The sequence below is a fragment of the Glutamicibacter sp. BW78 genome, assembly GCF_002332245.1.
Lineage (GTDB): Bacteria > Actinomycetota > Actinomycetes > Actinomycetales > Micrococcaceae > Arthrobacter_H > Arthrobacter_H rhombi_A.
Genome location: NZ_NRGU01000008.1, coordinates 115,344 through 156,823, shown reverse-complemented (window position 1 = coordinate 156,823; position 41,480 = coordinate 115,344). Strand labels below are relative to the sequence as shown.

At 62.3% G+C, this 41,480-nt stretch carries 44 protein-coding genes (1 of these 44 only partly in view); 10 read left to right on the top strand and 34 right to left on the bottom strand.

Annotated elements, in window-relative coordinates; genetic code table 11:
- From CIK75_RS16275 to CIK75_RS01495, 13 genes are all read right to left on the bottom strand, one after another.
- Positions 1–692 (bottom strand): DUF222 domain-containing protein (locus tag CIK75_RS16275; RefSeq protein ID WP_198962374.1); only part of this gene is annotated, 692 nt, incomplete at its 3' end.
- 89 nt (positions 693–781) lie between these two features.
- Entirely contained in the window at positions 782–1,606 is an 825-nt protein-coding gene (locus tag CIK75_RS01550) for a TSUP family transporter (protein ID WP_241895204.1), read from the bottom strand.
- Between the two features lie 11 nt (positions 1,607–1,617).
- Complete coding sequence (locus CIK75_RS01545) at positions 1,618–3,417, bottom strand: proline--tRNA ligase (protein ID WP_096223004.1); 1,800 nt, start codon at positions 3,415–3,417, stop codon at positions 1,618–1,620.
- A 121-nt stretch (positions 3,418–3,538) separates the two neighbouring features.
- Positions 3,539–4,360, bottom strand: a complete 822-nt coding sequence (locus CIK75_RS01540; RefSeq protein WP_096223003.1) for a hypothetical protein — start codon at positions 4,358–4,360, stop codon at positions 3,539–3,541.
- Positions 4,361–4,465: 105 nt separating this feature from the next.
- Positions 4,466–5,377: a GNAT family N-acetyltransferase gene (locus CIK75_RS01535; protein WP_087000898.1), complete on the bottom strand. Its 912-nt coding sequence runs from the start codon at positions 5,375–5,377 to the stop codon at positions 4,466–4,468.
- A gap of 100 nt (positions 5,378–5,477) precedes the next feature.
- A complete protein-coding gene (gene ispG, locus CIK75_RS01530; protein ID WP_096223035.1) occupies positions 5,478–6,638 on the bottom strand; it encodes a flavodoxin-dependent (E)-4-hydroxy-3-methylbut-2-enyl-diphosphate synthase in 1,161 nt (386 codons plus the stop codon).
- Between the two features lie 80 nt (positions 6,639–6,718).
- Positions 6,719–7,009 carry a YciI family protein gene (locus CIK75_RS01525; protein ID WP_087000896.1) on the bottom strand — a complete coding sequence of 97 codons (291 nt, stop codon included), beginning with the start codon at positions 7,007–7,009 and terminating at the stop codon, positions 6,719–6,721.
- A gap of 41 nt (positions 7,010–7,050) precedes the next feature.
- Positions 7,051–8,607, bottom strand: coding sequence for a hypothetical protein (locus CIK75_RS01520; RefSeq protein ID WP_096223002.1), 1,557 nt, complete (start codon positions 8,605–8,607; stop codon positions 7,051–7,053).
- The gene (locus CIK75_RS01515; protein WP_096223001.1) at positions 8,600–9,967 is read right to left on the bottom strand and encodes a site-2 protease family protein; all 1,368 of its coding nucleotides are present in this window, start codon (positions 9,965–9,967) and stop codon (positions 8,600–8,602) included. The genes CIK75_RS01520 and CIK75_RS01515 overlap by 8 nt, the downstream gene beginning before the upstream one ends.
- Complete coding sequence (gene dxr / locus CIK75_RS01510) at positions 9,964–11,193, bottom strand: 1-deoxy-D-xylulose-5-phosphate reductoisomerase (RefSeq protein WP_096223000.1); 1,230 nt, start codon at positions 11,191–11,193, stop codon at positions 9,964–9,966. The genes CIK75_RS01515 and dxr overlap by 4 nt, the downstream gene beginning before the upstream one ends.
- Positions 11,194–11,250: 57 nt before the next feature.
- Entirely contained in the window at positions 11,251–11,784 is a 534-nt protein-coding gene (locus tag CIK75_RS01505) for a hypothetical protein (RefSeq protein ID WP_143413234.1), read from the bottom strand.
- Positions 11,785–11,803: 19 nt separating this feature from the next.
- Complete coding sequence (locus tag CIK75_RS01500; RefSeq protein WP_096222998.1) at positions 11,804–12,226, bottom strand: organic hydroperoxide resistance protein; 423 nt, start codon at positions 12,224–12,226, stop codon at positions 11,804–11,806.
- Entirely contained in the window at positions 12,223–12,690 is a 468-nt protein-coding gene (locus tag CIK75_RS01495) for a MarR family transcriptional regulator (protein WP_096222997.1), read from the bottom strand. Before CIK75_RS01495 ends, CIK75_RS01500 begins: the two co-directional genes overlap by 4 nt.
- Positions 12,691–13,040: 350 nt before the next feature.
- On the opposite strand from CIK75_RS01495, the gene CIK75_RS01490 reads away from it, so the two are divergent.
- Entirely contained in the window at positions 13,041–13,424 is a 384-nt protein-coding gene (locus CIK75_RS01490; protein WP_096222996.1) for an SdpI family protein, read from the top strand.
- A gap of 176 nt (positions 13,425–13,600) precedes the next feature.
- Here CIK75_RS01490 and CIK75_RS01485 read toward each other — a convergent pair whose 3' ends face one another.
- The 3 genes from CIK75_RS01485 to CIK75_RS01480 all read right to left on the bottom strand — a co-directional run bounded on the left by CIK75_RS01485 (position 13,601) and on the right by CIK75_RS01480 (position 15,967).
- Entirely contained in the window at positions 13,601–14,620 is a 1,020-nt protein-coding gene (locus tag CIK75_RS01485; protein WP_096222995.1) for a phosphotransferase, read from the bottom strand.
- Between the two features lie 331 nt (positions 14,621–14,951).
- Positions 14,952–15,122 carry a hypothetical protein gene (locus tag CIK75_RS16120; protein ID WP_158225852.1) on the bottom strand — a complete coding sequence of 57 codons (171 nt, stop codon included), beginning with the start codon at positions 15,120–15,122 and terminating at the stop codon, positions 14,952–14,954.
- 272 nt (positions 15,123–15,394) lie between these two features.
- Entirely contained in the window at positions 15,395–15,967 is a 573-nt protein-coding gene (locus tag CIK75_RS01480; protein ID WP_096222994.1) for a GNAT family N-acetyltransferase, read from the bottom strand.
- A gap of 347 nt (positions 15,968–16,314) precedes the next feature.
- Between CIK75_RS01480 and CIK75_RS01475 the strand changes: the two genes are divergently transcribed.
- Positions 16,315–16,668 (top strand): GNAT family N-acetyltransferase, encoded by a 354-nt coding sequence (locus CIK75_RS01475; RefSeq protein ID WP_096222993.1) that lies wholly within the window; start codon positions 16,315–16,317, stop codon positions 16,666–16,668.
- A gap of 222 nt (positions 16,669–16,890) precedes the next feature.
- On the top strand, positions 16,891–17,064 hold the full coding sequence (locus CIK75_RS16115) for a hypothetical protein (RefSeq protein WP_158225851.1): 174 nt from the start codon (positions 16,891–16,893) through the stop codon (positions 17,062–17,064).
- A gap of 171 nt (positions 17,065–17,235) precedes the next feature.
- On the opposite strand, the gene CIK75_RS01465 is transcribed toward CIK75_RS16115, so the two are convergent.
- Positions 17,236–18,138, bottom strand: a complete 903-nt coding sequence (locus tag CIK75_RS01465) for an amidohydrolase family protein (protein WP_241895199.1) — start codon at positions 18,136–18,138, stop codon at positions 17,236–17,238.
- 173 nt (positions 18,139–18,311) lie between these two features.
- Here CIK75_RS01465 and CIK75_RS01460 point away from each other — a divergent pair, with 173 nt between their 5' ends.
- Both CIK75_RS01460 and CIK75_RS15960 read left to right on the top strand, forming a co-directional pair.
- Complete coding sequence (locus CIK75_RS01460) at positions 18,312–19,535, top strand: transposase family protein (RefSeq protein WP_241895197.1); 1,224 nt, start codon at positions 18,312–18,314, stop codon at positions 19,533–19,535.
- Between the two features lie 642 nt (positions 19,536–20,177).
- On the top strand, positions 20,178–20,360 hold the full coding sequence (locus CIK75_RS15960) for a hypothetical protein (RefSeq protein ID WP_143413233.1): 183 nt from the start codon (positions 20,178–20,180) through the stop codon (positions 20,358–20,360).
- A gap of 134 nt (positions 20,361–20,494) precedes the next feature.
- On the opposite strand, the gene CIK75_RS01455 is transcribed toward CIK75_RS15960, so the two are convergent.
- Both CIK75_RS01455 and CIK75_RS01445 read right to left on the bottom strand, forming a co-directional pair.
- Positions 20,495–21,442: a 2-dehydropantoate 2-reductase gene (locus tag CIK75_RS01455; RefSeq protein ID WP_096222991.1), complete on the bottom strand. Its 948-nt coding sequence runs from the start codon at positions 21,440–21,442 to the stop codon at positions 20,495–20,497.
- Positions 21,443–22,309: 867 nt separating this feature from the next.
- A complete protein-coding gene (locus CIK75_RS01445; protein WP_096223032.1) occupies positions 22,310–22,720 on the bottom strand; it encodes a RidA family protein in 411 nt (136 codons plus the stop codon).
- 228 nt (positions 22,721–22,948) lie between these two features.
- Between CIK75_RS01445 and CIK75_RS01440 the strand changes: the two genes are divergently transcribed.
- Both CIK75_RS01440 and CIK75_RS01435 read left to right on the top strand, forming a co-directional pair.
- Entirely contained in the window at positions 22,949–23,653 is a 705-nt protein-coding gene (locus CIK75_RS01440; protein WP_241895195.1) for an O-methyltransferase, read from the top strand.
- Between the two features lie 185 nt (positions 23,654–23,838).
- Positions 23,839–24,840: a hypothetical protein gene (locus CIK75_RS01435; RefSeq protein WP_158225850.1), complete on the top strand. Its 1,002-nt coding sequence runs from the start codon at positions 23,839–23,841 to the stop codon at positions 24,838–24,840.
- 106 nt (positions 24,841–24,946) lie between these two features.
- Here the strand turns inward: CIK75_RS01435 and CIK75_RS01430 are convergent, their stop codons facing one another.
- The 9 genes from CIK75_RS01430 to CIK75_RS01390 all read right to left on the bottom strand — a co-directional run bounded on the left by CIK75_RS01430 (position 24,947) and on the right by CIK75_RS01390 (position 32,256).
- Positions 24,947–25,243 (bottom strand): DUF4190 domain-containing protein, encoded by a 297-nt coding sequence (locus CIK75_RS01430; RefSeq protein WP_096222988.1) that lies wholly within the window; start codon positions 25,241–25,243, stop codon positions 24,947–24,949.
- A gap of 312 nt (positions 25,244–25,555) precedes the next feature.
- A complete protein-coding gene (locus CIK75_RS01425; protein ID WP_158225849.1) occupies positions 25,556–26,692 on the bottom strand; it encodes a VanZ family protein in 1,137 nt (378 codons plus the stop codon).
- A gap of 68 nt (positions 26,693–26,760) precedes the next feature.
- Positions 26,761–27,180 (bottom strand): cytochrome d ubiquinol oxidase subunit II, encoded by a 420-nt coding sequence (locus tag CIK75_RS01420; protein ID WP_143413231.1) that lies wholly within the window; start codon positions 27,178–27,180, stop codon positions 26,761–26,763.
- 39 nt (positions 27,181–27,219) lie between these two features.
- Positions 27,220–27,987, bottom strand: coding sequence for an ABC transporter permease (locus CIK75_RS01415; protein ID WP_096222985.1), 768 nt, complete (start codon positions 27,985–27,987; stop codon positions 27,220–27,222).
- A 3-nt stretch (positions 27,988–27,990) separates the two neighbouring features.
- On the bottom strand, positions 27,991–28,731 hold the full coding sequence (locus tag CIK75_RS01410) for an ABC transporter permease (RefSeq protein ID WP_241895194.1): 741 nt from the start codon (positions 28,729–28,731) through the stop codon (positions 27,991–27,993).
- Between the two features lie 11 nt (positions 28,732–28,742).
- Entirely contained in the window at positions 28,743–29,648 is a 906-nt protein-coding gene (locus tag CIK75_RS01405; RefSeq protein WP_096222983.1) for an ATP-binding cassette domain-containing protein, read from the bottom strand.
- 115 nt (positions 29,649–29,763) lie between these two features.
- Positions 29,764–30,441, bottom strand: a complete 678-nt coding sequence (locus CIK75_RS01400) for a response regulator transcription factor (RefSeq protein ID WP_096222982.1) — start codon at positions 30,439–30,441, stop codon at positions 29,764–29,766.
- Positions 30,438–31,541 carry a histidine kinase gene (locus tag CIK75_RS01395; protein WP_206745467.1) on the bottom strand — a complete coding sequence of 368 codons (1,104 nt, stop codon included), beginning with the start codon at positions 31,539–31,541 and terminating at the stop codon, positions 30,438–30,440. Before CIK75_RS01395 ends, CIK75_RS01400 begins: the two co-directional genes overlap by 4 nt.
- Before the next feature lie 403 nt (positions 31,542–31,944).
- Positions 31,945–32,256: a hypothetical protein gene (locus CIK75_RS01390; protein WP_096222980.1), complete on the bottom strand. Its 312-nt coding sequence runs from the start codon at positions 32,254–32,256 to the stop codon at positions 31,945–31,947.
- A 515-nt stretch (positions 32,257–32,771) separates the two neighbouring features.
- Here CIK75_RS01390 and CIK75_RS01385 point away from each other — a divergent pair.
- Complete coding sequence (locus CIK75_RS01385; RefSeq protein WP_096222979.1) at positions 32,772–33,371, top strand: recombinase family protein; 600 nt, start codon at positions 32,772–32,774, stop codon at positions 33,369–33,371.
- A 49-nt stretch (positions 33,372–33,420) separates the two neighbouring features.
- On the opposite strand, the gene CIK75_RS01380 is transcribed toward CIK75_RS01385, so the two are convergent.
- From CIK75_RS01380 to CIK75_RS01360, 5 genes are read right to left on the bottom strand one after another with little or no spacing between them, the layout of a single operon-like run.
- On the bottom strand, positions 33,421–34,245 hold the full coding sequence (locus CIK75_RS01380; RefSeq protein WP_241895193.1) for a CoA ester lyase: 825 nt from the start codon (positions 34,243–34,245) through the stop codon (positions 33,421–33,423).
- Entirely contained in the window at positions 34,242–34,778 is a 537-nt protein-coding gene (locus tag CIK75_RS01375) for a MaoC family dehydratase (RefSeq protein WP_096222978.1), read from the bottom strand. Before CIK75_RS01375 ends, CIK75_RS01380 begins: the two co-directional genes overlap by 4 nt.
- A gap of 9 nt (positions 34,779–34,787) precedes the next feature.
- Positions 34,788–35,951, bottom strand: coding sequence for an acyl-CoA dehydrogenase family protein (locus CIK75_RS01370; protein ID WP_086994654.1), 1,164 nt, complete (start codon positions 35,949–35,951; stop codon positions 34,788–34,790).
- A gap of 10 nt (positions 35,952–35,961) precedes the next feature.
- A complete protein-coding gene (locus CIK75_RS01365; protein WP_096222977.1) occupies positions 35,962–37,983 on the bottom strand; it encodes a biotin carboxylase N-terminal domain-containing protein in 2,022 nt (673 codons plus the stop codon).
- 7 nt (positions 37,984–37,990) lie between these two features.
- Positions 37,991–39,598, bottom strand: a complete 1,608-nt coding sequence (locus tag CIK75_RS01360) for a carboxyl transferase domain-containing protein (protein WP_096222976.1) — start codon at positions 39,596–39,598, stop codon at positions 37,991–37,993.
- A gap of 159 nt (positions 39,599–39,757) precedes the next feature.
- Here CIK75_RS01360 and CIK75_RS01355 point away from each other — a divergent pair, with 159 nt between their 5' ends.
- Together CIK75_RS01355 and CIK75_RS01350 are read left to right on the top strand one after the other, a co-directional pair.
- Positions 39,758–40,402 (top strand): TetR/AcrR family transcriptional regulator, encoded by a 645-nt coding sequence (locus CIK75_RS01355; protein ID WP_241895191.1) that lies wholly within the window; start codon positions 39,758–39,760, stop codon positions 40,400–40,402.
- 90 nt (positions 40,403–40,492) lie between these two features.
- A complete protein-coding gene (locus tag CIK75_RS01350) occupies positions 40,493–40,957 on the top strand; it encodes a GNAT family N-acetyltransferase (RefSeq protein ID WP_086994664.1) in 465 nt (154 codons plus the stop codon).
- 86 nt (positions 40,958–41,043) lie between these two features.
- Here CIK75_RS01350 and CIK75_RS01345 read toward each other — a convergent pair whose 3' ends face one another.
- Positions 41,044–41,480, bottom strand: partial view of a dihydrolipoamide acetyltransferase family protein gene (locus CIK75_RS01345; RefSeq protein ID WP_241895189.1) — the end only. Its footprint extends 952 nt past the window's final position; the window shows 437 of its 1,389 coding nt (coding positions 953–1,389); its start codon lies off the right edge, out of view; the stop codon is at positions 41,044–41,046.

Below are 41,480 nucleotides of genomic sequence, written 5' to 3'. Positions count from 1 at the left end.
GCCTCCCCGGTCAGGGCCTTGAGCACCGAGACGCCTTGGGCCACCGGTAGCAAGCCCGAAAGGATCGACATGGTATCCGGGGCCGGCCGCAGGGAGACCCTGCGGTCTTTCACCGCCCGACGGGCCCGGTCCACCACCGCCGAGGGGGAGACTGCGTAGGCCAGTTTCCTGGCCCGGGCCACCAGCGCCCGGGTCCCGACGCCCTCGAGGACCGAGGGATCGGCCAGGAGTTGCTCATCGACCTGGCGGCGTTGTTCAACACTGAGGCAGGCGGTTTCTTTCACCAGCAGGGTCGCCCGCCATTCACTGAGCCGGCCGGTGGCCAACGCCTGGTGGGTATGGGGCATCTCATTCACCACGGCCTTCGCCATGCCCACCAGCCGGTGCCCGGCATGCGGGGACTCGGATCGGGCCAATGCCACCTGGGCGTGGATCCCGGCACCGGCCTTCTCACGGGGGATTCCTTCGGCCGCGTGGCGGGTGCGAACTACCGTATCCAGGGCCACTGCTGCCCGGGCTTGGAGGGCGGAGAGGGCATTCTTGGTGGCCTCGGCGCCGGCCAGGACATCGATCAGGGCTGCTTCGTCCAGGTCGTTGGTGTCCAGGGCCGGCAGCAGGTCCAGGAATGAGGCCAGTGCCCCGGTGGCGGGTGCTGCCACCGGGGTTTCTGGGATCCTCATTGATTCGAACATGTCTTCGATTCTATCGAAGGCACCCCACGGATTCCCCGAAAAGCCAGCCCTGTGAGGGGCCCGTGGACAACAACCCGACCCCCGCGGAACTACTGCTGATGCAGGATGTTCTCCTGGACGACGTCGTACCCCAAACGCAGGATCAACACCGTCACGACCACGAGGAAGACAATGCGGATGAATTTGCTGCCCTTGCTCACGGCCATGCGTGCGCCCACGTAGCCGCCCACCATATTGGCCAGCCCGAGCACGAGTCCCAGCCCCCAGAGGAGGTGGCCTGTGGGCAGGAAGAAGGCCAGCGCGCCCACGTTGGTCGCCATATTCACGATCTTGGCCTTGGCGCTGGAGGCCAGGAAGTTGTAGCCGAGGAAGATGACCATGGCGATGATCAGGAACGACCCGGTGCCCGGACCGATGAGTCCGTCGTAGAACCCAATGACCAAGCCGATCACCCCGGCCACCGCATAGTGACGGCTGCCGGTATGGCGCAGGCTCGTCAACTCGCCGACCGTGGGTTTGACGGCGGTGAAGATCGCCACGGCGATCAACGCGGCAACGATGATCGGTTTGAAGATCGCGGCGGGCAACAACGTCGCCACGATCGCCCCTCCGAAACTGCCGATCAGTGCAATGCCCGCCATCGGCAGCGCGGTCTTCAAATCCGGATGGGCCCGGCGGTAATAGGTGATGGCACTCGTGGTGGTTCCGAAGACCGAGCCGAGCTTATTGGTCGCCAGCGCCTGGACCGGTGTGATGCCGGGGACCAACAGCAGTGCCGGTAATTGGAGCAGTCCCCCACCGCCGACGACGGCATCGATCCACCCGGCAGCCAGGCCCGCGACGAGCACCAGCAACAAGGTGCTCGTCTGGAGGTCCGCCAGTCCGGAGCCCTCCAGCAACGACGCCCAGTCCACCGGGTGTCCGCCTAGCCGCGAACAGTGTCGATGAGGTGCTGGACCACATCGGCCACCGGGATGTTCTCGGCGGTTCCGGAGGCCCGGTCCTTGACCTCCACGAGGCCTTCGGCCAGACCTCGGCCCACGACGGCGATGGTGGGGACGCCGACGAGTTCGGCATCACCGAACTTCACGCCGGCCGAAACCTTCGGTCGGTCATCGAAAATGACCTCGATGCCCTGGGCGTCGAGGGCCGCGGCGATGCGCTCGGCCTCGGCGAAGAGTTCGGCACCCTTGCCGGTCACCATGAGGTGCACATCGGCGGGGGCGACGTTACGGGGCCACATCAGCCCACGATCGTCATGGTTGGTTTCGGCCAGGGCGGCAACGGCGCGGGTGACACCGACACCGTAGGAGCCCATGGTGACCGTGACGAGCTTGCCGTTCTGGTCCAGGACCTTCAGCTCGAGTGATTCGGCGTATTTGCGGCCCAACTGGAAAATATGGCCCATTTCGATGCCGCGGGCGGTCTGCAGCGGGCCGGAGCCGTCGGGTGCGGGATCTCCTTCGCGGACCTCCACGCATTCGATGGTGCTGTCCCAGCCGAAGTCCCGGCCGGCGACCAGGCCGAAGACGTGGCGACCGTACTCGTTGGCCCCGGTGATCCAGGAGGTTCCCGAAACCACACGCGGGTCCACCAGGTACAGGACCCCACTGGTCGCCTCGGTGCCCAGCACCGCATGATCCAGCCCGTTGCCCGGTCCCATGTAGCCCTTGACCAGGGCAGGGTTCTTCTTCAGGTCCTCCTCGGTGGCTGCCTCGATCTCCACTTCGCCGCCGATATCCAGGTGGCCGGCGATATTGGCTTCCACGCGTTTGAGGTCCACCGCGCGGTCCCCGGGCAGCCCAATGGCCACCAGCCGGCGCTCCCCCGTGGGCAGTTTCGCGGCAATGACGACGTTCTTGAGCGTGTCGGCTGCGGTCCATTCGCCGGCATCCCGGGGGGCTACCTCGTTGGCGACGGCCACGAGCGTGTCGATGGTCGGGGTATCGGGGGTGTCCTTGACTTCCCAGGCCGGCAGCGCGGAATAGTCGAGATCTGCCGGCACCACGGTGGTCACGGCCTCCACGTTGGCGGCATAGCCTCCTGCGGAGCGCACGAAGGTGTCTTCACCGACCGGGGTCGGGTGGAGGAACTCCTCGGATTTGGAACCGCCCATGGCCCCGGCCGTGGCCTTGACCGGCAGGATCTCCAAGCCCAGTCGGGCGAAGATCTTCAGGTAGGCCTCACGGTGCTTGGCGTAGGCGGTATCCAGGCCGGCGTCGTCGATATCGAAGGAGTAGGAGTCCTTCATGATGAATTCGCGTCCACGCAGCAGGCCGGCGCGGGGGCGGGCTTCGTCGCGGTACTTATTCTGGATTTGGTAGAGGTAGACCGGCAAATCCTTATAGGAGTTGTAGAGGTCCTTCACCAGGAGGGTGAACATCTCCTCGTGGGTCGGTGCCAGCAAATAGTCGGCGCCCTTGCGGTCCTGGAGCCGGAACAGGGCATCACCATATTCGGTCCATCGGCCGGTGGCCTCGTAGGGTTCGCGCGGCAGAAGTGCCGGGAAGTGGACTTCCTGGCCACCGATGGCGTTCATTTCCTCACGGACGATCGCCTCGACCTTCGCCAGGACGCGCAGGCCCAAGGGCAGCCAGCTGTAGATGCCCGGGGCGGCACGGCGGATGTAGCCGGCGCGCACCAGCAGCTTATGGCTGGCAACCTCGGCGTCAACCGGGTCTTCGCGCAAGGTGCGCAGGAACATGGTGGAAAGTCGCAGGACCACGCTTGCTGTCCGTTTCCGCGGGCTGGGCCGCTGGTCGTGTGGGTTGATGTCCGTATCGGGACGCTTCCAATTTACCCGCTGCCCGTCGCAGGGCCGAACAGCCCCGGGCCCAGGGCACCGGTTATTGTGTTCGCAGTGCTTCCAGCGCCTCGTCGAGCTGGTCGGCGACGTCCTCGGGAACGATGTCTTTTTCGTGTTCATCCCGGGTGGTTGCCGAGACCACGACGGCCCCGTCGCTGCCGGAAACGGTGTAACTGGCCACCCCCTGCTCCCCGGCCGAGACGTCCATCCGGTAGCCCACCGTGGTTTCTGCCTGCGTCGTCGTCTTCTCCCGGTCCACCGCCGCGGTCCCCGCGGTGTCGCCTAGGCTCAGGTCGAAGCTCCCGCATCGGCTGATCAGGTCGGCAGTGCGGGAGACGGCTGCGGCGGCGGCGGCACGATCGGGGTAGGAAGCCAGCGACACGTAGCTTTCGCGATTGACGGTATCCCCGGGAATGGTCACCGAGGCGATGAGGGCGCCGGCAGGCAACGTGGCTTCCTGGTTGTCCATGAAGGGCGCACATTTGGCGGGGGTGATGTCCATGTCATCGAGCAGGGCCTGCCCGGTTTCGGTCTGCCCGGCAATCTCCTGGGAGGTCCGGACTCGGGCGCCGGGATGGTTTTCGGCCATTTCGCGGGCCGCGTCAGCCAAATCCTCGGCGGTGAAGGACGGCAGCGGGCCGGTCAGCGGGGGCGGAGCACTGCTGGCTTCAGGATCGCCGGTCGGGCTCGGGGACGGAGCGGCGGAGGACGACGGGGCCTGGCTGGAGGCCACAGGCCCACTGCCGCTGGGTGCGGGGGTGTCACCCGGGTCGCCTCCGGTGCAGGCGCTGAGGACCAACGGCAGGGCCAGCAGCACCGCGGCGGTCTTTCCGCGCGTCGACGCAGACGATGCCCCGTCCATGGGTCCCCCGTTTCGCAGGCTGGAACCGGCACCGTTGGCACCGGATGTTCTGCCCCTACCCTAGCGAACGTGCGGGCTGGGAGGCAGGAGCGAAGCGCTGGGAATTCAGAACAGAACCGTGGCGAATTCGCCGACCTGTTCGAAACCTGCCCGACGGTAGGTGGCCACCGCGGCGAGATTGTAGTTGTTCACGTACAGGCTCGTGACCGGAGCCAAGGCCAGGGCCGAACCGGCCACCGCTGCCATGGACGGGCCCGAAAGGCCTTCACCACGATGTTCAGGGGCGACCCAGACGCCCTGGATCTGGGTCGCCCGCGGCGAAACGGTACCGAGTTCGGCTTTGAAACGGATGCCTCCATCCGCGGGGCGGTCCACGAAGGAGTGCCCCTGCCGGATCAGCGAGCGGACCCTGGAACGGTAGAACGGTCCCCCGGCGCCCAACGGCGAGTAGCCCAGCTCCTCCTCGAACATGGCGGCGCAGGCCGGCAGGACGGCATCGAAATCGGTCATCGTCGAACGGCGGACGGAGGTCGACGGAAGAATACTCGGCTGCCGGTCCAACACCATCAATGGCTGGGAGGCGCGCACATCGAAGGCCCGTTGGGAGGACTCCGGACGCATCGAGTCCCACAGCGGCAGCACGGCAGTGGCCGGCCCAAAGATGGAGGAGACCTGACGGTCCATGCCCAGCACCGCCGTGGCGAAGGCCAAGGCATCACCGGGGCCGGCTTGGATGGGGACCAGATTCGCACCGACCCAGAGTGCTGAGCGCAGTTCCCCCGAGTCGTAGCGACCCAACACCAGGGACCCGGTGGGGGTCGGTGCCGCGGAGCCGGTGGCCTCAAGTTGGGCGTCCATGAAAATATTCGCCACCGGGTCCTGGGCCACCAGGCCGCGCAGGGCAGCCGTGTCCTCATCGGTCAGGACCCTGACGGTGTCCCCCAGGGATTCGCCGCCCCGGTAGGGAAGTTTCGCTGGTGGAAACCACGGGAGGGCACGGGAAAGGATCCTTGACATCGTTCCTCCCTTCCCGTCGTCCGCGGTGGCGCCTAGCCCAAAGTCTTGCAGACTCCGGGCTGCGGCGGAACCACATGACCTGGCACCTGGCTACCCCGCCTTAGGAGACCGAAACGCTCGGGACTCCACCGGTGGCTTCACCGGCGGCTTCCATCGCCTCGACGATGCGTCCGGCTTCTTCGATGAGGGTTTCCACGATCTGGTCCTCGGGTACGGTCTTGATGACCTCGCCCTTGACGAAGATCTGGCCCTTGCCGTTGCCGGAGGCGACACCGAGGTCGGCTTCGCGGGCTTCGCCGGGTCCGTTGACGACGCAACCCATGACGGCCACACGCAGCGGGAACTCCATGCCTTCCAGCCCTGCGGTGACCTCGTCGGCCAGCTTATAGACGTCGACCTGGGCGCGGCCACAGGAGGGGCAGGAAACGATTTCGAGCTTGCGGGGGCGCAGGTTCAGCGACTGCAGGATCTGGTCACCGACCTTGATCTCCTCGACCGGCGGTGCGGAGAGGGAAACACGGATGGTGTCGCCGATGCCTTGGGAGAGCAACGCACCGAAGGCTGTCGCCGATTTGATGGTCCCTTGGAAGGCGGGGCCGGCTTCGGTGACGCCCAAGTGCAGTGGCCAGTCGCCCTGTTCGGCCAGCAGCTCATAGGCACGGACCATGACGACCGGGTCGTTGTGCTTGACGGAGATCTTGAAGTCGTGGAAGTCGTGTTCCTCGAACAGCGAAGCCTCCCAGACGGCTGATTCAACGAGCGCCTCGGGGGTGGCCTTGCCATATTTTTTCATCAGGCTGGGGTGCAGGGAGCCGGCGTTGACGCCGATGCGGATCGAGGTGCCGTGGTCCTTGGCGGCCTGGGCGATCTCCTTGACTTGGTCGTCAAACTTCCGGATGTTCCCGGGGTTCACGCGGACTGCGGCGCAGCCGGCTTCAATGGCCGCGTAGACGTACTTCGGCTGGAAGTGGATATCCGCGATGACGGGGATCTGCGACTTCTTGGCGATGATCGGCAGCGCCTCGGCATCGTCGGGCGAGGGGCAGGCCACCCGCACGATATCGCAGCCGGAGGCAGTGAGTTCGGCGATCTGCTGCAACGTGGCGTTGATATCGGTGGTCGGCGTGGTGGTCATCGACTGCACGCTGATCGGGGATTCCGATCCAACACCGACGGCTCCGACCTTGATCTGGCGGGTTTTCCGTCGTGGGGCCAGAACCGGTGGTGGGGCTGCTGGCATTCCAAGGCTGACCGAGGTCAAATTATCCTCCGGGTTTTCAGGGGTGTTCATCCACGGCCCATTATCCTCCTTCGCGGAGGAAAATGGGGCCCTAGGCGGGATCAGACGTGGTGAGAGAGCTCACCGGTGACGGGGCTCCATTCGGTCAGGCGCAGGGCCGCGACCAAGGAGTTGGCGTTGAACGGGTCTTCACCGAGCTTCGCGGCGAGGGCTTCCTCGGAGGGAGCCTTGATCAGGAGCAGGGCCCCGGAACCATCAACGTAGGGTCCGGAGGCCACGAGGGTGAATCCGTCGGTCAGTCCAGCCAAGAAGGCGCGGTGCGCAGGGCGGTGTTCGTCCCGGGCGGCTTCGGAATCGGGCGCATAAACGTATTCAACGGCAAAAATGCTCATGGGCACCAGTGTACGTTCCCCGCGGGAGCTCCGCGGACGCGCTACTGGTAGGAGACGAACCACGGCTTGGGCTTGATCTGAAAGGTTTGCTCGGGAGTGAAGGTCGGAGAGTCCTCGTCGATGAAGTTCTTCCACGCCATCCTGATGCCATCGGGCAGTCCGCGACGCAGGTTGTCCCAGGTGGCCATCTTCATCCCGGGGGTGCCATTTCCATCGGCATGCAGGACCATCGCCAGTTCGGGATGTGTGGTGTCCAAGGTGGAGCGATTTTCGATCATGCTCCGCCGGAACTGGTGAAGAATGACCACCTTCTGCGGAAGCTGTTTACTGCGCGTTAGTGCGGCCAGCCAGTCGTTCGTCCGGTTCAGTTCCGCCGCGTCGACGGAACCTATTTGTTGCATATGCTGCTGCCCGGGTTTGAGCCTCCATTCCGGGTCGTAGGCGAGGCCCACGTTCGGGTAGGACAGCAGCTTTTCGTAGTGCTTGGCCTGGGTCAAAAAGTCGTTGCGGCCCGGTTGGAGGTCCAACACCACGTAGACCCCTGCCTGCTGCGCAGCCTTGACCCAGGGTTCAAGTTGGTCCACGGGGGTGTAGCTGGAATAGTTCCCGTCCGTCCCGGGCGCGGCGGAGGCGACCGTGGCAATGATCTCGAAGGCCGGTTGGACCTTTTCCTTGCTATGGGGCTGGTATTCCGTGGCCAGCTTCTTCGCCCGTTTGATGGCCCCATCCAGGTCCTGTTCGCCCAGCGCCCCCAGGGAGGAGGTCCCCGGCGAGCCGTAGAGCGCGATCATCCGCCGTGCCGGGAACACGAGTTGTCCGCCGCCGGGAAGTTCCTGGCCCCCGGCCGCCGTTTTGGCCAAGGCAGAGAATTCGGCGCTCTTCCCGAATCCCTGGCCGATCGTGTAGAGCCGTGCGTCGGCATGGTCGCCGAAGAATTCCCGGTTCTTTTCAGCACGCGGATCCGGCGAGGCCATCCTCGCCCGGTCAGCTCCTGCGGCTTCGGCAGTGGCCAGGGCGGGTCCTGCTGCCTGCTCTGCTTTCTTCCCCGCCCGGACGACGACGGCGAATCCTGGGTTGTCAGATTTCTCGGGGGCTTCAATGGTGGGCAGCTGCCCCTCGGGGTCCTCCCCGGCCACGACGTCCCGGTCCCCGACCGCCGCTTCGGACAGGGTTCCGTAGGCAATGAGGGTCTCTGCCCCCAGACGTTCCAATTCCTCGTCGAAGTCCTTCTGTTCCGAAGCGCCCTCGGGTTCCATGAGCAACGGGATTCCGAGTTCGCTGGCCCGCCCGGCAGCCCGTTTGGAGGAGTCCGGGGCGTCCTTTCCGAGGACGACGACGGCAGGGGTCTTGTCGAAGAACGCCCGGCTGGCTTTCAACCCCAGTTCCTCGGTACTGCCACCGAGGTGGCTGATACCCGGCGTCGCCGTGGCCAAGACGACCCGGTCGGGGTCTTGCCCTGAAGCCCCTGGCGTATGTCCGTCGTCGTCCCCCGGAGCAACTGCTGAACATCCGGCCATGACCAGTCCCAGGGCCAGTGCCGAGGCGACGACGGCTCCCCCGCGCAGGACGGTGCCGCGGTGGTTGCGACGATCAACCAAAAATATTCACCGGTTTCACGATATCGGCATAGATCAACAACGCACCCATGCCCAGCAGCAGCACACCCACCACATAGGTCAGTGGCATCAGTTTGGCGATGTCCACCGGGCCCGGATCACGACGTTTGAAGATCCGGGCGGCGAAACGGCGCAGGCCCTCCCACAGGGCGCCGACGACATGGCCGCCGTCCAGGGGCAGCAGCGGAATGAGGTTGAAGACGAACAGGGCGACGTTCAGGCTGGCGACCAGGCCGAAGAGTGTGGCGATGCGATCCTTGATCGGGATCTCGTCCATGGCACTGACCTCGCCGGCGATCCGACCAACCCCCACGACCGACATCGGTCCGTTCGGGTCCCGTGGCGCCGAGGAGAACGCCGCCTGACCGACGGCGACCAGTCGTGCCGGTAGGTCCACGACGATCCCGGCGACGGCCCGCACATTCTGTCCCACCGCAGGTGGCACTTCGGTCAATGGCAAGGTCATCTGCACGTTTTCTGAGCCCATGCCCACGAAGCCGACGTTGACCAGTTCGGTCTTGCCGTTGGCGTCGGTTTTGATCCTCCCGTTGATGTCCGAGGCGGGTTGCTGCGATAGCCGCGGAGTGATCGTGGTCTGGTGTTCCGATCCGTCACGCAGGTAGGTGATCGGCACGGTTTTTCCGGCGTCGGCCCGGATGAGTTCGGAGAGATCGTCCCACTGCCACTCCTTGACCTGGTGGCCGTCGAAGGAGGTGATCCGGTCCCCCGGGCGCAGGCCGGCTTCGTAGGCAGGTGCCGCAGGATCTCCTGGCTGGCAGTTGGCGGCAGCGTCGTCGCCGCCGCGGGCCTTCTGGTCCGCCTGGCTGACCACGCACTGGTAGACCTCGGAGATGTTGGTGGTGTGCTGGATGGAGCCGAAACCGCTGATCAGCACGGCGAAGAGCACGAAGGCGATCACCAGGTTCATGAACGGCCCGCCGAGCATGATGATGACCCGTTTGTAGACCGGGAGTTTATAGAACATCCGGTTCTCGTCGCCGGGGCGCAGCTGCTCCGCGGCCGCCTGACGGGTCTCGTTGGCCAGCTGGGTGAACATTCCCGTGCTGGCGGCTTTGACCTTGCCCTCCACCGCTGTCGCCTCGGCAGGAGGGAACATTCCGATCATCGAGATGTAGCCACCCAGCGGGATCGCCTTGACCCCGTATTCGGTTTCCCCCCGTCGGCGAGAGAAGATCGTCTTGCCGAAGCCGATCATGTATTGCGGGACGCGCACACCGAAGAGTTTGGCCGGGACCAGGTGGCCGACTTCGTGCAGGGCAATGGACACGGCGACGCCGATGGCGACGATCAGGACGCCGGCGATAAAGAGGATGACTGTCACAACTGTCCCCAACGTTCCTGGGCACACTTTCGTGCCCACGCTTCGGCCACCAGCACCGATTGGACGCTGAGTTCATCCCCGACCAGCGCCCCGGCATCGTACTGCCCCACCACATCGGCGACACAGTCCACGATGTCAGGGAAGCGGATGCGTCCCGCGTGGAAGGCCTCGACGGCTTCTTCATTGGCCGCGTTGTAGACGGCCATATGCGTGGCCGAGGTATTCGCCGCCTGCTTGGCCAACCGGATCGCCGGGAAGGCTTCCTCATCCAGTGGTTCGAAGCTCCAGCTGGAGGCGGTGGTGAAATCACAGGGCGCAGCGGCGCCGGGTACCCGAGCCGGCCATCCCATGCCCAGGGCGATCGGCAGACGCATATCCGGCGGCGAGGCCTGGGCGATCGTGGACCCGTCAATGAATTCGACCATGGAATGCACCATCGACTGCGGATGAACGACGGCTTCGATCTTCTGAAGCGGTACGTCGAACAGCAGGTGGGCTTCAATGACTTCCAACGCTTTATTGACCATGGTCGCGGAATTGGTACTCACCACCTTGCCCATCTCCCAGGTGGGGTGGTCCAGCGCCTGCGCGGGGGTAACGTCCATCAACTGCTGGCGGGTCATACCGCGGAACGGGCCACCCGAGGCAGTGACAATCAGCCGGGCAACCTCCTCGGGAGTGCCGGCGCGCAGAGCCTGGGCGATCGCCGAATGCTCGGAATCGACCGGGACGAGTTGCCCCGGCGCCGCAGCCTGCTTCACCAGGGCGCCACCGGCGATCAGCGACTCCTTATTGGCCAAGGCCAGCAGGTGTCCGGCCTTCAGGGCCGCCAAGGTGGGGGCCAAACCGATCGAACCGGTCACCCCGTTCAGCACGACGTCGGCTTCCGGATACCCGGCGACCCGGGCCGCCGCCGTGGGACCGGCGAGTAGTTCGGGATGGTAGGCACTATGTCCTGCGAGTTCGGCATGCTCGTGGATCCGTGCCCGCAGTTCATCGACGTCTCCGTCGGCGAGCGCGACGACCCCAGCCCGGGTATGCACTGCCTGTCGGGCGAGGAGTTCCAGGTTGGAGCCTCCCGTGAGGGCGACGATCCGGAAGCGTTCGGGGGCAGCATCGGCGACGTCGATGGCCTGGGTGCCAATGGAACCCGTGGAACCAAGCAAGACGATGCGCCGGGGTTCATTCAGGGTGGGGTTGATATGTGGCGGCTCGCGAAACTCCATGCCTCCAGTATCGCGCACTCGAGGTCTGCGGCGAACATCCCGGGGGCCGGGCTAGTACTAGTCCCCGTCGTCCTGATCGTCGATGTCCTCCAGATCACTCCAGTCGGCGTCCAGCCCGCTGGAGCCCGCCGTCTCCTCGGGCAGTTCGAAGGGGTGTTGGAGCATCCAGATGAGGCGACGGGTGATCACCGGGCGCAGTGGGAAGGTGTCGACGTGAAAAATTTCGGGGTCCGCCAATGACGGTCGGTGCCGATGCAGTCGGTCGGAGCGCCCTGCGTCCTCGGGAGAGGCCGGGGCATAGTGGACCGCCAATGACGAACCGAGTTCACCGGCGAGCTGGCCGGCAATGAGGATTCCCTCGGCACGGTGGCGCTGTGCCGCCGGGTCCGGCGACGCCTCATCGATGTCATTGGCGTAGAACGCCTCCTCCCAGGCGCGCATCCTGGCTTCAAGTTCGGTGGGCAACGCCAGTTCCTCGTAGTCCACCGGTTCCCACGTCCAGACGGGACTCTCGCCGTAGTCGACGAAGAGACGCACATAGGGCACCCCTTCGATCGTGGTGTAGCTCGTATCCGGTTTCATCTCCTCCATGGGGACAGTGTGCCAGTGATCAGTCGTCGGAGACGCGCAGCTCCACCTCGATGTTGCCTCGGGTGGCATTGGAGTAGGGGCACACCTGATGGGCGGCCTCCGCCAGGTCGCTGGCGACGGTCGCCTCCACCTCGGGCAGGGTGATTTCCAGGGTCACTGCCAGGCCGAACCCTCCGGATTCGAGTCCGCCGAGGTGGACCTGGGCGCCGACGCTGGACCCATCGACGTCGACCTTGCGTTCGCGGGCGACCATCTGCAGCGCGCTATGGAAGCAGGCGGCGTAGCCTGCGGCGAAGAGTTGTTCGGGGTTGGCCCCGGCACCTGAACCGCCCATGGATTGCGGAATGGCCAGATCGAGGTCGACCCGGTTGTCGGTGGAGGTGACATGACCGTCGCGGCCGCCACCGGTGGCAAGTGCTTCTGCTGTGTAGAGAGTCTTCATGATGGATCCTTGGGGTTGTCGGTTCGGGCGGGCGTCGCCTGCCCGGTGGAACAGATCTTTGCCAGCAGCCGGCGCAGTTCGGCTGCTTCCGCTGCCTTAAGGCCGAGCTGGGCAAACAGGCGTGCGGGAATCCCGACGGCGTCCTCGCGCAGGGCCGCGCCCTCGGAGGTCAACTGGATTGTGACCACGCGCTCATCGGCAGTGCCACGACGTCGTTGGATGCGGCCGGAGCCTTCCAGCCGCTTCAGCAGCGGTGACAGCGTCCCCGAGTCGAGACCGAGCCGCCGTCCCAGCGCGGAAACCGGCTGGCCGCCCTCCTCCCACAGGGCGAGCATGACCAGATATTGCGGATAGGTCAGGCCCAACGGCGCCAACAACGGGCGATAGGCAGCCACGACGGTCTTCTCACTGGAATAGAGCGGAAAGCATAATTGCTCGTCGAGGGCCAAGGGGTTGGTCTGCATAAAATAATATTAGTGCACAATCTAGTTGTGCACAACCCATTAGACTTGCCGTCCTGTGACGTTCCGCCGAGCCAGGGTGCCATGTTTCGAAGACGACTGCGCGGAATGTCCAAAGTCGTGCGCACAACGATTCGATGCCCGTTCGGGGCCCCTCTCAGCGGGACTGTGACCCCAGGCGGAACGGGTCGTATGTTCCGGATGCGTTGTCAAGTGGTGGCGACACCAAAGCCTTATTCCGTTCAAGTGCGGCGAAAATATCGAACTTATGAGACCAATACGGCGATCCCCCCCGAGTCATCGAGGCCGCTAATCTTAGGCTGGATGTGCCCGTTTCCGTCCGGAAAAGCACCATGAGTGAGTCCTATGTTTTCCTGACCCTTCCGCTTCTGATGGTGGTTGCCTTGCCAGCCATCATGGTGTCCGTGTCCCGCGGGGCAGCAGCTGGCAGGATCCCGCGCAACGGTTCCATGGGAATCCGTACCCGCGTCACACAGTCGTCCAACGACGCATGGTCCGCCGGCCATACTGCAGCGTTGCCCGTGGTTCGCCGGACATGGTGGATTGCTCTTGTCGCCGTCCCAGCCTCCATAGTCGGACAAGCCCTGCTTGATGGAGACGCCGGCGCCTGGGTAGCCCTCACCGCCCTACTTGTGGAGACCGCTGTCCTCCTCTTTGCGACGAAGGCAGCAAATGCTGCTGCACGCACTGCCCATCCAACTCATGACAGACAATAGCGGGCCGCGGTTCTGGAAGGACGCTGGTCGGGCGACCGAAACGATGGCATGAGTCATTTTCAGAAGTCGTCAGCACATCCCGCCCTATCCGTATGGGGGACGTTCAATGGGTCTGCTGAGGCGTCCAGAAGCGGCATCCTCTACCGCTTGTTCCGGTGCAGAGCTACGCCTTGACGTTATGGGTGCAACGGAAAGCGGTCGGAGTCTTGGAGTGTGAGAAGGTCGCGCAGGAAGTTCCCTTCGCCGGGATAGTCCCATTCGGCGCCTTCTGTTAAGTGCCATGTGCCCCATTCGAGCCGCATATACTTCAAGGCTTCGGGCCACAAGGCGATCTCGTGTTGAGTCAGGGGTGGGGCGGTCTCCAAATAGGCAGCTACATACACTGTCCACTCATCTTCGGTGAAGAGGCGGCCCGGATTATTGTTGGCTTCACTGGCGAAAAGCAGAACTGAACCTGCCAGATCGAGCAGCCTCGGGGCCACCTCGCCGTTCTCGAAGTCGACGAACACCGGGGGCTGCCCGCCCCCAGGGTAGATCAGGTTCGTAGCGCGGTAATCAAGACTTACTGCATAGGTGGGCAGTCCGGCATCACGTATGGCCGGCAGCGTTTCGGAGTGGAACGCAGTCAACTCTTTCACCCAACGTGATGCTGACTCAGAAGCTCCGAGGGGATAGCTCCCATCGTCAAGGTATGCAGCCTGCTCATTGCAGACCTTCTCAATGGCCTCAATGTCCTCGTCCACCGACTCCTGGCTGAACACCGGCCACTCGAAATGCGGCAAATCAGCACCGTCGAACGATGACGATTCCCGGTGCATAGAGCCAAGGCCGCCTCCGGCTGCAGCAATCGATTCAAGGGTGCCAACCCATGGAGTTCCTTCGACCCAGGGATAAGCCATCCAGGCGGATCCAGCCGCACTTACCGGAAGCGCAACGTGTCTCAGCTCCAGCGGCTCCACACAGGCGACCCCTGCGGCACGCAAATGACGCTGCCAATGGCCCAGGGCCGCCGCCCGGGCAGGGTTCGTTAAGGTCGGTTTGACCACGGCATCCACTGTGCTGCCCTCACGAGCAGCCAATCGCGCTTTGAAGACCGGACCCCATTCGTAGATAGACTCAGCGGAAAGCTCGAATAAATCTTTGCTAAGTGCGGCGCGCACCGCTTCAGCTTGCCTGTCGTGCTGGTCGTTACTCACTCCGTCGCTCCTAATCTTGTGGATCCGAGGAAGGAATCGTCGATCTTCTCCGGTCTCCGCAAGTTATCAGGAGTCATTGGCAATAACCAATCGATTGTAGCGGGTTAGTGGCGGAAGAGAATCGAGGAGTGAGAAGGGACGTTCCGTTTGAGGAACCCTCTACGGATCATCAACTTGGCGGCGACACATGCCGCACGTGTTCGGGGCGTCATTTCTCGAACCCGGGAGTGCGACTATGAACTCATTGCACTCACGTTCAGCTGTCACGAACGAAACGCGTCATCTGACGCTGGAGCAGCCGATGCGATAGCTGGCTGGACCTGAATTCGTGCTATTCGTTGGTCTTCCTTTTGCTTGACCTAAAGAAGATGTAAGCAAAGATCGCGGCGAACATTGCGGAGAAGATCATCCGCACCGAAACGTGAATATCCCAGGCGCCGATCACAGCGAAGAAGACGAAAAAAATAGCCACTGTGCCTATAGCGGTCATTAGCTTTTCCATGCTTCTCCTCTGACTATTATTCATCGCTGAGCAAGACGTCCGCGAACGACGAGACTACGATCTTCGCCCAACATTTACACGCACTTGAGTACCACCGTACCGAATCAGTACGAACGCACCACGGCTCGTCGTAACCCATGACGAGTCGGGAGCATTCCGGAAACGGTTGAGCCGTCCGCCCAGCTCCGTTTACACGGCAGCCCTATGCCCACAGCAGGAACCCTCAGCGAGACGTTGGAATTGTCCGAAAGGCGGACCCGCCGGTCGCACGCTCAGTTCGCGCCGGACCTCGAAGCGAGCGCGGTCGACGTCAGCGCCCCGTACATGTACATATCCTTGGGAATGCCATCGATTTTCTCCCATGCGCTCAATAGTCCTTCACGCTCGTAGCCGGCGCACTCTGCTGCCCGCCATGAGCCGGTATTCCATGGCTCGACGTAGAGTTCGAGCCGGTCAAGATCGTCGAACCGACGCGCCCACGACGTGAGAATACCGAGGGCCTCTGCCGCGTAGCCCTTGCGGCGCTGGGAAGGGGTTACCCAGTACCCCACACTCGCTCGTCCCTCCGCGCCGGATACAGGGAACAGCCCAATGTGACCAACCGCGAGATCATGTGCGTCAGCTATTGCGAAAACGTAGCCCGCGCGTGTTCGCATTCGATCGTGTTGGCGAGCAATGAAGGCAAGCGCCTCGGCCTCCCCGTCCGTTGTGGGAACGGTCGTGATGAGTGGGATGAGCGGATCGTGCGAAGCCTCCTGAACGGTTGGTGCGTCCGAAGCGCGCCATCCACGCAAACGTAAGAGGTGTCCGGACAACACCGGCAATTCGAATGGTTCGTTCGTCATGTATCGATCTTTCCACGGCATGAACGCTTCCGGGCGGAGTTCATTTATTTCCGATCTGGAGCAGACTATCGGGTGGGCACCACGACAAACCGCTACGGGGGTCGGCGTATGCCCGCAAGCCGATCCTTTTGGCGGACGGTCCGAACGCCATTAGCAACAATGCCAACGGGGTCGATTGGCTTGCCCAGTGGGGAAGGCCAGCCGAAACAGTTATTCTTCCATTCGTAGATGACGGCGTTGCGGCCCCCGCATTCTAAACGGAAGCGCAACGCCTTCCAGGGTGTACTCCAAACCATCATTGTTTGCGAGCCTTATATCAAGGGGTGCTGGCCTGTCATGATGTGGGGATGAAGAATATTGGTATCCGTTGGGTAGGTGAAACACCCATCGACTCCCTGGGCCGACTCGCAGCCTTCACCGGCGACGAAGCAATCATCGGGGAGGCCTCCTATAAGCGGTGGGAGCAAGACCCCGAACTCACCTACCTCAGTGGCTTCACGGTCGACGAGAGGTATCGCCATCAGGGCATCGCTACCGACATGATGCACATGGTCTTCGAACATTTGGGTAGGGACCGGCAATACGTGGTGACCATTCGCGGGAACTTGGGGCGGCTTTTCATGGAAACTATCGCCGCCAAGGAAGATGCGCCCAGGATCTTCGAGATGCTTGAAGACCACGCATACAAGCCAATGAACTAGCGGCGCCCCGTGGATTGATCTCGCCACACCGGGATTTCCAAGGGCGGCCTATGGAAGATCCGCGGTAGAGGCAGTTCGCATCATTTCCCGCCATGCGCTTCTGGGTCTTCGTCCAATGGACGTACCGGCCCCTACCCTTCAGCGGGACGGTGGATACGTGTCGCATCCGTGGTGAAGTTGTTGGCCTCGATCAGCTTGTACTTGGATCGTAGAGTTGAATTCATGATGATGACCAGAATTGCACGGACGAGCCGGGCTCTATCCATCGCACTTTTAGTTGCCGGAGCGCTTGTTGTTACGTTCACTAATCTCGGCATCCTGGGCTGGGCCTTAACCGGAGCGGGAATCGTCGTTCTCATTATCTCGGTGACTCGGCCAAAACAGGCGCAGCAATAGCCGAGCACCTGATATTTGGGTAGGTTCTCCGGTTTCTTGGATGCTTCACAGTACGGAACCGCTGACCGGGACGCCTCTCCAACCCATGAGAGATCCTCCGACGGACGCTCTTGCGGGCGCAAGGGCTCGGACACGGCGCGTCCCGGGGTTAGAGAGCAAGGACAGGCGTGGCTAGGGCAGCCGGTCCAGCCTCAGGAGCCTCTGCGGGGTGTGCCAGAGGACATTTGTCATCCATTGGCTTCCGAGTCCCCAGCTTTCGAGTACCTGTATCTGGTGGCTGTAGGTGTAGGGAATCGAAGGAAAATCCGTACCGAAGACGACTTTGTGGGATAGCCCGGCAAGGATGTCCTGGTAACCGGGCGGGATTGGGGCGAGTTGTTCCATGTAGGAGGTGCCCACCATGGTGGTGTCGAGGTAGACGTGAGGATTGCTCGCTGCAAGCTCGGCGTATTCCTGATAATCCGGCAGGCCTGCGTGCGCGATAATGAGCACCAGCGAGGGGTACCTCTTGATGAGTTCGCGTATGGGTGCAGGCCCGGTGTATTCCCCGGGATGCGGGCCGTTGCCGCAGTGAATGACAACCGGTATGCCGGATTCCTCGATAATCTCCCAGGCGGGTGCGAGCCGAGGGTCCAAGGGTGAGAATCCTCCCACTTGGATGTGCAATTTGAAGATTCGAGCGCCCTGTTTCAAGCTCTGCGCGACGACGGTTTCCACGCTTGGCTCTGGATAGAAAGTGGCAGAGTGGATGGCGTCAGCATGGGTCGAAGCGAATGCTGACGAGTAGTCGTTGAGCCACTGTGCCATGCCGGGGCGGTGCGCGTAATTCAGGGTGGTGAATGCCTTCACCCCCATATCCCGAAGCGTTCGCACTCGTTCCTCTTCGGAGTCCCGGTAACTGATCGGCCAAGGGGGGAGCCCGCTGTCCGCAACGCGGTCAAAGAACGCCCATACCTTCTCCAGCACCTGGAAAGGCATGAAATGCACATGCAGATCAATAATCCCCGGCAAGCCCAGCGAGTCGACGTACGGGCGGACCTCCTCGTCTGAACGCGGTACCAGTGCTAGGGCCAAAACGAACCTCCCGAATTCCACATCTCATCAGCACCAGAGTATCATCAGCCCGATGACGCCCACCAGGGGTCGCGTTGACTCACGGTAGATGCTCGCGAAACGCAGCGCATGCCTCATTTAGGAATGCTCGCGAAACTCTGGCCATCGTCTGGGCATCACGGTGTGCTGGGGGAATGAAGCAGGGAATCTCGATGGGCGCACGACGGGAAATAACTCGGGCCATGGCCAAGGCCTATCTCGAAGGCACCAAGGGCCAGAAGGGGGTGCTGCTCGATAACCTCTGCACGGCGATGGGATGGTCCCGGGCCAATGCACGACGACAACTGGTCGCGGCCGCGAACCGAAAAGCTGGACTAGTCCCGCTTCCCAAACGCCGGGCCCGCAAATACAGTTTGGCCTCGCGGCAGGTCCTGGAACGGATCTGGACGCTATCGGGTGAGCCCTGCGGGAAGTACTTGGAAGCGGTCATGGACGACGAGCTGGAGCGATTCGTCCGATTCGAGGAACTCGGGCCCTTGGCGGCAATCTTCAACGACGAAGTCCGGCAGGAGTTGCTGGCCATGTCGGGAGCGACGATCGACCGCTATCTGGCAGCGGAACGAGCCCGACGCTACCCGGCCGGCTCGTTGTCCTCGACAAGACCCGGGACAATGTTGCGTTCGGAGATCGAGGTTCGCTGGTCCGGGACCGAGATGGAACAGGAACCGGGGTTCTTCGAGGTCGACACGGTCGCGCATTGCGGGCATAGCCTGGCCGGGGAGTTCCTGTATTCGATCACGCTGACCGATGTCTTCACCGGGTGGACTGTGAACACCACGGTGAAGAATCGGGGCCACAGTAATGTCGTGGCCGGTGTTGCGGCGCTGGTGGCGGGGTTGCCGTATCCGATGCGGGGGCTGGACTTCGATAATGGTCGGGAGTTCATCAACACCCAGCTCATCGAGTGGGCCGAGGCCAACGACTACTACCTGACCCGGGCGCGGGCTTATAAGCATAATGACAACGCGCACGTCGAGCAGCGCAATAACGACTGGGTGCGTCGCCATTCGTTCAGGTACCGGTACGAGGATCCTGCGGAGATGGAGCTACTGAACCGGTTGTGGGTTCTGGTGGATCAGCGCAAGAACCATCTGCTGCCCATGGTCAAGGCCGCCGGATATGCCACGGCCCGATCGGGGCGCAAGCGTCGGACCTATGACAAGCCCCGCACTGCCTATCAGAGGTTGTTGGACCTGGAAGCACTCGATACCGCAGGGGCACCGGCGTTGGCGAGGATCCATGCGGGTTTGAACCCGGCGGAGATCACTCGGGGTATCAACGCGATCCAGGACCAGCTAATCACTCGGGCGAAGCTCCGTACCCAACGCGGGGCGCCGGGGATTTCGCGAGCAAATTAGTTGAGGCACGCGGGAAAGTTTCGCGAGCATATTGACTTGAGGCAAGGCGGGGGTGAGAGGCGTCCTTTCAAGCGTGACGGACCTATTGGCCGCAACGTCTATACGGGGAGCCGCTGCCATCGCTCGGCGCCATCCTCTGTCGCCTCGTTAGCCGGTGGTTCTCCGAGCTGCGGCCCTATCTCGAAGAGGAATACGCGGTCGATGCCGAATACATCGACCCGGCACAGATCCCTTTCGACAAGATCATTTCCGGCCCCGTGATGGATGCGGACTCCGATAACCCACAGGTCGCCTTGACTACCTTCAAAACCAACGCCGGCCCCTGGACCGTGGAGCTGCACCAAAACGTCCCCGGCGGGGACTGGCTAGTGGGCAGCATCGGGTCGGCTGACGAGTAGAAGATTCTGCAAAACAACAAAGAAGGCATGCATAGACTGACTACGGGCTTCCGGCTGGCAGGGCCACGTCACCTATGCCCTGCCTGACGGAATACCGATGGCCACCAGCTGGACCGCTACCACCTGGTGGCCATCACCCTTTTAAGAAAAAGTAAGATACCCGACGCTAAGCTTTCATGGCGTCCGGAAACGAACCCCATGGGAGGCAACTGTTCCCGTGTTGAATAAGGCCTATCGTTGTTGAATGGCGATGAAAGACGAGTTCGGGTATCCGCTCAAAATCGATGCTGTTGACCACTACATGCCCCCGATTGAGCTCCCTCCTTCGACCACACCTGAGGAACACGCTCGCCATGCAGATGCCTATTCTGCCTACCAAGAACGCTTCCTTCAGGCGTCCAAGGAACGCCGCAACAACAAGGAGTGAATTCGACTCTTCGAATCCTCGCCTCCTGCGCCTCAAAAGCCGAACGCCCTGCGTGACACGCTCAGCCAGGGGCGCCGGGGGAAGCCGCAAACAAGGCTGGCGCCACAAGCAGATAGGGCGACCCTTGAAATGTTCTAAGCGTTCTGTGGAGTGTGACGATCAGCGGCTCCATCGAGCAGGGTCATAGCGCGGTAGATCGTGGTGTGGATCGGTACCGATACCTGATACTTTTGCGCGAGACGGACGACGGCCCCGTTTTGTTCTTCCAGTTCAGAAAGCCGACCAGCTGCCAGGTCACGTTGCATCGAGGCCGTGCTCTCGGGGCTGAAAGCATCGAACTGCGCCATCATTCGGGTCACATCCGATGCCCTCAGGTGGGCTCCGGCACTTCTGGCCAGGTCAGCGACTTCCCACATGGCATCCTGCACCAGAGACCGTGTTTGCGCGTTGTTCCGGGTCCGGCCAACTGGTTCCCGGCAGAGAGCACCGACTCCGCCGTAGGAGGTGATAAGTATGAACTTCCGCCAGGTATCGGTCACGATGTCCTCCGAGACGGTGGTGGCCACACCAGCTGCGCGGAGGGTCTCTGCGAGCCGTTCAACCCGTGGTGTATACGCGCCGTCGAGTTCGCCCAGGGTAATCGCCGGTTGCCCGCCGACATGGTGGACGACCCCTGGTTCTCGGAGGTAGGAGATGATCATACAGACGCCGCCGAGGGCGTGGCCCGGGCCAACGGCTTCGGTGATTCGCTCCGAGGCCGTCACACCGTTTTGAAGCGGAAGGACCGCCGTTTCCGGGCCGAAGAGTGCGCTGGCGCCAGCCATCGCCTCGGAGACTTGTCCGGCCTTGCAGGCAAGGATCACTGCATCGCAGGTCCCAATGGACTCCGCCTGCGAACTGACACTGGCGGGGGTGGTGCTGAAGCCGGGGCTTCCATCTCCCTTCGTGACTGTCAGCCCGTGGGCGGCTACGGGTTCGACGTGGCGCTTGGTGCATAAGAGGTGCACGTCGTTCCCACTTTTGGACAAAACGGCCGCGAAATAACCGCCGACTCCGCCGGCCCCGATGACTCCGATTTTCATTGCATTGCCCCCAGGCGTTGTCGTCTTGTTTTCGTTTTCCGTCTTGTACTCGACACTAGGCCGGATATTTTTCCCCGGTGAATGTGGGTCTCAGTATGGCGCCGGTCATGTCGGACCGCCATGAAGGGCACGGCTTCGCCGTGACGTGTAGAGCGTTATCTACCCGAGCGTGGTGAGCATGAATCTTCATGCCCGTTCTGGGAACCTTGAACGGGCGGCGTCAGCATCCTGGGGAGTTCAGGCTACAGGGTCCGGATCTGTTGCCAGGCGGGCGTGTGTGTGCATGTCGTGCCATCCATCTGCATGACGTACCTGTTGACGCTTGACACCTTCCGCAGGATATCCGCTCTTGTGGGCAACCCTGCATGAAGCAGGGTTGTTAACGGAGTGTGCGAGCTCAAGTCTGTGGAAGCCTGCACTACCGAACGCCCATGTAGACAGCTCGCTTAGCGCCTTAGGTGCCACATTGGCTCCGCGTCCCTGAGGGAGAATCCAGTATGAAAATTCGCCTGATCCGTTGTCTAGATCAATGCGTCGCAAACTGATCTGTCCAATCGCTTCCCCGCCGCGAGATATTGCCCAACCCGCACCAGACTCGTCTTGCCAGCGGGTGGGCCAGTGGAGTGCCCATTCCTTGGCGTCATCGATGGTCATGGTCTTTCCATGCCATTGCATGATTGCCGGGTCTTGGTAGGCCTGCACCACTACGGGAACGTCCGTGAGGTCCCAAGGCCGGAGCACTAGGTCATCGACTTCTAGGATCGGCTGTTTCCGCCGGGCAAAGTCACCTAACGGTATTACTGGCTCATTCAACTTCGGGATCGTCCAATCTGGTCACCACAGCTTCTTGACGGGGCATTCAGATACCTAGTCAATAACAGCTGCGACAGCTTCAATTTCTACGAGCTGGTTCGTGTAGCCGAGAACAGTGACGCCCATCAGAGTGCTGGGAACGTCGTGGTCACCGAAGGCTGCACGAACTACTTCCCATGCGGCTACGAGGTCTGCCTGGTCTGAGGAGGCCACGAGGACACGTGTACTGATAACGTTTTCCACGCTCGCGCCTGCCGCTTCCAGGGCAACGCGCATGTTCTCAACAGCCTTGGCGGCTTGTACGCGGTAGTCGCCGACCCCAGCAGTCGATCCATCCTGGTTCAACGGGCAAGACCCTGCCAAAAAAATGAGGCGTGCATTGCTAGTAGCGGTCGCCGCGTAGGCATACTCCGCAACATCGGAGAGTTCTTCAGACCGAATAAGTGTGACCGAACGCTGCTGCATGCTTGTCCCCATTGCTCTATTGCCTATTAACTGATTCCCACCATATCGGAGGAAACAATTGCCCGAACACTAACCTCCTGCGGGACACTGCCACGCAATGTGAGCTTCAGCGATAAGTGGAGGTGTTCTTTCAACGCTACGGGCAGTCGCTCACTCACAACCGCCCATCTGCGACTACCAATGAGTGCCCACGTCGGTCAACGGTACTGAAGGTGGAAGAATGAACGCATGAACGAATTTGGATCACCTGTACCGGTTAATCGTTACGAAGCGACTGATGACTGGCACGCGGTCGATAGGTACTTCACGTCGACTCTAGTCCGAGAAGACAGCATCTTAGCCGTGGCCCGTGATTCGGGCGACGCGACCACGATGCCGAATGCAGAAGTCGCAGCCAACCAGGGCGCGTTCCTAGAGATATTGGCCAAAATTGCTGGTGCTCGACGTGTACTTGAATTCGGTACGTTGGCGGGATATTCAACGATCTGGCTCGCACGAGCAGTCGGCGAGCAGGGACAAGTCGTCACGCTCGAACTTGAACCAGAGAACGCGGCAGTCGCTAAGGCAAATTTTCATGCCGCTGGCGTTTCACATCAAATCGAGACGATCGTCGGACCGGCAACGGAATCGACAGAGCGGCTGATCAACGATGACACCGAACCGTTCGACTTCGTATTCATCGACGCCGACAAGCCGAACAACCCCGCCTACCTCGCCGCCGCGCTCAAGCTCACACATTCCGGTGCAGTCATCGTCATCGACAATGTAGTTCGCAACGGGGCTGTCGCAGACGCTGCCAGCGCCGACCCACGAGTACAAGGTGTACGTACTGTCGCGGAAGACATTGCAGCCCATCCTGATCTGGACGGTACGGCACTCCAGACAGTAGGCGAAAAGGGATGGGACGGACTCATCATCGCCAGGCGACGCTAAATCAGCTGTCAGTTTCCGAAGTCGACTGCACTGAGTGTCCAAAGTCGCCCGCATTCCACTTGCGCGCCCACGGGGGCGCCCTGCGGGACAGTTGGAAGAGTGCTGATGTGCCCAGCCCGGCAAGGGCCAGCCTTTAGGGTGGAGTGATGCTGGCACGTTTAGATGAAGCCCGAAGTATCTCCGATGTGCTGGCCGGGCTCGATGATGAAGACGTGCGAAAGCTCATTGATGCCGCCGAGCCCGTTGGCGTAGGCATCGGGGGAACAACCAGGACAGCCCGCATCGGTGAAACCACCGTCTTCGTGAAACAGCTCCCGCTGACCAGCAGCGAAGAGGACGATCCAACCGCCACTTCCAGTCGAATCCAGCTTCCCTTTGTCAGCCACTACGGAATCGGAAGCCCCTCCCACGCAGTCGGGCGAGAATTGGCGGCACACCAGGCAACCACCGAGTGGGTTCAGGCAGGAGCAGCGGATTTCTTCCCGCTCCTGCTCGGGTGGCGGGTCGTTGATCTGAAGTGCGATGCAGACCTCAGTGAATTTGACGGCGAGCTTCCTCAACTCCAGTGGGGGAAGCACTGGCCCCAGGTCAAGAGCAAGCTCACCGCGATGAAGGACGCATCCAAGAGCTTGGTTCTTTTTCTTGAATACGTGCCCGAGACACTGGGCACTTGGGTTCGCAGGAGCCTGACCGACGGCACTGGGGAGTACGTCTTCGCTGAGGTGATCGACCAGCTCATCGACGCCACGACATGGATGAAGAACCAAAGGTTCCAACACTTCGATGTGCATCCGGGAAACATCCTCGTAGCGGAGGGAAGGCTACTCCTCACGGACTTCGGCCTGGCGCTCTACCGCGAGTTCGACCTCACCCCGGAGGAAAGAGCCTCCATGGTCGCACACGAAGGCTACGACCGTGACACTGCCCTGATGCATCTGTTCCATTGGGTGCTGTTCGAACTCGGCTACACCACCGGACCACAGCGCCTAGCACTGTTGTGTGCTGCCGCCGCCGACCCTGCTACGCCAGCGCTGGACCCGGTGCGCGTGGCACTCGGCGGGAGCGCCGACCTGATAGCCCAACATGCGAGTGTCGCTATCTACATAACGGAGATGTTCGGTGCCCTGATGCGGGATGCGTCCGCCACGCGGTACGACAGCACCCACGCCAGGAGTATTCAGCGATAGCTTCCTCATTGGTGGCGTTCCAAATAGGAACCCTCAGAGGGAGTTGCTTGGGGATAAGAGTCTTGCAGGGCCAAAAGGGCCCACCAGGACGTTCTAGCATTCAAGCTCACATCGTGAATTGCTGCGCCATCGCAGGTAGTGCAGCCACGCTAGAGAAAAGGGCCAGGACGGCGATGGCGTAGCCGACTACGAGAGCGACGATTGCCAGCGACCGTCCGCTCTCTCCACGCCGGGAAATCTGGTGCAGTGAGACGTGTCCCGCCCCCACCGCGAACACCGCCAACCCAGCGATCCCCAACAGCCAGAGCCCGAAAACGGCAATGATGGCCACGACAATGGCTGTGACCGCTAGTTTGTTCAGCTGTCCGGTTCTCGAGGAAGCCTGCATTGTCTGTGTGCTCATTTCGTGCCTCCAGGCGTCGTGGTTACTCGAAGCATACGTTCAGCTGTTGTCGAGCGCATAGAGGCACCATGCATCTAGCGTCAACATCCTTCGCCCCCTCGGCCCGTCCTTGCGGATGTTCACGCAAGTTCAGCATTAGCCCGGTCCCGTAAGCCGGTCCTTCTGGCGGGCGGTCTGAACGCCATTAGCGACAACTCGCATGGCATCAATAGTCGCGTCCGCTGGGGAACCTCCTGCGGGGCGGTGCCACGGGGAAAACGCGTCACGGCCTCAACGGGACTCCTACCGGGAGGCCAATCAGGGGCATTGGAGTCACCTTTTGCTATGGGAAGATCTCCCTCCTTGGCGGCGCGGGAGCAGGGGGAGGGCGTTGGAAGTTCGGGAGTCGCCTATTTCGCAACCAGCCAGCATGCAACTGATACCTCGAGGTGTAGCCGCCAGCGAAACGACCGCCACTACCGCCCAGAGCAGCCCCAAGAACAGCGTGAGGTAACCCAGGTAGAAGCCCGTGACAATCGCGCCTTGGACGACCAGCGCCCTCAGGAGGAGACGCCAGCGGCGATCGTTCAACGGTCTGGGGGACAGGTAGACGGTGCGCTGTCCATAGGATGCGCCGTTGCCGATCAATGCCGAGCTCACGATGAAGGCGATACTTCCCAGCCAAGCGCCGGTGAATATCCAATGTTCCAGGACCAGCAGCTGGGCCGGGGTGAGAGAGGCCCCCGGACCGCCTTGGGTGAGCACATAGAGAAGGGAGGCACCCAGACCCGACAGGACGGCAACGATAAGCAGGTACCAGCTGTCCAGCACCATGCCGAATAGCCTGCGCGCGCGTGTGATGGGACGTGCCGACTCTTTTTGCGATTCCAGATGGGTCTTGGTGCTCAATATCCGAGGGGCGATCCGCTCCAGGCCGATACCGATGAGCGCGCCGCAGGTATTTGTTGCAAGATCAGTTGGATCGGCGAACCGGTAGGGGCATGGAGCGAACCCCCAGTTGCCGGTGTACTGGGTGGATTCAATGAGTAATGATGCCCCGACGGCGGCGATGAAAACCGCGATGCGGGGCCATTCAAGGACTCTGCGTGCCAGTACTCCGAAGGGGACGAAGAGGACGATGTTGAGGACCAGCTCCCAGATGAGCCAGTCGCTGGAGGCCGATAGGAGGCCCTTCGTCTGGATGAGCTCGATGAGTTCCCGAGGAAACCGCAGCGGGTCAAGGACGAGCGCGGAACGCCTGGATGCACAGAAGTCAGCGGAGAAGGCCGGTAGGGGAAACACGGTAAAAGCGACGATGGCTGCGGCGTAGACAAAACCGGCCGCAGTCCACAGCAGACGCAATCCATCGAACCGGCCCCACCGCCTGTACTGCCAGATGAGCAGTGGGAGGAACAATACTGCTGTGACCATCAAGCCAACGGCAATGGACGCCATGAACTGTGTTTCCATCAGCCTCATTCCCGGTAGTTGCGTGGGAGTCTTCGTGTTTGGAACCGAAAAATATCGTCAGTTAGCGGTCAGGATCCGAACATCAATTCCTTGATGTATTCGATGACTTGATGCAGTTGGTCGTAGTCACTGACCGCCGGGCTGACGACAACGACATGCCACAGTGTCGCGATGCTGGCGGTGAGGCCGAGCAGAACCACGCAGAAGATCAACGCCACCAACGCCACTGCCGTGCCACGGGTGCTCTTGCGGAGGCCTAACCAGGCAACGACTACTCCTGCAGCAGCGATGATTGCCGGTAGGAAACCGATAATGGGGAAAAGGAGAAGCAACGGCGTACTGACCAGGGAAACAACAGCCAGCCCCATGGCGATGGCGGCATGGGGGGCCGCAGACACCTCGGTGTGCCGACCCACGGATGCCTCTTCATCGCCTCGGGTGAGGCTTGTATTGGTTTCGTACTCGTAGCGGCCGGGAGGCGACATCATGACTCCGTTCGAGGTCGGGCAAGGATAGAAGGTCTGGGCTTATGCCCGGGAATCGCTGCGGTTCAGCAACACCGTGGTGCTGGCGATGATCACCATCGTCGTGGCCAGGGCTGCACCAACTACAAGCAGAATGCTCTCGGTAGATATTGCTGCGGCGTCAAAGGAAGTATTGCCGCCGCCGACGAGCGAGGATCCGAGTTGTGTCGCGTAGGTTGCCGTGGCGTAGGGCACCACAACAGCGGCCTTGAGGCCGACCAGAAGTGCCACGGTCGAGACGCCGGCTCCGATAAGGGCAATAGCAACGGGTGGAGCGAACGAGCGGAAGAACGTGGACAGTCCCGACTGCAGGGCGGCCACGGGTACGCAGGCGACGACCACGATGGTGCTGCTGGCGAAGTACTCGGTCGGCAGCATCCCCTCAAGGCCGAATGCCAGCTTGCCGAGCAGGATCACAGTAGCCAGAAGAACCACTTGCATCAGGGCTGCGAGGACTGCAACCGCGGCAGCCTTGCCCAGGACCACCTGCACTGTGGGGACAGGACTGCTCATCAGGGCGTTCCAGTTGCCGTTTTTATGTTCGACGCGCCAGAGCAGTGAAGCGAGTATCGCTATCCCGATCGGCAGGATCACCATTCCGTAGAATCCGATCGAACGAATCCACAGGGTATGCCAACCGTCCTTGAACTCTCCCCCTGACGCGAGAGTGCCCATTGCGCCGGACACGACCGCCAGCACAGGTAGAAGGATGACGACTGCCCAACTAAGTGAGCGCTTGAGTTTGATGAATTCAGTGCGCAGGGAACGCATGGGTCACAACTCCTGGTGGTCGAAGCGGGAGGTGATGAACAAGAACAAAGCGGTTCCGACGACGGCCAGCACCACCACGCTCAGGTAGGGCAGGTCGAGGTAGACAAGATCAGTGCCGACATAGTCCGCGGGCGCGGCCAGAGCGTAGTAGCCCCACGGGAAGAGCCGGGAGAGCCAGTCGGGCAGCGCTGAACCGAACACGCCGATGAACAGTCCGAGTACCGCAATTCCCATGCAAACCAGCTGGTTTTCGATCTTTGCCGAGAGCAGGATGTGGAAAGCAAGGACGGCTAGGTTGATGACCAGCGCTGCTGCGGTGTATCCGACCCAGTGCTCAAGGGGAAACGGCGAAGTGATGCCGACGGTGAGACCAAAACCAATCAAGACCAGCGCCTGCAACACTGTTGCCGTGGCAACGAGGAGGCCCACCGAAGCAAATTTTGCCCTGCAAAGATGTCCTGGTGTCACTCCCGACGCGGCGGCGAGCAGCCATCCGTTCCCACGGTGTTCAACCTCGACCTGGCGACTGGCCAGAACCGCGAGAACCAGAGGGGATATCAGAGCGGCAGAGAAGCCGAGCCCGGCGAGCAGGATCTTCCAGGCAAAGCCATCCGCATCACCGAGATGGGTGAACATCCCCGACGCCATGGCCCGAAACGCAGTGATGCCGGCTACGCCAGAGAAGAGAATCGCCGCCAGAAGGCCGATCCTGAGGCGCTTCATCTTGGCGAATTCGTTCGACACGATCCTGGCTGTCACAATCCGCCGCCTTTCGTCAGGTCCATGAACACGTCTTCGAGCGACTGCTCATCCCTGCGGACACCGAAGACATCGATGCCGGCCCCGACCATGCTGGAGACGACCTGGGCGGTCGATCGCTCATTGATGTTGGATAGGAGTACTGATTCCCCGGCGAGCCGGCCATCCAGATCTTGGTTGAACAGCGAAAGGGCATGGCCGGGGTCGGAGCAGTCGATGATCACGTCGGGGGTGGAGGCGGCGAATAGTTCCTTCCGGCTTCCTTGGAAGATCATTTCTCCGCCGGAAAGGATGCCCAGTACGGTTGCGGTCTTGTCGATTTCTTCGAGCAGGTGGCTTGAAACCATCACCGTCACACCCGCCGTGGCGAGGTCACGCAACAACTCGCGGATCTCTTCGATCCCGGCAGGGTCGAGCCCATTGGTGGGTTCGTCGAGAATCAGAAGGTCGGGTTGTTTTGCCAGTGCCATGGCAATGCCCAGACGCTGCTTCATGCCCAAGGAGTAGTTGCTGACCTTCTTGTCCATCTGGTCCCGCATTCGCACGGTCTCCACTGCCTGATCGACTTGTCGGGCGGTCAGGTTCAGCAGGCGCTGAATCAGCTGCATGTTTTCTCTACCGGTGAGGTGGCCGTAGCCGGGAGGTGATTCGATCAGAGAGCCAATGCGGCCCAAGAGCTTCCGCCGTGTTCCGCGGTTCATGGGTTCTCCCATGATGTGGACTTCGCCCGACGTCGGTTTGACCAGGGACAGCAGCATCTTCATGGTGGTTGATTTTCCCGACCCGTTGGGACCGAGGAACCCGTAGACGCAGCCTTGCGGAACACGAAGATTGAGGTCGTTGACGACGGTACCGGTTCCGTATTTCTTACTGAGATGGTCAGTGGAGATGAGGTAGCTCATACGTCCACTGTCTCTATTTCAGGGACGGGATTCGTCTCCCTGCAGGCATATCTTTCGCCTATGCCGTGAGGCATAGGGGCCGGAGCCTGTAGGCCTTAAGGCATACATTGTGGTGTCAGCTGCCACCGGTTTCGAACAGGTTCGTCTCATAAGCCAGGACAACGGCTTGGACGCGGTCACGCAGGCCCAGTTTCGCCAGTATGCGACCGACGTGAATTTTCACGGTGCCCTCGGTCAGGACAAGTGCCGCGGCGATTTCAGCGTTTGATAGTCCGCGTGCGATGAGGCGCAGCACATCTTGTTCGCGTGGGGTCAGCGCCGAGAGGACCGTACTGGAGTTCTTCGGATGTGGGGGGTCTGCTTTTGGTGTGTGGGGCGTGAAATGCTGGAGCAGGCGCCGGGTGGTACTCGGTGCCACCACTGCATCCCCGGCATGGACATGCCGGATTGCGGAAACGATTTCTTCTATCCGGGTGTCTTTGAGCAGAAATCCGCTGGCGCCTGCTTGGAGCGCCTCGTAGGCGTATTCGTCTAGGTCGAACGTTGTCAGGATCAGAACCCGGGGTCCGTCGTCGTGTTTGCAGATCAGTCGGGTGGCTTCCACTCCGTCCATTCGGGGCATTCGGACATCCATGAGGACGACATCGGCCTCGACGCTCTTGAGCAGGTTCACGGCGGTATCGCCGTCGTCGGCTTCGCCGACCACGGTGATGTCTGATTTGGCTTCCAAGACCATGCCGAATCCCTTCCGAATCATCTCCTGGTCATCCACCAGCAGGATACGGATCGTCATTCCGGGCCTCCGATCGGTAGATTCGCGCGTACTTCGAAACCTTTTTCCCTGCGTTGGCCGGTATGCAAGGTGCCCCCGTACGCGCTGATGCGTTCCCGCATTCCGAATAGACCGTAGCCTTCGTGCGGCCTCTGGTGCGGACTCTTCGGGCCATGCCCATCATCCACGACCTGAACTTCAATGGAAGTGTTGCTTCGGATGATGAGAACCTCAACGTGGCTAACCTGCGATCCGGCGTGTTTGCGGATGTTTGTCAGGGCCTCCTGCACGGTCCGGTAGACGGCCAGGTCCACACCGGTCGGCACGGGGATTCGTTCGCCCTGGATCTTCAATGTGACCGGCAGTCCAGCAGCCCGTGAGTCCTCGATTAATTGGTCCACTTGGCCGATACCTGGTTGGGGGGCGTGCGATCCGGGTTCATCTGAGCGAAGCACCCCGAGCATGCTCCGCATCTCAGCCAGCGCACCCCGACCGGTGTCTCTGACAGTCTCCATCGCTTTCTGCGCCCGATCCGGATCGCTGTGTGTTGTTGATGCTGCCCCATCAGCCAGAACCACGACCACGCCGAGGCTGTGGGAAACGATATCGTGGATTTCGCGGGCTATCCGGGCACGTTCCCGGGCCGCCACCACCTGCCCATGCGCCTCCCGTTCACGCTCCAACTGAAGTGCACGTTGGCGCAGGCTGGCGACGTGTTCCCGCCTGGCCTTCACTAGGGCTCCCCAGGTCCACGTCCACACGGCAATGAAAACCAGCAACCCCACGTCGCCGATGCTCATGTACCGGAGCCGAATCGGTGCCGCGGTGGCGACTAGCAGCATGAGCACTACTGCGGATGCTGCAGGAATCGTAGTGGCCCACCGGTGCCGGGAAGCGAGGTTGTAGAGGGCGAAGAGAAGCATCACGTCGGCGACAAGGAGACCGATACCGAGCAGCAGCTGAACTGCTACCACCAGCAGAATGACGATGAAGACGCGCAGGGGGAAACGGCGCCTGAAAAGGTAGGGCGTGCATAGCCCAAGGGAGACGAGAATGCCGCTTCCTGACCACAAATTGTCGGGAACCGACGCAATTTGAATGGGCAGATTATATGAGAACACGGCAAGGACAATCACCAGATCAACGACGCGCGGGTGCTTATCGAACCATGTCCCTGATGAAGCCGTACCCTCTATCGGGGTTGGCGCAGAGTCGACGTCTTGGCCGGAGTTGCTGGACCCTATTGTCATCGCCATCGATACTACCGGTGCAGCCGAAGCTTCGCCGGGGGACCAGATGGCTGTGAACCCATGACCAGAAGCGGTAGGAGCTAGCTATTCTTCGGGTAGGGCCCATGATGAGAAGGACCCTGGGCGGACTTCTGTAGAGGTCCCATGCACCGGTCCTTTTGGTGGACGGCCTGAACGCCGTTGCCAGTGCTCAATAGGGCTGAAGAGCCTGTCCGCTGGGGACCCGTCCCGGAACGGTCGAGTTGTTGCCCTGATGACGTTCCACCCTTGTTCATTATTGTGATGACGGGTCTGTTTTGGCTTGGATACGGTGATTGTGTCGCGTATTCAGCACAATAGTTGGGATAACACCGAGGAAGATGAGCAGGATCGCCCACAGACCCACGGCTTCCTCCCAGGCTAAGACGGCAACTATGAGCAGTAAGAAAGCGATCGCCCGGTAGACATAGATCTCGCCGGGGTGATGCTTCGGGCGCCCGAATAACGGGATCTGCTCAGTGGGGTTGGCCCGGGCCAACTGTTGGAAAGCCAACGCGAACTGTGTGCTGCCAGCCACCCACAGCACTGTTGCAAGCAAAAGGTTCATACCCGTCAGTCCATCTGATTAGCACAACCACTAGCAAGTCTCCAGCACACAGTAAGTGACTGCTGCAAGAAGAAGAGGTGACAGTTTGAGTGTCATGCTGCCAGAGCAGCTGTCCCTTGGGCCGTACGAAGGCATCTTATTGCTGGGACATTATGGTCTGCTGGATCTACTCCAGCTTCATCAAGAACTTTCTTAGCCCATTCGCGCGCGGCCGGTGGCGGGGCCCGGCTAGGTTTGATGAGCCGCTAAAGATGCTCTTCAATGGCAGTCGAGGATCTTCTGTCGCCGAAGACTTTCGCGGCTCGTTCGCTTTGCGCGGCCCTCCTGTCGACGCTGTTATTTGCGCATTCTAAGCAAAGATCAAGTACGTTATCGAGGCTGTCACGTAAGCCGGTCCTCCACCGGATACGGCCATTCAAAATAGTGGTTATTAACGGCGCTGAGCCACCATCATCCCGTAAGACCCGTCCGGCACGTCGTCCGGTGACGGGTCCTTATATGACACACTGAACTGCATGTCTGAGATCATCATCGGCTATGCACGAGTGTCCACGGAAGAGCAAGACCTCACCACGCAGCGTGATGCCCTGGCAGCCCTCGGCGTCGATCCGGAACGCATCTATGTTGATCATGGATTTACCGGCAGCAACAAGAATCGTGCTGGCCTACGCGAAGCCTTGGCCGCGTGCCGTGCCGGGGACACGTTTGCGGTGACCAAGCTTGATCGCCTAGCCCGCTCCGTCCGGGATGCCCACGAAATTGCCGATGACCTCGCCAGGCGCGAAGTCAAACTCAGCATCGGCGGTTCCGTCCATGACCCTACCGACCCCATGGGCAAACTCCTGTTCAACGTGCTGGCGATGATCTCCGAGTTCGAAGCTGACCTTATTCGGATGCGCACCCGCGAAGGAATGAAGGTTGCCAAGGCCAAGGGCAGACTTCGGGGCAAGCAGCCCAAACTCTCAGCGAAGCAGGAAGAGCACCTCCTCGAACTCCACATCGCTGGGGAACACAGCAAGGCGGAGCTGGCTGAGCTGTTTAGCGTCGGTCGCTCCACTGTCTATCGAGCCATCGAACGCGGGCGCCTGCGGAACTTAAACGAAGACAACCGCTGACACTGCGGTCCTGCCCGTGCAGTCGACTTCGAAAACGACACCCATCCCGCTAGCCGTCGATACGGGCCACCAGACGGCGGGCGTGGCGCAGCAACGGCTCGTCGACCATCTGTCCTTCGAAGGAGAAGACTCCCGAGGCGGTGCGTGCCGCCTCCAGGATGGCCCGCGCCCGTTGCACCGCCTCCGGGTCCGGGGCATAGGCGGCACGGATCACCGTCATCTGCGCCGGGTGGATGCTGGCCTTGGCGGCGAATCCGCTGGCCACCGCATCGCGGGTCTCGGCGGCGAGACCCTCGGTGTCGGGGATGTTGATGTACACGGAGTCGATGCCGACCTTGCCGTGGGCTCCCGCCGCCAGCAGGACGGCGGCCCTGGCATGGACGGCCACGTCACGGTAGGAACCGTCGTCGTGCCGGCTGGAGGTCCCCCCGAGGGAGGCAACCAGGTCCTCTGCTCCCCACATGAGCGCGACGACGTTGGGTTCGGCGGCGATGGCCGGCGCGTTCAGTACGCCCAGTGCCGTCTCGCAGAGGGCGATGACGCGGTAGCCGGCCAACTGCCTGAGCTGTTCGACGGTTTCGGTCTTGGCCAGCATCACGGTGGTGTAGGAGGTCTGACCGACAGCGGCCAGATCCTGGGCGAAGTCGTCGGTATCCACGGGGTTCACCCGCACGATCGTGCGTGCCGGATCCAAGGGTGTGTCCACCACCGACCGCCGGGCCGCCGGTTTATCGGCCACGGCGACTGCGTCTTCGAGGTCGATGATCACCGCGTCGGCCCGATCGGAGGCCTTGGCATAGCGTTCGGGCCGATCGGCCGGGCAGAAGAGGATGGCAGGGCCCATCATGAAGGCGGGGTACCGGGGATCGGTCATGACTGCTTTCCTGCCGCGTCGAGATGCCCGGCTTCGGTCCACATCATCACGGTGCGTGAGGCCTCGGCCACCACATCACCGTCCTGGTTGTGCCCGGTGTGCTTCATGGTCGCGATCCCCTGCCCGGGCTTGGACTTCGAGGGACGCAGGGAGGTGATCTCGGTTTCCGTGTAGAGGGTATCCCCATGGAAGAGCGGATGCGGGAAGTTCACGTCGCTCAGGCCCAGTTGGCCGATGATCGTGCCCTGGGTCAACTGGCCCACCGACTGGCCCACCAGGGTGGCGAGAGTGAACATCGAGTTCACGAGCCGCTGCCCAAAGGGTTGGGTGGCGCTGAAGGCGGCATCCAGGTGCAGGGCCTGGGTGTTCATGGTCATCGTGGTGAACAGGACGTTATCCGTTTCGGTCATCGTCCGACCCGGGTTGTGCGCATACACGGTCCCGACCTCGAGCTCGTCGAAGTAGAGTCCGCGTTGAACCACGCGCCTCCCCGGAGCCGGGGTGCCGCCATCGTTCACTGCATCGGCGTTCATGTTCTCCTCCTACAGTCCGAGCTCGCGGGCAATGAGCATCAGCTGCACCTCTGTGGTGCCTTCGCCGATCTCGAGGATCTTGGAGTCACGGTAGTGGCGGGCGACCCGGAATTCGTTCATGAAGCCGTAACCGCCGAAGACCTGGGTCGCGTCCCGGGCGTTGTCCATCGCCGCTTCGCCGGCGATCAGTTTGGCCATGGCGGCCTCGGTGGTGAACGGCTTGCCGGCAAGCATCTTCGAGGCGGCACCGTAGTAGGCCAGCCGGGCGCTGTGGGCGCGGGCCTGCATCCGGGCGATCTTGAAGGAGACGGCCTGGAACTTGCCGATGTTCTGACCAAAGGCTGTGCGCTCCTTGGCGTAGCGGACCGATTCGTCCACACACCCCTGGGCGGCACCGGTGGCCAGTGCGGCGATGGCGATGCGGCCCTCATCGAGAATGGACAGGAAGTTCGCGAAACCGCGGCCGCGCTCCCCCAGCAGGTTCTCCTGCGGGACGGTGACGTCCTTGAACGTCAGCGGGTGGGTGTCCGAGGCGTTCCAACCCACCTTGTTATAGGCCTTCTCCGCGGTGAAGCCCGCGGTGTCGGTGGGTACCAGAATGGTGGAGATTTCCTTCTTCTCCGAACCATCGGCGCGCTTCGAGGTCCCGGTGACTGCGGTGGCGGTGACCAGACGGGTGATGTCGGTGCCGGAGTTGGTGATGAACTCCTTATTGCCGTTGATCACCCAGTTCCCGCTCTCCTCACGGGCGGTGGTCCGGGTGCCGCCGGCATCCGAGCCTGCTTCGGGTTCGGTCAGGCCGAATCCTGCCAGTGCCTGGCCGCTGGCCAGCTGCGGCAGCCACTGCTCTTTTTGCGCCTCGGTACCGAAGCGGTAGATCGGCATGGCGCCGAGGGAGACTCCTGCTTCCAAGGTGATCGCGACCGACTGGTCGACACGACCGAGCTGTTCCAGGGCCAGCGACAGGGCGAAGTAGTCCCCACCCATGCCGCCGTGCTCTTCGGGGAAGGGCAAGCCGAACAGGCCCATCTCCCCCATCTGGGAAACGATTTCGTAGGGGAAGCTGTGTTCCTCGTCGTGCTTCGCGGAGACCGGCGCGACGACGTTGTCGGCGAAGTCGCGGACGGTGTCGGAAAGGTCCTGGTAGTCGTCATCGAGTTCGAGATTCGGCATGGAGGGATCCTTAGCTGGTGGTGGTTTCGGGGTCGGGGGTCACAGTGGCCACCGATGCTCCGGCGGCGACGTGCTCCCCGACGGCGACATGGACGGTGACGGTTCCGGTCAGGCCGGCGACGAGGGGATGTTCCATCTTCATCGCCTCCACGGCCAGTAGCGGTTGGCCGGCGTCGACGTGGTCACCGGTGGATACCAGCACCGAGACGACGGTGCCGGGCATCGGCGAACGGGATTCCGGATCGCCGCCGGCTTCCTCGCGTTCGAGGTTGGCCAACCGGCGGTGCACGACGGCTCGGCGGTCCAGCCAGCGCACGTGGGCTCCGTAGCCGGCGGAACCGACCCAGGCTTCCCGCCCGTTACTGCCGGGAACTTCGGCGAAGGCCAGAACGACGTCGGAGGCGGCTGACCCGTTGGCACCGTCGCTCTCCGGAGGCAGGTGTACCGGATGCAGTTCGCCGTCGATCTCCAACTGCACGGTCCGGGGCAGGTGGGTACCCAGCCGCCAGCCATCGGTCTTCCAGGCGCCCAAACGCGAGGCGGCGACCGGTTCCACGGCGAGGAAGCTGCGGGCGATTGACTGCAGCTCCGACTCGCTGGGGCTGCGCTTGGCCTGAATCCCCCATCGGTCGATGAACGTGGTGTCCAGGCGTCCTGCCTGTACATCGGGTTCGGCAATCAGGGCCCTGAGGTATTCGAGGTTGGTTTCGACACCGAGAATAATGGTTTCGGCCAGCGCCGTGTCGAGTCGTGACAAGGCCTGGTCCCGGTCGGAGCCATGGGCGATGACCTTGGCCAGCATCGGGTCGTAGTCGGGGGTGATTTCCGATCCGGTGGTGATGCCCGAGTCGACACGGACGCCTTCACCGACGGGGTCTTCGGCACGCAGGATCGTCCCGATGGAGGGCAGGAATCCCTGGGCCGGGTCCTCGGCGTAGACCCGGGCCTCGATGGCGTGGCCCTCCAGCGTCAGGGTCTCCTGTTCCAGTTCCAGTCTCCGTCCGGCGGCAATGCGGATCTGCCATTCGACCAGGTCCACGCGTTCGTCGTTGAAGCGCACGACTTCCTCGGTCACCGGGTGTTCGACCTGTAGACGGGTGTTCATCTCCATGAAGAAGAATTCGTCGGGGTTCTCATCGGAGACCAGGAATTCCACGGTGCCGGCCCCGACGTAGTCGACCGAGCGGGCGGCGTTCACTGCCGCCTGGCCGATCCGCTCGCGAATCTCGGCCCCACCGGGCTGCATTTGCAGCAAGGGTGCCGGGGCTTCCTCGATGACTTTCTGGTGGCGGCGCTGCAGCGAGCATTCGCGCTCCCCCAGGTGGATGGTGTTCCCATGGGTATCGGCCAGGACCTGGACCTCGATATGTCGAGGGCTGCGCACCAGGCGTTCGAGCAGCAGCGTGTCGTCGCCGAAGGAGCTCAGCGCGACCCTGCGGGCGGTCTGCAAGGTCGCCGGTAGTTCAGCTGCGGATTCCACCGCGTGCATGCCTTTACCTCCACCGCCAGCCGAGGGCTTGATCAACAGGGGGAAGCCGACGCCGGTCGCCGCCTCGATCAGGGCGGCATCGTCCATACCGGGGTCGGCGACCCCGGGGACGACGGGAACATCGTGGCTGGCCACATGGTTCTTAGCCCGGATCTTATCGCCCATCAGGTTGATGGAGTGGGCGCTGGGGCCGATGAAGGTGATTCCCGAGCCCTCCAGGGCGCGCGCGAATTCAAGATTTTCGGAGAGGAACCCATAGCCGGGGTGGACCGCCTGCGCGCCGGAGCTTCGGCAGGCAGACAGCACGGCGTCGATGTCCAGGTAGCTTTCGGCTGCGGCTGCCGGGCCCAGGCAGACGGAATCGTCGGCCTCCCGGACATGGCGTGCCCCGGCGTCGGCTTCGGAGTAAACGGCGACGGAGCGGATGCCCAGCCGGCGCAGCGTCCGGATCACCCGCACCGCGATCTCGCCCCGGTTGGCGACGAGCACGGTATCGAAAAGATGTGTGTCGGCACGTGGTGCTTCGAAGTGGTTTTCGTTCATCGGAGGCTCACATCCTGAAGACGCCGAACGAGGTGTCCGGCAGGGGTTCGGTGGCGCAGACATCCAGGGCAAGGCCCAACACCCGGCGGGTGTCGGCGGGGTCGATGATGCCGTCGTCCCAGAGACGCGCGGTGGAGTAGTACGGATTGCCCTGGTCCTCGTATTGTTCGCGGATCGGCTCCTTGAAGGACTCCTCCGCTTCCTCGCTCCAGGATGCGCCGGAGCGTTCGATCCCATCGCGTTTGACCGTGGAGAGCACCGAGGCTGCCTGGGCCCCGCCCATCACCGAGATGCGGGCCGCAGGCCACATCCACAAGAAGCGCGGTGAGTAGGCCCGACCGCACATCGAGTAGTTGCCGGCACCGAAGGAGCCGCCGATGACGACCGTGAGTTTCGGTACCCGGCAGGTGGCCACGGCGGTAACCATCTTGGCGCCGTTCTTGGCGATGCCGCCGGCTTCGTAGTCGCGTCCGACCATGAACCCGGAGATGTTTTGGAGGAAGACCAGCGGGATGCCGCGCTGGTCGCAGAGTTCGATGAAGTGGGCGCCCTTGAGCGCTGATTCGGAGAAGAGGACTCCATTATTGGCCACGATGCCGACCGGGTGGCCGTGGATCCGCCCGAAACCGGTGATCAGCGTGGTTCCGTAACCTGACTTGAATTCGTGGAATCCGCTGCCGTCGGTGATCCGGGCAATGACCTCATGGACGTCGTAGCGGCCGTTGACGTCGACGGGAACCGCCCCGTAGAGCTGCTCGGGATCTGCCACGGGTTCGCTGGATTCGATGACGTCCCAGGCGGGTTCCGCCGGCGGCGGGAGCGTTTCGACGATATCCCGCACGATCTGCAGGGCATGCCCGTCGTCTTCGGCGATGTGGTCGCTGACTCCTGAGGTTTTTGAATGGAGTTCGGCTCCGCCGAGTTCTTCGGCGGTGACGACCTCGCCGGTGGCTGCCTTCACCAGCGGCGGCCCACCCAGGAAGATGGTGCCCTGGTTGCGGACCATCACGGTTTCATCGCTCATGGCCGGCACGTAGGCCCCTCCCGCGGTGCAGGAGCCCATGACCGCGGCGATCTGCGGGATCTTGCGGGCCGAGAGATTGGCCTGGTTGTAGAAGATCCGCCCGAAGTGGTCCCGGTCGGGGAAGACTTCGTCCTGCCGGGGCAGGAAGGCTCCTCCCGAGTCGACCAGGTAGACGCACGGCAGGTGGTTCTCCCAGGCGATTTCTTGGGCCCTCAGGTGTTTCTTGACCGTCATCGGGTAGTAGGTACCGCCCTTGACGGTGGCGTCGTTGGAGATGACCAGGACCTGCCGGCCGTGCACCAGGCCAATCCCGGCGATGACTCCGGCGCCGGGGCAATCGCCGTCGTACATGCCCTCCGCAGCCAGTGGGGCGATCTCCAGGAACGGGGATCCTTCATCAAGCAGTGCATCGACGCGCTCACGCGGGAGCATCTTTCCGCGCTCAATGTGGCGGCGACGGGATTTTTCGCTCCCGCCGCGGGAGACGGTATCTAGGCGGGTTCGCAATTCGGCCACGAGGGCCCGCTGCGCGGCGTCGTTTTCGGCGAAGACGTCGGCCGCCGGGTCCAGGTGGGAGGCCAGGGTTTCCATCGGTAGCTCTTCCTCGGCGTCGGGGGTGGCTGCCGTTCTTCGGAGGACAACCAGTACTTTGAGTTAATAGGTACTAACTGAAATAGACGTTAGTATTCATTAACTGAAATGTCCAGCATGCCCTGTGGGCCACCTCACGCCAGCGGATGGAGTAGCGCCGTGCAGCACCAACCCGCCCCCCAGGCGACGCCCGATGCGGCGAACAGCAGCGCCGAAACAACGGGCCGCAGCCAGGCCAAGGCCTCACGCAGGTCCACCCTGCTCGACGAAGCAGCACGCCTCTTCGCCACCCACGGCTATCACGGGGTCTCCATCGAGGACCTCGGCTCGGCCTCGGGCATCAGCGGGCCGGCCGTCTACCGCCATTTCGCCGGCAAGGCGGCAGTACTGGGCGCCCTGCTCACCGAAGTCAGCCATGACCTGCACGACGGCGGAAGTGCCGTGGCGCAGGCCGGCGGCAGCCCCGAGGAGGTGCTGGGGGAACTGGTCCGTTTCCACGCCGATTTCGCGCTCGGCCACCGCGACGTGATTCGGGTCCAGGATCGCGATATGGCCAGCCTCTCCGAGGCCGACCAGTCCACGGTGCGGCGCCTCCAGCGGTCCTATATCGAAATCTGGTCCCAACAGCTGGGCCTGCTGCACCCCGAAGAGAACGAATCCGCGGCACGCTTCCGCGCCCAGTCGGTCCTCGGACTCATCAACTCGACCCCGCATTCGGCCCACCGTTCCGACGCCGACCCCGTGACCCGGCGACGCCGCCTGGTATCGATGGCGCTAGCTGCCCTGAAGGCCCCGGTAGGCTAGGCCCGCATCACACCGGTAGGCTGGTGGGGATCGCGTCCACCTGCCGGCCGGACCGCAAGAGAACACCGTTGTCGTAGAGAGGTACTGACCGTGAAGCTTCGCCCCGTCGAGCCAGCGGACCTGGATTGGTTCTTTGAGCACCAGCAGGATCCCCAGGCCAATATCATGGCCGCATTCACCGCCAAGAACCCCGCGGACCGAGGGGTGTTCGACCACCATTGGTCACTGATCCTCAATGATCCCAAGGCCACCGTCCGGGCCATCGAGCAGGACGGCCGGGCCGTCGGCTACGTCATGGCCGATTCCCACGACGAGGTGATCGAACTCGACTTCTGGACCGACAGGAAATACTGGGGGCAGGGCGTCACCACGGCAGCCGTGGACGCCTTCCTCAGCGAGATCACCGAACGTCCCATCCGTGCCCGTGTGGTGACCGACAACATCGGCAGCCAGAAGGTCCTGGAACGGCGTGGTTTCGCGGTGATCGGCGAGGTCGATGGTTTCGCCAACGCCCGGGCAGCGGTCGTGAAGGAATACATTATGGAATTGGCCTGAGGCTCTTCCCCTCCAGACACGTCAAGGGGGCTGCACCCACGCGAACCATCGCGTCGGTGCAGCCCCCTTGCTCGTGCGTAGAGCTCCTAGAGCATCGTGATGAGCATGCCGGGGTCGGCCATGATGGTTCCCACGTCGGCCAGGAACCGCGACCCCTGTTCCCCGTCAACGACACGGTGGTCGAAGGACAGGCTCAGCGTGGTGACCTGGCGCAGCACCACCTCGCCCTGGTGGCCCCACGGCTGTTCACGAACCTGGCCCAGGGCCAGGATGGCCGCTTCGCCGGGGTTCAAGATCGGGGTGCCAGCATCAATACCGAAAACCCCGATGTTCGTGATCGAGAACGTTCCACCGCGCAGATCCTCCGGCGCCGACTTGCCGGCTTTGGCCGTGATGGCCAGATCCCGTAAAGCGTCCGCCAGGGACGTGAAGTCCAACCCCTGGGCGTCCTTGATATTGGGGACCATGAGGCCGCGGGGGGTGGCAGCGGCAATGCCCAGGTTCACGTAGTTCTGCTGGACGA

What these genes read in the sequence shown, in the direction of transcription:
- CIK75_RS01540 (WP_096223003.1), bottom strand. Translation starts at nt 4,360, where the DNA reads ATGGACGGGGCATCGTCTGCGTCGACGCGCGGAAAGACCGCCGCGGTG.
- CIK75_RS01535 (WP_087000898.1), bottom strand. Translation starts at nt 5,377, where the DNA reads ATGTCAAGGATCCTTTCCCGTGCCCTCCCGTGGTTTCCACCAGCGAAA.
- CIK75_RS01525 (WP_087000896.1), bottom strand. Translation starts at nt 7,009, where the DNA reads ATGAGCATTTTTGCCGTTGAATACGTTTATGCGCCCGATTCCGAAGCC.
- dxr (WP_096223000.1), bottom strand. Translation starts at nt 11,193, where the DNA reads ATGGAGTTTCGCGAGCCGCCACATATCAACCCCACCCTGAATGAACCC.
- CIK75_RS01505 (WP_143413234.1), bottom strand. Translation starts at nt 11,784, where the DNA reads ATGGAGGAGATGAAACCGGATACGAGCTACACCACGATCGAAGGGGTG.
- CIK75_RS01500 (WP_096222998.1), bottom strand. Translation starts at nt 12,226, where the DNA reads ATGAAGACTCTCTACACAGCAGAAGCACTTGCCACCGGTGGCGGCCGC.
- CIK75_RS01495 (WP_096222997.1), bottom strand. Translation starts at nt 12,690, where the DNA reads ATGCAGACCAACCCCTTGGCCCTCGACGAGCAATTATGCTTTCCGCTC.
- CIK75_RS01490 (WP_096222996.1), top strand. Translation starts at nt 13,041, where the DNA reads ATGAGTGAGTCCTATGTTTTCCTGACCCTTCCGCTTCTGATGGTGGTT.
- CIK75_RS16120 (WP_158225852.1), bottom strand. Translation starts at nt 15,122, where the DNA reads ATGGAAAAGCTAATGACCGCTATAGGCACAGTGGCTATTTTTTTCGTC.
- CIK75_RS01480 (WP_096222994.1), bottom strand. Translation starts at nt 15,967, where the DNA reads ATGACGAACGAACCATTCGAATTGCCGGTGTTGTCCGGACACCTCTTA.
- CIK75_RS01475 (WP_096222993.1), top strand. Translation starts at nt 16,315, where the DNA reads ATGAAGAATATTGGTATCCGTTGGGTAGGTGAAACACCCATCGACTCC.
- CIK75_RS16115 (WP_158225851.1), top strand. Translation starts at nt 16,891, where the DNA reads ATGATGATGACCAGAATTGCACGGACGAGCCGGGCTCTATCCATCGCA.
- CIK75_RS01460 (WP_241895197.1), top strand. Translation starts at nt 18,312, where the DNA reads ATGAAGCAGGGAATCTCGATGGGCGCACGACGGGAAATAACTCGGGCC.
- CIK75_RS15960 (WP_143413233.1), top strand. Translation starts at nt 20,178, where the DNA reads ATGGCGATGAAAGACGAGTTCGGGTATCCGCTCAAAATCGATGCTGTT.
- CIK75_RS01455 (WP_096222991.1), bottom strand. Translation starts at nt 21,442, where the DNA reads ATGAAAATCGGAGTCATCGGGGCCGGCGGAGTCGGCGGTTATTTCGCG.
- CIK75_RS01445 (WP_096223032.1), bottom strand. Translation starts at nt 22,720, where the DNA reads ATGCAGCAGCGTTCGGTCACACTTATTCGGTCTGAAGAACTCTCCGAT.
- CIK75_RS01440 (WP_241895195.1), top strand. Translation starts at nt 22,949, where the DNA reads ATGAACGAATTTGGATCACCTGTACCGGTTAATCGTTACGAAGCGACT.
- CIK75_RS01430 (WP_096222988.1), bottom strand. Translation starts at nt 25,243, where the DNA reads ATGAGCACACAGACAATGCAGGCTTCCTCGAGAACCGGACAGCTGAAC.
- CIK75_RS01425 (WP_158225849.1), bottom strand. Translation starts at nt 26,692, where the DNA reads ATGGAAACACAGTTCATGGCGTCCATTGCCGTTGGCTTGATGGTCACA.
- CIK75_RS01420 (WP_143413231.1), bottom strand. Translation starts at nt 27,180, where the DNA reads ATGATGTCGCCTCCCGGCCGCTACGAGTACGAAACCAATACAAGCCTC.
- CIK75_RS01415 (WP_096222985.1), bottom strand. Translation starts at nt 27,987, where the DNA reads ATGCGTTCCCTGCGCACTGAATTCATCAAACTCAAGCGCTCACTTAGT.
- CIK75_RS01405 (WP_096222983.1), bottom strand. Translation starts at nt 29,648, where the DNA reads ATGAGCTACCTCATCTCCACTGACCATCTCAGTAAGAAATACGGAACC.
- CIK75_RS01400 (WP_096222982.1), bottom strand. Translation starts at nt 30,441, where the DNA reads ATGACGATCCGTATCCTGCTGGTGGATGACCAGGAGATGATTCGGAAG.
- CIK75_RS01390 (WP_096222980.1), bottom strand. Translation starts at nt 32,256, where the DNA reads ATGAACCTTTTGCTTGCAACAGTGCTGTGGGTGGCTGGCAGCACACAG.
- CIK75_RS01385 (WP_096222979.1), top strand. Translation starts at nt 32,772, where the DNA reads ATGTCTGAGATCATCATCGGCTATGCACGAGTGTCCACGGAAGAGCAA.
- CIK75_RS01380 (WP_241895193.1), bottom strand. Translation starts at nt 34,245, where the DNA reads ATGACCGATCCCCGGTACCCCGCCTTCATGATGGGCCCTGCCATCCTC.
- CIK75_RS01375 (WP_096222978.1), bottom strand. Translation starts at nt 34,778, where the DNA reads ATGAACGCCGATGCAGTGAACGATGGCGGCACCCCGGCTCCGGGGAGG.
- CIK75_RS01370 (WP_086994654.1), bottom strand. Translation starts at nt 35,951, where the DNA reads ATGCCGAATCTCGAACTCGATGACGACTACCAGGACCTTTCCGACACC.
- CIK75_RS01365 (WP_096222977.1), bottom strand. Translation starts at nt 37,983, where the DNA reads ATGAACGAAAACCACTTCGAAGCACCACGTGCCGACACACATCTTTTC.
- CIK75_RS01360 (WP_096222976.1), bottom strand. Translation starts at nt 39,598, where the DNA reads ATGGAAACCCTGGCCTCCCACCTGGACCCGGCGGCCGACGTCTTCGCC.